The sequence below is a fragment of the Stenotrophomonas sp. Steno-C18 genome, assembly GCF_056393195.1.
On sequence record NZ_JBWJOX010000003.1, the window covers coordinates 402,573 to 460,087 of the forward strand.

A 57,515-nucleotide genomic window follows, 5' to 3' on the forward strand; every position below is an offset into this window, starting at 1 on the left:
GGTTCTGTGGCTTCGCGGCCGAGGCCGCTCCTGCCAGGCCGCCAGCCCTCAGATGGCGTCGGGCTGGTTTTCCGGGCGGGCGACATCGAAGGCCGGCAGCGCCAGGCAGGCTTCCTCGATGCGGCACAGGGTCGGGTACGGGGCCAGGTCCAAGTGGAAGCGGCGGGCGTTGTACAGCTGCGGGATCAGGCAGCAATCGGCCAGGCCCGGCTCGGCACCATGGCAGAACCGGCCGGTGTCGAACGAACCCACCAGCATCGTCTCCAACGCCCCCAGGCCGGTACGCATCCAGTGCAGCGTCCATTCGTCGCGCTCGGGTTGCGGCACGTTCCACTCGCGGTCGAAGAACTGCATCACCCGCAGGTTGTTGAGCGGGTGGATGTCGCAGGCCACCTGCTGGGCAAGGGCACGCACGCGGGCGCGACCACCGGCATCGGCCGGCAACAGCGCCGGCTGCGGATGCACTTCGTCCAGGTACTCCAGGATGGCCATCGACTGGGTCAGCACGCGCTCGCCGTCACGCAGCGTCGGCACCAGTTCCTGCGGGTTGAGCGCGGCATAGTCCGGGGCATGCTGCTGCCCGCCGTCGCGCACCAGGTGCACGGGAATCAGCTCGTAGGCCAGCGCCTTGAGGTTCAGGCCGATGCGCACGCGATAGGCGGCGCTCGAGCGCCAGTAACTGTAGAGCTTCAGCCCCGCTTCCATGTCTGTTCCCCCTGTCGCTTGCACACAACATAACCGTTGCGGGTGAGGGACACCTTCACCCGCAATTCGATAACGGCGGCGATGCCGCCGGATTCAGGGCAGCGGCGCGTGTTCGATGCGCTGTTCGATCGCACCGAAAATGCTGTTGCCGTCACGGTCCAGCATTTCAATGTGGACCACGTCACCAAAACTCATGAACGGCGTGGACGGCTTGCCGTCACGCAGTGCCTCGACGGTGCGCTGTTCGGCGAAGCAGGAGGCGCCCAGCGAGGTGTCCTCGTTGGCGATGGTGCCCGAGCCGACGATGGCACCGGCCGACAGCGGACGGGTCTTGGCGGCATGCGCCACCAGCTGGGCGAAGTTGAACTGCATGTCCACGCCGGCTTCCGGCGCACCGAACCACTTGCCGTTGATGTGGGTGACCAGCGGCAGATGCACCTTGCTGTCCTGCCAGGCCGCACCGAGCTCGTCCGGGGTCACGAACACCGGGCTCAGCGCCGAGCGCGGCTTGGACTGCAGGAAGCCGAAGCCCTTGGCCAGCTCGGCCGGGATCAGGTTGCGCAGGCTGACGTCGTTGACCAGGCCCACCAGCTGGATGTGGCCGGCGGCCTGGGCCGGGGTCACCGCCATCGGCACGTCGTCGGTGATCACCACGATCTCGGCTTCCAGGTCGATGCCGTAGTCCTCGCTGACCACCTTGACCGCGTCGCGCGGGCCGTAGAAGCCGGCGCTGGTGGCCTGGTACATCAGCGGGTCGGTGTAGAACGACTCGGGCACCTCGGCGCCGCGCGCCTTGCGCACCCGCGCCACGTGCGGCAGGTAGGCACTGCCATCGACGAACTCATAGGCGCGCGGCAGCGGCGCGGCCAGCGCCTGCATGTCCAGGTCGAACGCGCCATCCACGTCGCCGGCATTGAGCTGCTCGGACAGGGCGTTCAGGCGCGGGGCGACGTTGGACCAGTCCTCCAGCGCCAGCTGCAGGGTGGCGGCAATGCCGGTGGCCCGCACGGCGCGGGTCAGGTCACGCGAAACCACGATCAGGGTGCCGTCGCGGCCGCCTTCCTTCAGGGAACCAAGCTTCATGGGAACGTCCAGTCTGCGGAATAAACAAGTTTCAATTGTAATGAATATGCCAGCGGCGACCAGCGCACGGGAATGCTGAACAGGCAGTTTTGTGCCGCCGGCGACAATCCCCTAGACTATCGCGGTCTGCCAGCGGCCGTCCGTTTCCCTTGAGGGACCGCCGGCGGTGCAGGATCCCCGGCCCCGCCGGATCCGCCCGCCCGCCCCTACTCCGACGCCTTTCGTCACGCATTCCGGCCTGCGCACCGCGCTGGTCGCGCCAATTTTCTCGCAGCGCGGTTTACGGGAACGCTCCGAGTCAGCCGATCGAATCGATCGGCACCGCCATTCCATTCGGTCTGGCGCGATTTCCATCTGGAGTTCCCAATGTCGTTTGAAAACCTGGGCCTTGCGCCCTTCCTGCTGCGCGCGCTCGCCGAGCAGGGCTACGAAAACCCGACCCCGATCCAGGAGCAGGCGATCCCGCTGGCACTGGACGGGCATGACCTGCTGGCTGGCGCACAGACCGGTACCGGCAAGACCGCCGCGTTCGGCCTGCCGCTGCTGCAGCACCTGGGCACCGCGCCGCAGAGCGTGGGCAACGGCCCGCGCAAGCCGCGCGCACTGATCCTGGCGCCGACCCGCGAGCTGGCCACCCAGGTGCATGACAGCCTGCGTGGCTACAGCAAGTACCTGCGCATCCCCAGCGCCTGCATCTACGGCGGCGTCGGCATGGGCAACCAGCTGGACGTGCTGCGCCGTGGCGTGGACCTGCTGGTGGCCTGCCCGGGCCGCCTGATCGACCACCTGGAGCGTCGCAGCGTTGACCTATCGGGCATCGAGATCCTGGTGCTGGACGAAGCCGACCGCATGCTCGACATGGGCTTCTTGCCTTCGATCAAGCGCATCCTGGCCAAGCTGCCGCGCCAGAACCGCCAGACCCTGCTGTTCTCGGCCACGTTCGAGGAGAGCATCAAGCAGCTGGCGCTGGAGTTCATGCACAACCCCAAGCAGATCCAGGTGACGCCGCAGAACACCGTGGCCGAGACCATCACCCACCGCGTGCACCCGGTCGACGGCGGCCGCAAGCGCGAGCTGCTGTTGCACCTGCTGGCGCAGGATTCGCGCGTGCAGACGCTGGTGTTCGGCCGTACCAAGCACGGCTGCGACAAGCTGGCCACGTTCCTGGAGAAGTCCGGCATCAAGACCGCCGCCATCCACGGCAACAAGAGCCAGGGCCAGCGCCTGCGTGCGCTGGGTGACTTCAAGGCCGGCCGCGTGACCGTGCTGGTGGCCACCGACATCGCCGCGCGCGGCATCGACATCAACGAGCTGCCCAAGGTCATCAACTACGACCTGCCGATGGTGCCGGAAGACTACGTGCACCGTATCGGCCGCACCGGTCGCAACGGCTCCACCGGCGAGGCGATCTCGCTGGTGGCGCAGGACGAGGCCAAGCTGCTGCGCCAGATCGTGCGCCTGCTCGACCGCGACATGGACATCCGCGACGTGCCGGGCTTCGAGCCGCAGACCCCGATCCGCTGGGGCATCAGTGCACCGGGCAAGGCCGAAGTGCCGGGCGGCCACAAGACCCCGCGCCGTGGCAACGGTGGCCATGGCCAGCGTCGCTCCAACGGCGACGCCCCGCGCGGCGGCCGTGGCGGCCAGGCCAAGCCGGGCGCCCCGCGCGCCGCGGGCAACGGCCAGCGCAATGGCGGCAACGGCCAGCAGCGCCGTGACGGCCACCCGGGTGGCGGCCAGCGTCGTGGCGGCGGTCGTGGCCAGGGCGGTGGGCAGAGCCGTACCAGCGCCTGATCTGCAGTAGCGGATCCGAGCTAAAAAAAAGCCGGCGCATTGCGTCGGCTTTTTTGTTGGTTGGGTTTTGGGGTGATGAAGGCTGCTGGCTGCTGCCGGCCCTCTCCCCAACCCCTCTCCCGCTGGCGGGAGAGGGGCTTTGGTTCTTCGCTAGTGCAGGCGGGAGAACGGCTTCAGGCCTTCTTCGTTACTCCCCGCGCTGGCGCGGCGGGGTGAGCTGGTTGGCCTGCAGCAGGGCGTTGAGCAGCAGGCGTTCGGTGCCATGCCAGTACTTGCGGTGCGCCGGGTCGTCGGCGAACACCACCACGTTGCCGCTGCCGGTCGGCACCACCTGCAGGTAGCTGGAGCCGGACACGCGCGCGCGGTTGGCATCGGAGAGGTACCCGTTCACCAGCGGCTCCGGATCGATGTTGACCACGTTGAGGAAAGCGTTCTTCACCGGCTCCAGCACCAGGCCACCTTCCTTGTTCACCCAGATCCTGCGCTGCTGCACGCCAAAGCCCAGCGGATGGGTCGGATCGATGTCGGCACTGAGGATGTTGCCGCTGACCCGGCCCAGCGCGAACACGTCACGCACGGTGCCGAAATCCAGCCGTTCGCCGTCGTCCTTGCCGGCGCCGGCACGCAGCCTGGCTTCCACCAGCCCCTTGTCGATGGCCCAGCGCGCGCCGCTGCCGTAGACCACCAGCGAGCCGCCCGCGCTGATCCAGCGCTTGAGCGCGGCGATGCCGGCCTCGCTGACCGTGGCATAGGTACCGCCGGACAGCACGATGGAGGTGTAGCGCGACAGGTCCACGCTGGCCAGCTGTACGGGGTCCAGCTTGGAGGACGGCAGCCCCAGAGCCTGGTCCAGTGCGAACCAGGCCGAACCGATCTCGGTGGGCGACACGCCCTCGCCCATCACCAGCGCGATGCTCGGCGCACGCAACACCCGCACGTTGTCGCTGCCCAGGTCGATGCCGCCGGCGCTACGACCGCTGGTCAGGGCATGCACGGTGACACCGGCGTCCTGTGCGCGCGCCAGCACCCTGGCCCGAAGGGCATCGGCATCAAGCGTCTGACCGGCGACCGGGATCACCACCGCGCCATGGCCGAAGGCCACCTCGCCCGATGCCGTGGCCGCGGTGAAGGGCTGGTGCGCGGTGCGCAACCGCACCCCGTCGCGCAGCAACCCACCGATCAGGCGATAGCTGCCGAAATCCCGTGCATCGGCAACGTAGGCAAAGCCGGCACGGCCGCCACTGATGCCACCCTGCGCCTGCGGAACGCCATCCACTACCGCACCGGCCGGCAAGGCACCGCGGCTGGCCGCGTAGCGCAGCCCATAGGCTGCGGCCACGGCGTAGGAGGTTCCGCTGTAGAACACGTCGCCCTTCACCGGCGGCGTGAACTCGAAGATCGCATGGGCCAGCCGGAACTGCGGCTGTCGCGCCGGCACCACGTAGGCCGAACCGACCTGGAAACGCTTGCCATCGACCTCGACATCGCGGGCCAGCGCGTGCACCTGGATGCGATGCTGGAGCAGCACGGCCAGCAAGCGGTGGGTGAGCGTGGGGTCGGCGGCATCACCGAACACCCAGTCCCGCACCGGGTAGGCCGCCGCCTGCGTCAAGGCGCTGCGGAAGAAATCCTTCTGCAAGGCGAGCAGACGCACCCGGTCCTCGACCGCCCCGCGCACACTGGCCAACCCGGTCGCGACCTGGTTGCGGATGGTGAAGTTGAAATGCAGCGGGCCGTTGACCGACTCCTGCACCAACCCGCGCGAGCTGGCCTGCTCCACGGTGACGCCGACGCCGCCGTGGAAGTCCGGATAGGTGGAGCCGTAGATCGGCGAGAAGTTGTCGAAGTTCTCGCCGGTGTAGTACAGCGAACCCAACGCATCGAGCGCCTGCGCATGGAAGCGCGCCAGCCAGTGGTTGGCCGCGTACGAGGACTTCGGCAGCAGCGGGCTTTCCATGCTCTTCGGCGAGGGCTCGAAGTAGTAGGTGCTGTCCTTGCCCATCTCGTGGAAGTCGATCTGGATGTTCGGGTACCAGCGATGGAACTGCGCGACCTTGGGCCAGCTGTCGGCCTGTGCCAGGGCCAGCCAGTCGCGGTTGAGGTCGGTGAAGTAGTGGTTGACGCGGCCACTGGGGAACGGTTCGACGTGCTCCTTGTCGGCCGGGTCGGCCGACGGCGGGCGCGACCCCCAGGCGTTGTGCCAGTTGGCGGCGCGGTCGCGCCCATCGGGGTTCTGCGCCGGATCGATCACCACCACCGCCTCGTCCAGCCAGCGCGCGGTTTCCGCGTCCTGGTTGGCGGCCAGATAGTACGCCGTGAGCAGGGCCGCTTCGGCGCTGGAGGTCTCGTTGCCATGCACGCTGTAGCCTAGCCAGACCACCGCTGGCGCGTCGGCGCCCGGGGCCGCTTGCGCCGGGTCCACCTGCGCCTGCCGCTGCGCCAGGATCTGCGCGCGGCGCGCATGGTTGCGCGGCGAAGTGATGGTCACCAGCAACAGCGGGCGATGTTCGTAGCTCTGGCCGATGACCTCGACGGTGACCCGGTCCGAAACACGCGCCAGTTCGTTGAAGTACGCCACCAGCTGATCGTGGCGGGTGTACTGGCTGCCGATGTCGTAACCGAGGAACTGCTGCGGCGAGGGCACCTTCGCATCGAACTGCTGCGCGGTTGGAAAGTAGTAGCTGGATTGGGCGAAGGCCGGTGTTGCGCTGACAGCTGCCGCGAGCAACAGGACAAGGACAAGGACAAGGACAAGGCGGAATGACATGGGCGACGGATTCCCCGGTTGTTTGGCACGGATCGCGAACGGTGCCGGCTGTTCACTTCCCCCACGCGTGGAAGAAGCTGCACCGCAGGGGCGGATGAGGGCGCCTCGGGCGTTGGGTTGTGGCGCCCGGGGGTGGATGGAGTCGAGCCACGCAGGGTACCCGTCCTGCCCTCACCCCAACCCCTCTCCCGCATGCGGGAGAGGGGCTTGAGTCAATGCGTCAGCCGCCCGCATGCGGGAAAGGCATGAGTCAACGCGTGACGCTCACTCCCCCGCACGCAGGAGAGGGGCTCACGGTCAGAAGCGGTAGTCGAAGCCCACCGTGTAGTAGCGGCCGCGCAGGTCGTACTGGCTGAAGTCGTACGGTGCGCGCACGCCCGGGAAGGTCGCATCATGGGGCGGCTGACGGTCACCGATGTTCTGCACCTTGGCGTAGACGGTGAGTTTGTCGATGCCGGTGTAGCCCAGGTACAGGTCGAACTGGCTGTAGCTGGCCACCTCCTTCTGCACCGCCTTGGCCGCGGCGCTGCCTTCCTGGTCATAGCCGCTGGTGTAGTACCAGGTCAGCGCGGTGCGCCAGTCGCCCAGCGCCCAGTCCAGCGTGGTGGTGGCCTTGGTATCGGGCAGGGACGGGCCGAGGTTGGAGCCGGCGTAGTCCACCAGCGGGCCGCCGGTGACCTGCGGGCGCTTGTAGTCGATGACATAGGTCAGCGCCGAGGACAGGCCGAACGTACCCAGGCGCGCGGTGGACCAGCCCTGGCGCAGTTCCACGTCGATGCCGGAGGTCTCCAGCTCGCTCAGGTTCTGGTAGCGGTTGTAGACGGCCAGCAGCTTGCCGCGCGCATCACGCAGCACGTTGGCCGGGTTGTTCTCGGCCACCAGCGTGGTGGTGTTGCCGCTGCCGATCAGGTTGTCCAGCTTGATGCGGTAGTAGTCCACGCTCAGGCTGGTGCGCTGCCACGGCGAGAGCACGATGCCGGCGTTGAAGCTGCGCGTGCGCTCCGGGTCCAGGTTGTTGTTGCCGACGGTGAAGAAGGTCGGATTCTGCCGCGAACCGGCCACGTCCGGATCGTGCGGATCGACCACCGAGCCGTAGGCGATGCTGGTGGAGGCCGAGTTCTCCGACAGCGACGGTGCGCGGAAACCGCGCGAGGCCGCGGCGCGGACCAGCAGCCAGTCCAGCGGCTGCCAGCGCAGCCCCAGCTTGGGCGAGAACGCATTGCCGAAGTCGCTGTAGTGGTCCGCGCGCGCGGCGGCCTGCAGCTCCAGCGTGCTGTGCAGCGGCACGTTCAGTTCGGCGTAGGCGGCGCTGACCTTGCGCTCGCCGTGCACCTCGGCAATGGCCGGACGCACCTGCAGGCCGGCATCGATCTGCCAGGGGTTGTCGGAGTCCAGCGTTTCCTGGCGCCATTCGGCGCCGGCGGCGAAGCCGATGGTGCCGGCCCAGGTCGAGCCCAGCGTGCCGGAGACCTTGGCATCCAGGCCCTTGAGCACCGAATCGGCCGGGCGCAGCGTGCTCAGGCCGATGGCCTTGAGCACGGCCGGGTCGGTCGCCGACGGGTTGAGCAGGTTGTAGCTGCCCGACGCGAGCGCGTCGTACAGCGCCCAGCGGTTGGCGAAGCCGCCGGAGACGGTTTCACGCTCCTTGCTCGCGGCCTGGAATGCTCCCACTTCCCAATCCCACTTCTCGCCGCTGCCACGCAGGCCAACCACGCCGCGATAGGCCTGCGAACGATTGGTCTTGAGGGTGCCACCGAGGTTGAAGAACGTGTACTCGATCGGCACGTCCACGCCGTACGGGTTGTACGGGTTGCCGGCGGGCAGGGTCGAACGCACCGGCTCGGCCAGCCCGGTGTCGGCGTTGAGCGCGAAGCGCCCGCTTTCCAGGGTGAAGAACGGGCTGGAGCCGAACCAGGACACGCCCTTGATGTCGCTGTAGATCACTTCCGCGAACGCATCGACCGAATCATTCAGGCGCAGCGTGCCGTTGACGTAGGCCTGCCAGCGCTTGGTCGACGGGATCAGCGTGGTGTATGGCGCCTGGTTGAACGCACAGGTATCGCCGGCCAGGCCGTCGATCGGTGCACTGGCGGTGAGCACCGTGCCTTCCGGGCAGTTGCCGCTGGCATCGAGCATCGGCACCGACTTGCCGTCGACCAGGTAGCGCGCGCCCTTGGCCGACCAGCCGTTCCAGCGGCCACCGGCCAGGTCGGTGTAGATGCCCGAGCGGGTCAGCGCACGCTGGTCCTGGTCCAGGCGGTCGCGGTTGTAGCCTTCCAGCGAGACCAGGATGTTGTAGCCATCCGTGTCCAGGTCGCCGATGCCACCGATGAACTTGACGTTCTGCTGGTCCAGGCCGCCGGCCTCGGAGGTGCCGCCGCTGACGCCCAGCTCGGCGCCTTCGAAGCCCTGCCGGGTGATGATGTTGACCACGCCGGCCACCGCATCGGAACCGTACACGGCCGAGGCGCCGTCCTTGAGCACTTCGATGCGCTCCACCGCCACCAGCGGCAACGCGTTGAGGTTGACGAAGGTGTCGGACAGGCCACCGGACGGGAAGCCATAGTTGGCCAGGCGGCGGCCGTTGAGCAGCACCAGCGTGTTCTTCTGCGACAGGCCACGCAGGCCGATGCCGGCCGAGCCCGAGGCCCAGCCGCTGTTGCTGGTTTCGTTGGCGGCGTTGCCGGTGTTGGCGGAGATGGAGCGCAGCAGGTCGGCGACGGTGGCCTTGCCGGATTCCTCCAGCTGCTGGCGTTCGATCACCTGCACCGGGTTGGCGGTCTCGGTGTCGCTGCGCTTGATGTTGGAGCCGGTGACTCGCACCGCCTCCAGCGTCTTGCTGTCGTTGGCGGCCTCGGCGAAGGCGTGGGGGGAGAGCGCCGCGGCGGCAGCCGCGACGGCGATGGCAAGCAGGGAACGATTGGGCATGAGCTCGGGGGGGAGGAAGCGGAAATTGCCCGGCAAGTAGGACATGCGCGGTAAATGTCCGGCCAATAACCTCCGCTCATCCACACATGACGAAAAGTTACATCTCTTCATCAAGATGGATGAATATATGAAAACCTGCGTCCGCGGCCCGCATCGGACCGGCCGGCACGTGGCCTGTCAGCGCCCTACAATTGCGCGCATGGATATTTTCAAGGTTTTCACCCTCGAAGCCGCACACCGGCTGCCCAACGTGCCGCCGGGCCACAAGTGCGCACGCCTGCACGGCCACTCGTTCCGCGTGGAACTGCGGGTCAGCGGCGAACCGGGCGCCGACACCGGCTGGATCATGGACTTCAGTGACCTGAAGGCCGCTTTCCAGCCGCTGTATGACCAGTTGGACCATCACTACCTCAACGACATCCCCGGCCTGGAGAACCCGACCAGCGAGCGCCTGGCCATGTGGATTTGGGAACGCTTGAAGCCTTCGCTGCCGCTGCTCAGTGAAGTGGTGGTGCATGAGACCTGCACCTCCGGCTGCAGCTATCGCGGCAGCTGAAGGGCGCCAGCCCTGCCGTAGGCGCGGCCTCGGCCGCGAAGCCAGTACAGGCACCGGCCCGCCCACTTGCATCGGCGGCGCATCACTGCCGACATCCGGCACCGCGCCAAGCGCTCCCCCCTCCCCTCCGCCTGCGGCGAAAGGGCAGGGAAATGGCGCGCAAAACTGAATGGGTCAGAAAAATCCGTCCCGCGGTGTTGCGCTGCGCAAAATCCGCGCTATGCTGCAACGCAACAAAGGCCTTCCGGAACGCCGTGATGTCCGCCCAGTTCAACGATTTCAGCAGCTACACCCAGCAGCTCGCCGCCGCGGCCAACCGCGCGAACCGGCTGACGCTGGAGAATGCCGAAAGCGTGTTCGGGGTGCAGCTGCGCACCCTGGAACGGAACACCAATGCCACCGCGGGCTTCTTCGGTGAGCTGGCCCAGGCCGGCGCCCAGGCCGACCTGCAGGCGTTGCTGCCCAAGGGCATGCAGTTGGCACGTGACAACTTCGAGCGCCTTGCCTCGGCCGGACAGGAAGTGATCGGCCTGAACCTGAAGACCAGCGAGGCGCTGGGTGCACTGGCCAGCCAGCCGTTCACCGCCACGCCCAAGGCCAGCGGCAAGACGCGCTGAACCTGCAACCGAATTTGCGCGGTCCCCTCCCCCGCGCAATCCCAGACCCGTCAGCATCCCCTCCCGCTGACGGGTCTTTTTTTGCCCGTCCGTTGCCGCCACCGGCCTGCCTTGCAGGAGGCAGTGACGCGCGGGCGGCGCGGCAATGCGCCTGCGGTGGCAAAATCACCGGTCCCGTCGCGGTTAGACTCTCACGATGTTCAGCACCAACACGCTTACCGGCAGCAAGCCGGAACAGTACGCCCAGCTGCTGGCCCAGGCCCGCGCCCTGGTACACGGCGAAACCGACCGGATCGCCAACGCGGCCAACCTGTCGGCGCTGGTCTACCACGCACTGCCGCAGTTGAACTGGGTGGGTTTCTACTTCTACGACGGCACCGAACTGGTGGTCGGGCCATTCCAGGGCCTGCCGGCCTGCGTGCGCATCCCGCTGCACAAGGGCGTGTGCGGCGCGGCGGCCAGCACCCGCCAGACCCAGCGCATCGAGGACGTGGATGCGTTCCCGGGCCATATCGCCTGCGACTCGGCCTCGCGTTCGGAACTGGTCGTGCCGCTGGTACGCGATGGCGAACTGGTCGGCGTGTTCGACATCGACAGCCCGGTGCTGGCGCGCTTCGATGGCGATGACCAGCTCGGGCTGGAAGCCATCGCGCAGGTTTTCGTCGAGGCGCTGCGGTGAGCACCACCAAGCTGCGCAACATCGGCCCGAAGAGCGCGGCCTGGTTGCGCCAGGTCGGCCTGCGCACCGAACAGGACATCGCCGCGGTCGGTGCGGTGGGCGCCTTCATGAAGGTGCGCCGGGCCGGCTTCAAGCCCAGCCTCAACCTGCTGTATTCGCTGGAGGGCGCGCTGGTGGGTTGCCACTGGCAGGAGGTACCCGAGGCACGCCGGCAACAACTGGTCTGCGAGTACGAAGCGGTGGCCGGCGAGCTGACCACGCTGCGCGCCGCGCAGGTGGCCGGCCCCGTGCACGAGACGCGCATGCAGCCGCAGGACGAGCCCGAGGAAACCGGCGAGATCCGCTTCGGCGAGGAGTGAGCCACGCTTGTGTGCAGGAGCGGCCAAGGCCGCTCCCGCGACACCGTGTGTTGTCAGGACACGCCTGCCGCTACCACCAGCACCACCAGCAGCATCGTTTCGGTGACCTCGACGCTGGCGCCCAGGCAATCGCCGGAAATGCCCCCCAGCCGGCGACGCCAGTACAACGCCACCAGCGGCACCAGCAGCAGGGCGACCAGCAACGGCCAGGCGACGATCGCGGTGATCACCGCCAGCAGCACCGCCCACAGCCACATCGAACGCAGGCTCAGCTGCCATGAAAACCGCTCGGCCATGCCGGCGCCATGCAGCGAGGGCAACCGCCGGCTCCACCACAAGGTGCCCCAGCGGGCCCAGACCGGCACCAGCACGATGCCGTACCACAGCGGGCTGACCGCCAGCTCGGTCAGCAGCACGAACTTGAGCAGCAGCTGCATCACCAGCGTGACCACGCCGAACACGCCCATGTGCGGGTCCTTGAGGACCTCGAGGAAACGCTGCGGATCGCGATGCGATGCGCCGAAGGCGTCGGCCACATCGCCCAACCCGTCCAGGTGCAGCGCGCCGGTCACCCACACCCAGACCAGCAGGGTCAGCACCCCGGCCAGCCACGGACGGTCGGCGAAGCCGTACAGCGGCAGCGCGAGCAGGACGCCGATGATCGCTCCCACCAACGGGTAGTACACCGCCGAACGGCTCAGGTCCTCCTGGCGGAAGTCCCGTACCTGCGGCGTCGGCAGCCGGGTCAGGAACTGGATGGCGAGGACCAGCCGGCGCATGCTCATGCCTGCCGCAACTCCAGCAGTTCGCCCCACAAGCGGCCATCGTCGCCGCGCTCCACGCGCAGGCGCACGCGGGTGCCATAGTCGATGCGCATCGCCCACAACACCGACAACGGCATGCCGCACACGCGCGATACCGCCAACCGCAGCACGCCGGCGTGGCTGACCACCAGCACCGGCTGGCCGTCACCGTCGTCCTCGTCCACCAGGCGATGCAGCTGCTCCTCCACGCGCGCCTGGAACTGCGGCCACGACTCGCCGTTGGGCGGCACCGTGTCGTGCGGTTCCTCGTAGAACGCGGCCAGCTGCTCGGCGGGCAGTTGGTCGAAGTGCAGGCCGTCCCAGTCACCGAAATCCAGTTCGGCCCAGTCCGGGTGGATCTCGCAGAACTGGTTGCTGCCGGCCACCAATGCATGCGCGGTGTCCAGCGCGCGTCGGCGCGGCGAGCTGATCACCCGGCTCCAGCCGATGCCGGCATGGCTGCGGTACAGCGCATCCATCGCGCCGTCGATCAAGGGCGGGTCGGTACGGCCGTCCAGGTGGCCGGAGCGGCCGGTGGAGGCATGTCGCATCAGGTCCAGGATCATGGCGTGCCCTCCCGATCGGCGACCGCCGCCTCGGCAAAGGTGGCCATTCCGTTGTGCAGCGCGCACGCCATGCGCACCAGCGGCAACGCAAGCGCCGCACCGGAGCCCTCGCCCAGCCGCAGGTCCAGCGACAGCAGCGGCTGTGCCTGCAGCGCGTCCAGCAGGTGCAGGTGGCCACGCTCGGCCGACTGGTGCGAGAACAGCAGCCACGGGCGCACGCCCGGATTGATGCGTACCGCGGCCAGCGCCGCCGCCGAAACGATGAAGCCATCCACCAGCACCGGCACCCTGCGCTGCGCGGCGCGGATCATCGCCGCGCTGATCGCGGCGATCTCCAGCCCACCCACGCGCTGCAGGGCTTCCATCCCGGGCGATGCCGCGGCGTTGATCGCCTCGCCGTGCAGGGACAGCGCGCGGGCGATGATGTTCTTCTTCTGCACCATGCGCACCGCGTCCAAGCCGGTGCCGGCACCGACCAGGTCTTCCAGCGGCAGCGGCCCCAGCGCGGCGGCCAGCGCACTGGCGGCGGTGGTGTTGCCGATGCCCATCTCGCCGAACACCAGCAGGTCGGCACCGTCGGCACAGGCCGCATCCACCGCACGGCGGCCGGCGTCGAACACCGCGTGCAGATCCGCCGCGGACATCGCCGCCCCGACGCTGAAGTCGTCCGTGCCCGGTCGGGGCTTGTCGCTGACCACGCCGGCGATCGGCTGCGTGGCGCGGCTGCCCACGTCCCACACGTGCAACGGCAGGCCCAGCTCACGCGCCAGCACCGCGATGGCGGCACCGCCGGCGGCGAAGTTGTGCAGCATCTGCACGGTGACTTCGGCCGGATAGGCCGAGACGCCCTGCGCGGCCACGCCGTGGTCACCGGCGAACACCAGCACCGGTACCCGCCGAGCCTGTGGCTGCGGCGTGCCCTGCAGCGCCGCCAGTTCGATGGCCAAGGCTTCCAGCCGGCCCAGCGCGCCTTCCGGCTTGGTCAGCTGCCGCTGGCGGGCGATGGCCTGCTGCCGGTGCTCCTGCGAAGGCAGCCCGCAGGCCTGCCCGAACCATGTTTCTGTCACGAGTGTTCCGATACTGCCAAGGCAATCGGGCATTTTAGCCGCCGCCACGGGATTGCGGACCGCCACGCCAGGGAACCTCAGGACACCGCGCATCAGGGCGTGATGTGCATTCACGGGCACCGTCAGGGCCAATGGCATAGAATGCGCGCACTTTCGGGTGACCCACCGGCCATGCTGGCGGGTTGAAACGGGAAGCCGGTGCCGCGCACGGCTGGATCTCCAGCCTGTCGCCATTCCGGCGCTGCCCCCGCAACGGTAAGCAGGACAAGGCCAGGCAACACCGCCACTGTGCAAGGCACGGGAAGGCGCCTGACCGGAAGCAGCCATGCTGCTTCGCCTGCGAGTCCGGAGACCGGCCCGAAAGCCGACTGGTTGCGATGCGGAGGGCATGGCGGCGGCTGCGGCGCCGTGTGCGCGCCTGCTTCCGTCCCTTCCCTCTCCTGGCAGCCCCACCCGTTTGTCTGCGCGGGAGCGCGCAGGCCCAGGAGCAAGCATGAAACTGCATTACCACACCCTCTCCCTCGCCGTGCTGATGGCGCTGCCGGCCGTTGCCGCCGCGCAGTCCAGGACCACCGACCTGGACGACGTCACCGTCACCGCCACCCGTACCCCGGTTGCCGTCGAGGCCAGCGTGATCCCGGTGCAGCTGATCGACCGCGACCAGATCGACCGCAGCCAGGCCAACTCGGTGCTGGAGCTGCTGCGCGGCCGCGCCGGTCTGGACTTCGCCAACCAGGGCGGCACCGGCAAGATCACCTCGCTGTTCCTGCGTGGCACCAACTCCAACCAGGTGCTGGTGTTGGTGGACGGCGTGCGCGTGGGCTCGGCCACCAGCGGCATGGCCGCACTGCAGGACCTGCCGGTGGACCAGATCGAGCGCGTTGAAATCGTGCGCGGCCCGCGTTCGAGCCTGTACGGCTCCGAGGCCATCGGCGGCGTGATCCAGATCTTCACCCGCACCGCCGGCCAGGGCCTGCAGCAGAACCTGTCCATCACCGCCGGCAGCAACAACCTGCGCCAGGCCAGCGCCGGCTTCAGCAACCGTGGCGAGCGCGGCTGGATCTCGGCCCAGGGCGGCTACCAGAAGACCGATGGCATCAATGCCTGCCGCGGCACCGCCGCTGGCTGGGGCGCTGGCTGCTTCGCCGATGAACCGGACCGCGACGGCTACCGCAACACCTCCATCAACGTGCGCGGCGGCTATGCGCTGACCGACACGCTGAGCCTGGAAGGCCACGTGCTCAACGCCGACAGCTTCAACGAATACGACGGCAGCATCTTCGGCGGCAACGAGGCCGACAACCGCCAGCAGGTCTACGGCGGCAAGCTGGCATGGGCCGCTTCCGATGCGTTCCAGCTGACCGCACAGGTCGGCCGCAACCGCGACCAGGCCGACAACTACTTCGCCGCCAACGGCAGCCGCACCTTCGCCAGCAACTTCGACACCCGTCGCGACACCGCCAGCGTGCAGGGCGACTTCCAGTTCGCCGAAGGCCAGCAGCTGACCGCCGGTGCCGATTGGCAGAACGACAAGGTCACCAGCTCCACCGCCTACGACATCGGGGACCGCGACAACCTCGGCGTGTTCGTCGAGTACCAGGGCCAGTTCGGCGCGCACTCGCTGCAGGCCAGCGTGCGCAATGACGACAACGAGCAGTTCGGCAACCACACCACCGGCAGCCTGGGTTACGGCTTCGCCTTCGGCAACGGCTTCCGCCTGACCGCCAGCGCCGGCACCGGCTTCAAGGCACCGACCTTCAATGACCTGTACTACCCGGGCTTCAGCAACCCGGACCTGAAGCCGGAAGAGTCCAAGAGCCTGAACATCGGCATCGCGCAGTACGCCGACAACTGGAACTGGACCTTGAACGCGTACGAAACCCGCGTGGACCAGCTGATCGGCTACGACAGCAGCTTCAACATCGTCAACGTCGCCGAGGCCCGCATCCGCGGCGCCGAGCTGACCGGCTACCTGTCGCTGGCCGGTTTCGACATCAACGCCCAGGCCAGCTTCACCGACCCGCGCGACCACACCTCCGGCGCGGCCACCTACGACAACCTGCTGGCCCGCCGCGCGCGCACCAGCGGTCGCCTGGACGTGGACAAGAGCTTCGGCCCGGTGCGCCTGGGCGTGACCGCGGCCGGCAGCGGCCACCGCTTCGACAACGCGGCCAACACGGTGCGTCTGGCCGGCTATGGCACCGTGGATGTGCGCGCTGAGTACGCCATCAACGATGCATGGAGTGTCCAGGCCAAGGCCGCCAACGTGTTCGACCGCGCGTACGAAACCGTTGCCTGGTACAACCAGCCGGGCCGCGAGTACCAGCTGACGCTGCGTTACCGCTCCAAGTAATTACCAGGTAACGAGCAATGAAGAATGCCCCGGTTCGCCGGGGCATTTTTTTGGGTGTTATGGAGCAGGGCCGTGCTCCGCGGAGGCGTTACCGGCAAAGTCCCCGCCGATCATTCGTCGCAAGGCACCACCAGCGGTACGCCACGGGTGGGATGTTCGATCACGTGCACCGCCTGCCCGTACACCTGCCCGATGATGTCGCGGGTCAGCACCACACGTGGTGTGCCATCAGCAGCGATGCGGCCTTCGCACAGCATCACGATGCGGTCGGCATAGGCCGAGGCCAGATTGAGGTCATGCAGCACCACCACCACGCAGCGCCCCTGCCGGGCCAGTTCACGGGCACTGTGCAACGTGCGCTCCTGATGGCGCAGATCCAGCGCGGCGGTGGGTTCATCCAGCAACAGCACCGGCGTGCACTGCGCCAACGCGCGTGCCAGCGAGGTACGCGCGGCCTCGCCACCGGACAACGTCTGCACGTCGCGGCCGGCCAAGGCACTCACCTCCACTTCGGCCATGGCCTGCGCGGTGATGCGTGCGTCCTGTTCGCGGTCAGGCGGATGCGGCAAGCGCCCCATCGCCACCACCTCGTGCACGCTGAAGGCGAATCGCACCGCGTGATCCTGCGCCATCACCGCACGCTGCAACGCCAGTTCGCGCACTGGCCAATCCGCCAGTGCACGCCCGGACAGCATCGCACTGCCCTGGTCTGGCACGGCATCACCGGCCAGCAACGCCAGCAAGGTTGATTTACCTGCGCCATTGGGACCCACCAGCGCGGTAAGCGTGCCGGCTTCCAGGCACAGGCTCACCCCGGACAGCACCCGGCGATTGCCCCGCATCACCCCGGCATTGCGCAGCTCCAGCAACGGCGTGCTCATGCCGCCCCCCGGCCACGCCTGTGCAGCACCAGCCACAGGAAGAACGGTGCACCCAGTGCCGCCGAGAACAGGCCCAGCGGGATTTCCGAAGGCGGATCGAGCGTGCGCGCGGCGGTATCGGCCACCACGATCAACAACGCGCCGGTCACGCCCGACAGCGGCAGCAACCAACGGTGTCCCGGGCCGGCGAGCATGCGCACCAGGTGCGGCACCACCAGGCCAACAAAGCCAATGCTGCCGGCGAATGCCACCGCCGCGCCCACCAGCAGCGCGCTGAACACCACCAGCAGCAGCCGCGTGCGTGGCACATCCAGACCGATATGGCGCGCCTGGCGCTCGCCCAGGGCCAGCATGTCCAACGGCGTCGCCAGGCGCCACAGCGCCAGCAGGCCGACCAGGAACACCGGTGCCACCGCTGCCACGTCGTTCCAGCGCGCGTGCGCCAGCGAGCCCATCTGCCAGAACACCAGCGACTGCAGTTCGCTCTCGCTGGCGATGTAGGTCAGGAAGCCAACCGCCGCCGAGCAGGCCGCACCGATGGCGATGCCAACCAGCAGCAATGTGGCAGTGCCCTCACCGCGCCCGGGCCGCGCCAACAGGTAGATCAACGTGGTGGCACCAGCGCCACCGAGAAAGGCTGCGAGGGGAATGAGCCAGGCGCCCAGCGTTCCGGCGCCAAGCACGATGGCGGCCACCGCACCCAGCGAGGCGCCCTGGCTGACGCCGACGATGCCCGGGTCGGCCAGCGGGTTGCCGAACAATCCCTGCAGGGCGACGCCGGCCATCGCCAACGACGCGCCCACCAGCGCTCCCAGCAGCGCGCGCGGGATGCGCAGCTGCCAGACCACGCCTATGTCGCGGGCACTGACCGTGTGCGGATCGGCCAGCCCGAACCGCGCGGCGATGGCCTGCAGGACGTCAGCAGGCGGCAGCTTCAGCGGGCCGACGGCGAAGGACAGCAGCACCGCGGCCAGCAGCACCGCCGCCAACAACACCAGCAACAGCGCACCGTTCGGTCGCCGCACCTGCCCGGCGATCATCCGCGCGCGAGTTCGGCCAGGGCGTGCGCCAGCGCGAGCGCGCCCGCGCCGGAGCCCACGCTGGTGGCCTTCAGCGCGATGTCCGGCATCACCCAGACGCGGTTGGCGGCGCCGGCCGGCGTATGCCGCAGGGTCGGATACGCCTTCCACAACCCGGCTTCACCGCCGAACAGGCGCAGGTCGTTGTCGGTCACCAGGATCACCTCCGGTGCTGCCGCCACCACGCCCTCGTTGCTGAGCTGCGAGTAATTGGCCACCCCGGCCTCCTCGCCGATGTTGATGCCGCCGGCCAGCGTGATGAGCTGGTTGGCCGCGCTGTCGGCGCCGGCGACGGTCGGCAATCCTCCCGCACCGCTGGCCGACAGCGCGATCACGCGCGGACGCCGTGGGTTGTGCGCAGCCATGGCCGCGGCCTGGTCCATCTGCGCCTGCACCTGCATGGCGAGTGCCTGCCCCTGCACGGGCAGCCCGACCGCCTCGGCCACCTTGCGCACCTTGTCCGGCGGCGGCTGCAGGTCATCGATCACCACCGCTGCATGCCCGGTGGCACGCAGGCGCTCGGCCAGCACGCCATGGCGGCGCAGGCTGTTGCCCAGGAACAGGCTGCCGTCCAGGCTGAGCACGCCTTCCACGCCGGTGGTGCGGTTGAACAGGAAATGCTTCTCGGCGGCCTTGCCGGCCGCGGTGGCCGAGCGCTCGGGCGCGGCGTAAAGGTTGTCCGCCAGGCCCAGCGCTTCGAGCACGGCGATCACGTCGTCGCCGCCGGCCACGATGCGGCCGACGTCGCGAACCTCCACCTCGGCACCGTCGTCGGAGCGTACCCGCGCCGGCAGCCGCGGCGTGGCCGCCGTGGCTTGCGGGACATCCTGGCCGGCCACGCGCTTCCAGCCCTGCGGCAAGCCAGCGGTGTCGGCGCCGCCGCCAGCGGTTGCCGAGGGCGTGGGTGATGCCGGCGTGGGCGATGCCGGCGTAGGCGATGGGGCACGGTTGCAACCCACTGCCAGCACCGCCAGCAGCAGGCCCAATCCCGTTGGCAGGATGGTGGAGTTCTTCATCAGGGGTTCCTCGTTGGTGGCGCTTGCGCGCGCGGTCCGTGCCACGGCAAGCCCTTTCATGGCAGGGCGGGAGATGCCGTCGCCGGCACCTCCCGCATGCCCGCACGACGTCGCGTGCCGGCGTGGCGGTTACTCCCGGGTCGGGATGAAGCGGGTGATGCGATCACCCTTGGCATCGTCCTCGCCACGCGACTTGTTGATCGCGAACATCGCCGTGCCCGGGCCCTTGCTGACGTGGTTCGGGTAGGTGCCACCATCGAGGTTGGCGACGATGTTGCCGGCCTCGTCCACCACCGTCACCGTGCCGGCACCGCGGTTGCTGACATACGCCAGGCGCGTGGCCGGGCTGTAGGACACGTTCAACGCACCGGCACCGACGTAGACATCGTGCTCGACCTTGCCGCTTTCCGGATCGACCACCAGCAGGTTGTCGCTGCCCTGCGCGACCACCAGCAGACGCTTGGCCAGCGGGTTCCAGGCCACGCCGATCGCGCTGCGCGCGTTGCCCAGCGCGATCACCTTCTCCACCTTGCCCGCGGCTCCGTCGATGATCGCCGCCTCGGCCGAGCCGAGGCTCGCGGTGTACACCTTGCCGGTGGCCGGATCGATGTCCAGGCTGGTCGGGGTGAAGCTCTCGCCGCGCTTGCCCGAAGCCAGGGTGATGTTGTCCAGCTGCTGCAACGTGCGCGTGTCGAACACGCTGATGAAATCCTCGCCGGTCGCCGAGACATAGGCACGATTGCGCTGCGGGTCGATGACCACGTCACGCGAATGCGACACCGCCCCCACCGGGAACTGCTTGACCAGCGCCAGGTCCGACTGGCGGTACACGGCGACCGTGTCCTGGCGGGTGTTGGTCACCCACACGTTGCCATGGGTGTCATCCACGCCGACCCCGTACACGGCGAACACCCCGCCTTCGCGCGCGGGCTGGCCCGGTTGCGCGGCCGGTGCCGGTGCCGCCTGCGGCGAGACGCGGGCCAGGACCTGCAGGGTTTCCGGGTCGACCTTGAGCAGTTCGGACTGCTTCACCGGTGGGCGGCCCACCGCGCTGGTCACGAACGCGGCCTTGCTCGCGGGGCTGTAGGCCACCTGGTACAGGCCCTGCACCAACCGGTTGCTGGCGGCCTGGATGCGCTCCTGGCCGGACAGTGGCACCTCCCGCGAAACCTTCAGCGCGAAGATCGACGCCGCGTCCGGGCTGCTGGCGCGCACCACGATGGGTTGCGCGCCGACGGCCGCATCGGCCGGGATGCGCAACGTTCCCCGGAACCGGCCTTCGCCATCGGCCACGTAGGGTTGCGCGTTGAGCACGCTGTCACCGCGTTGCAGGGTGACCTTCTGCCCCGGCGTGAAGCCGCTGCCCTCGATGCCGGTTTCACTGCCCGGCAGCACCACCGGCGCGGTCGCGCGGACGCTGCCCTTGAAGTCGACGTCGGGCTGGCCGAATACCTGTGCGCCGGCGGCGCCGGTCGCAAGCAGCAGGGCCAGGCCGAGCACGGCCGGGCGCGGGAAACGGGAAGGGATGACTGCCATGGCGCATTACCTCATCGATCGATGCACGCCCTTGGCGTGCGGGTGGGGTGATTGCCTGGGCCATAACGCGGCCTGGGTTGTCTGGCGGGCGGCGCATCGGCCGCCGTGTGCGAAGGTCGGCCGCGGTTGCGGCTCAGGGACGCGGCTCGCCGCTGCGGTCGCCGATGCCGGCCACCCGATGCAGGGTGCGCATCAACGAGGCGCGGAACATCGGCCCGTGGCTGAGCCCGTCGAACTCGATGTACTCGGTGTCCAGTCCCGGCACCTGCTGCAGTCGCGTGCCCAGCGCGGTGGCGGCCCCGGAGGGCGCGCCGGAGATGCGCTTGAGGTGGGCCTGCACCCGCGGATTGCCCATGTCGCGGTTGCTGAAGTCCGGCGTGCGCTCGCCGCCGCCGAGCATCAGCAGCACGCGTGCGTGATGGCCGGCATTGTTGGCGATGAACTGCCGTTCCGGTGCGCCGAGCATCGCGCCCTGCGTCCACCACAACGATGGACTGGCCGCGGCATAGGTCTGGAACGCCCCGGCGCGGGTGTACAGCGCGTGCAGCACGAACAGGCCACCGAGGGAATGCCCCCACAGCGTCTGCCGGCTGGCGTCCAGCGCGGCCCGGCGCGCCACTTCCGGCCGGACCTGGCGTTCCAGGACGTCCAGGAAGGCATTGGCGCCCCCGCCGGAGACGGTGCCATCCTCGCCTTCATCGGCGAACGGCGTGTAATCACGGGTGCGTGCCGGCGAGTCGATGCGCAACGGGTTGTCGTAGCCGACGAACACCAGCAGGCTCGGCGTGGTCCGCGCCAGTTCTTCCAGCACGCTGTCATCGAACTCGATCAATGCCGCATTGCCGTCCAGCATCCAGATCGCCGGGAAACCCGCGGCCGGCGCCTTGCCGGCCGGGATCCCCAGGTTCACCCGCCAGCGACGGCTGCCGTCGGCGCTGCTCACCACGAACCGCTCGAAGCGGTAGTGCGCAGAGCTGCGGTCGGCCACCGTCTCGCCGATCACCTGCGCGGGATTGCGCTGCTGTGCCGCCAGCGGCGGCGCTGCCAGCAGCGTCGTGGTTGCAATGATCGCCATGGCCATCACCGCCATGGCACGGCGCAGCGCGCCGTGCGTGCCCCTGTGCATCGCCACCGCCCTCAGAAGCCGACCGTCAGGTTGACCCAGTAGCTGCGGCCCGGCTCGTTGTAGGTGGCCGCGCCCGCACCGGTGGCGCTGGTGCTGGTGGTGCCTTCGCGGAACAGGCGCTTGTCGAACAGGTTGTTCACGCCGCCACCCACGCGCACCTTCGGGGTGATCCGGTACTGGCCGCCCAGGCTCCACAGGTCGTAGGCACCACGCGTGTCCGGCGGCAGCACCGCACCGGTGGTGCTGGACTGCGTGGCCGACTCCTGCTTGCCGTAGAAGGTGCCGGTCAGCATGAACGATAGCTGCGTGTTCACCTGCCAATCCAGGAACGTGTTGATGGTGTACTCGGGGATGATCGACAGCGGCTGGTCGGTGGTCTTGTCGACGTTCTCGATCATCCAGGTGACGTTGGTGTTCCACGACAGCACGTCGCCGCCGCCGACCAGCGGTACCTTCAGGTTGCCCTCCACGCCGCGGATGATCGCCTCGGGCGCATTGGTCCACTGGAACACCTGGCCCTTGGTGTCGTTGGTCACGCCGATGCGGTCCTGGCCGGCGACGATCTTGTCCTTGTAGTCGTTGTGGAAATAGGTGACCGAGGCGTGCCAGCCGTTGTCCGGCGCCCACTCGATGCCGATCTCCTTGTTGATGCTGGTTTCCGGATCCAGGTCGGCGTTGCCCATCACGTAGCAGCCCGAGCCCATGTTCGGGCTCAGCACCGGGCAACCGTTGCCACGCGTGTAGTACAGGTAGTCCGGGTTGGCCTGGTACAGGTTCGGCGCCTTGAACGCACGCGCGATGCCGCCCTTGATCGCCCAGTCCTGGGCCAGCTTGAACTGTACGTTGAGGCTGGGGCTGAGGTTGTTGCCGAACTGCGAGTGATGGTCGAAGCGCACGCCGGGGGTCACCGTCCAGCGGTCACCGAAGTACAGGTTGTCCTCGATGAACACCGCGGCGAACTGCTGGTCGGTCTTGCCGGTGCGCGCGCCGCCGTATCCCGGGATGCCACCGCCGCTGCTGGAGCTCTGCGTCACCGAGTACGGGTCATCCAGCTTCAGGTCGCGGTATTCGAAGCCGACCGTCGCGACCTGGTCGATGCCACCCCAGCCCAGCGGCACGTTGATCTCGCCGTCCACCCGCGCGGAGGTCAGCTCGGAGGTGGAGAAGCTGGCGTTCTCGTTGATCGAGCCTTCCGGTCCGCCGGCCAGGCCTTCGTTGAGGCGGGTGTTGTCGGTGTCCTCGTAGGCGGCGGTGATGCGCGAGGTGCCCCAGTCGTAGCGACCGCGATGGGTCAGGCCGAACGAACGGCGCAGCATGATGTTGGTCTCGGCGCCGAACAGGTCGTTCAGGCGCTGGAAACCGTCGCCGCTGACGCCGCGTTCACCGGAATAGATGTTGCCCTGGCGGCTGACGCTGGCATCCAGTTCGACCACGTGGTCGTCGTTGATGTCGTAGCGCAGCAGGCCGCTGATGTCGCGGTTGCGCACGCCCTCGCGGCCGGCCGGCGGGGTCACGCCGGTGGCGAAGTCCTGGTTGAGTTCCAGTGCATCCGGGTCGGTCTTGTTGATGTTGCCGAACAGCCGGAAGGACAGGCGCTCGCTGAGCGGGCCGGACAACTGGAAGCCAACGCGCTCGCTGTCCCCCTCGGCGCTGTGCTCGGCCTGGCTGCCGTACAGGGTGAGCGAACCGGTCAGGTTACCGGTCGGCTTCTTGGTGATGATGTTGACCACGCCACCGGAAGCGCCGGACCCGTAGCGCGCGGCGGCGGGGCCACGCAGCACTTCGATGCGCTCCACCGCTTCGGCCGGCACCCAGTTGCTGTCGCCGCGGCTGTTGCGTTCGCCGCTGCGCCCCATGCGTACCGAATCACGCGAGCTCACCGGGCGGCCATCGATCAGGATCAGCGTGTTCTCCGGGCCCATGCCGCGGATGTCGATCTGGCGGAAGTTGCCGTAGGCACCGGAAGCGGTATTGCCGGTGAGGTTGATGCCCGGCATGCGGCGGATCACTTCGGACAGGTCGTTGGCCGGCGGCAGGCGCTCCAGGTCCACCGAGGTGATCACCGAGGTGCCCAGCGCCTGGCGTGCGATCTGTTCGGCGGTGACATGCACGGTGTCGATGTCGGTCGCGGCGGCAACGCCCTCGGCGGCGGACGGGCCGGCGACCAGGGCGGACAGGGCCAGCGCGACGGCCAGCGGGCGACGACGGGACAACAGGGCACGCGCGGACAACCGCGACGAGGAACGACGGGACATGGCAAAGCCTCTCGACAGTGGGGTTGCGAACCTCTGGCGACGGCTTGAGGAACGGTGGATCACGATGCAGCCACCGGGATCACACACCAGGCGCGCTGCTGAATGACGAGCAGTCTACACCAAATGATAATGATTATTACTAACTTTCGGATGCGGCAAAGCGCCGCGCGCGGGGTGGAGCGCAGCCATTGGCGCCGGGCTGTACCGGGAAAGCGCCTGCCGTGCGTGGCCCGGCGCTACCGGCCGGTCATGCGAGGTGGCCCAGCAACTCCGGCAGCGCATCGATCACCGCCACCGCATCGGTGGCATCCAGGTCCAGGTCGCGCGGATAGCCGTAGCGCACCAGCACGATCGGCATGCCGGCGTTGTCGGCCGCGCCCAGGTCGGTGGCCGAATCGCCCACCATCAGGCAGGCCTGCACCGGCTGCCCGAGCAAGGCCGCGGTGTGCAGCAGGGGTTCGGCCGCGGGCTTGCGCTGCGGCAACGAGTCGCCCCCGATGATGTGCGCGAAGAAGCCGGCGATATCCAGGTGCTCCAGCAACGGCGGCACCAGCGCGGCCGGCTTGTTGGTGCAGATGGCCATCGGCAGGCCGCGCTGGCGCAGTGCCTGCAGCGTCTCGACCACGCCCTCGTACAACTGCGGGCTGCGCAGCAGGCAATCGCGGTAATGGCGCATGAAGGTCGGCATTACTTCATCCAGCGTCCGCTCGCTGCCAGCGTCATTGAGCGCAGTGGTGACCAACTTGCGCACGCCTTCGCCAATCCAACTGCGCACAGTGGCCTCGCTCACACGTGGCAGCGAGAGATCTTCCAGCGTGCGGTTCACCGCTTCGGCGATATCGCTGGCACTGTCCACGAGCGTGCCATCCAGATCGAAAATCACTGCCGACGTTGCCAATGCATTACTCCGTTTGCGAAAGCAGAAGATTGTAGCGAAACGCCTGAAAACTCCCCCTTCTCCCGCACGCGGGAGAAGGTGCCCCGGAGGGGCGGATGAGGGGCGCTTTTGATCTTCGCCCGCCAAAAGCTTCCCCTCACCCCAACCCCTCTCCCGCATGCGGGAGAGGGGCTCGAGGCAAAAAACCTGAAAACCCTTCCTCCTCCCGCAAGCGGGAGAAGCTGTGTCGCAGAGAGCGCCCAACGCTGCGGCATCAACCCGCCGCTCATTTCAATCTTCACTGCATGCATTCCGAAACAGATCACCCTGCACCACCACGTCCTCGCGGTCACGGAAGCCCGACAGGCCCACGCCCACCAACCGGTACAAGGTCTCCGCCGGCAGCTGCACGCGCTGGCACAACGCCAATGCGATATCGCGCAGCTCCTCCACCGACGAGGGCGGCGCTTCCGGGGTGAAGCTGCGGGTAAGGATGCGGAACTGCGCGGTCTTGAGCTTGAGCACCACGGTGTGCCCCACCCGCTCGGTGCGCCCCGTCGCGCGCCAGGTCTTCTCGGCCAGTTGCGTGATCACCTCGTCGAACCGGCCCAGCGGCAGGTCCTCGCTGAAGGTGTCCTCCGAGGAGATCGACTGCACCGGCTGGTCCGGCTCCACCGGCCGCTCGTCGATGCCCCGCGCGCGCCGGTACAGGCTGCCGCCGAACGTACCGAACAAGGCCTGCAGCTGCTCCAGCGGGATCGTGCGCAGGTCGCCGACGGTGGCGATGCCCAGCGCCGACAGCTTGCCTTCCATCACCTTGCCCACCCCGGGCACGCGGTTGACCGGCAGCGGCGTCAGGAACTGCTCCACCTTCGAGGGCGGCACCACGAACTGTCCATCCGGTTTGCGCCAGTCCGAAGCGATCTTGGCCAGGAACTTGTTCGGCGCGATGCCGGCCGAGGCGGTGAGCTGGGTGGCTTCGCGGATCTGCGCGCGGATGGTGCGGGCGATCTCGGTGGCGATGCCGTCGCAGGTCGGCGAGTCGGTCACGTCCAGGTAGGCCTCGTCCAGCGACAGCGGCTCCACCAACGGCGTGTGCTGCAGGAAGATCTCGCGGATCTGCCGGGACACCGCCTTGTAGCGGACGAAATCCGGCGGCACGAAGATCGCGTCCGGGCACAGCCGCTCGGCACGCAGCGCCGGCATCGCCGAGCGCACCCCGAAGGTGCGCGCCTCGTAGGACGCCGCGCAGACGACTGAACGGGCACCCCGCCAGGCCACTACCACCGGCTTCCCGCGCAAACCGGGGTCATCGCGCTGCTCCACGGACGCATAGAAGGCGTCCATGTCGACATGGATGATCTTGCGAAGCTGGGCCACGACAACAGTCCGAAACGGTCGCCAACATGATAGCTGTTGTCGCTAAATGCACACTTGTCCTCACAATTGTGCAATTCAAAACGTTCCGTAACAGCCTTCTAACGGCTGCTAACTGCGCCGAACATACGCAACCGTCCAGTTAAAACATTTGATTGAACGCAGGTGCTGACGCATGCTCGGCGGCTCGTTCCTGGCTTTGGACACTCCCCGGATGACCCGTCTGCACACGTTCTCCCGCGACCAGTTGCTGGCCAGCGCGCGCGGTGAACTCTTCGGCCCCAACAAGGGCCGCCTGCCCAACGACCCAATGCTGATGTTCGACCGCATCACCGACATCCGCGAGGACGGCGGCGCCTACGGCAAGGGGCTGATCCGGGCCGAGCTCGACATCAAACCGGACCTGTGGTTCTTCGGCTGCCACTTCATCGGCGACCCGGTGATGCCCGGCTGCCTGGGCCTGGATGCCATGTGGCAGCTGACCGGCTTCTTCCTGACCTGGCTGGGCGCCGAAGGCCGTGGCCGCGCCCTGGGCTGCGGCGAGGTCAAGTTCACCGGCCAGGTGCTGCCCAGTGCCAAGCTGGTGCAGTACGAGATCGATGTCGCGCGCGTGATCAACCGCAAGCTGGTGATGGCGCAGACCGATGCCCGCATGCTGGTCGATGGCCGTGAGATCTACTCCGCCAAGGACCTGCGCGTGGGCCTGTTCACTTCTACCGAGAGCTTCTGATGCGTCGCGTCGTCATTACCGGCATGGGCATCACGTCCTGCCTTGGCAACGATCTGGATACCGTTTCCAGCGCCCTGCGCGAAGGCCGTCCCGGCATCGTCGCCATGCCCGACCACGCCGAAGCCGGCCTGCGCAGCCAGGTGGCCGGCAAGGTCGAGCTGGACATCGAGGCGCAGGTGGACCGCAAGCTCAAGCGCTTCATGAGCGATGCGGCCGCCTATAGCTACATCGCCATGCGCGATGCCATCGCCGATGCCGGTCTGGACGAAAGCCAGGTCAGCAACGTGCGCACCGGCGTGATCGCCGGCTCCGGCGGCGGCTCCAGCGAATGGCAGGTGGAGGCAGCCGACCTGCTGCGCAACCGCGGCGTGCGCAAGGTGGGCCCGTACATGGTGCCGCGCACGATGTGCTCGACCGTGTCGGCCAACCTGGCCACCGCCTTCAGCATCAAGGGCCTGAGCTACTCGCTGTCGGCGGCCTGCGCCACCTCGGCGCACTGCATCGGCGCGGCGGCCGACCTCATCCGCCACGGCGCGCAGGACATCATGTTCGCCGGCGGCGGCGAGGACCTGCACTGGTCGATGAGCGTGATGTTCGACGCCATGGGCGCGCTGTCCACCAGCTTCAACGACACCCCGTCGGTGGCCTCGCGCCCGTATGACGCCAACCGCGATGGCTTCGTCATCGCCGGCGGCGGCGGCATGCTGGTGCTGGAGGACTACGACCACGCGGTCGCGCGCGGCGCGAAGATCTACGCCGAGCTCGTCGGTTACGGCGTGACTTCCGACGGCGCCGACATGGTCGCCCCGTCCGGCGAAGGCGCGGTGCGCTGCATGCAGATGGCCATGGCCACCGTGGATCGCCCGATCGACTACCTCAACACCCACGGCACCTCCACGCCGCTGGGCGATGTGACCGAGCTGGGCGCGGTGCGCGCGGTGTTCGGCGAGGCGGTGCCGCCGCTGTCCTCGACCAAGGCGCTGTCCGGCCACTCGCTGGGTGCGGCCAGCGTGCACGAGGCGATCTTCTGCCTGCTGATGATGCGCGACGGTTTCATGGCCGGCTCGGCCAACATCGAGACGCTGGACGAGCGCGCCGAAGGCTTCCCGATCCTGCGCCAGACCCAGGACGCCCAGCTGGACACTGTGATGTCCAACAGCTTCGGCTTCGGCGGCACCAACGCCACGCTGATCTTCGGCCGGGTGTGATCCGTTCCGTTGTGGATGCACGAAAACAGCCGCGCAAGCGGCTGTTTTCGTAGGAGCGGCCTCGGCCGCGACGCTGGAAAACCGCCACCGCGCGAAGTGCTACCCCTCCCCAACCCTCCCCTTGGCTTCGCCAAAGGGAGGAGGCGGCGTCCTTCTCACTTAACCACCCGGCTGCGCGGTCTCGATCACCACGCCCATCTGCTTGCCGGCCTCGGCCAGGCGCACGCGCTTGCCGTCGCTCCGGGCAACCAGGTAATCGGCGGCCACCCAGCCACTCTTGCCGGCGGCACGCACGTTGCACCATTGCAGGTCGTCCAGGCAGCGCTGCACTTCCACCTGCGTGCCCACCGGCAACACCGCCAGGCGCTCGGCGCGCTGGTCCGGTGCGCTGCGCAGGTTCAGGCCATTGCTGACCTCGGCCGCCGGCTCATTGATGCGCGGCTGGAACCACATCACCACACCGATGATCGCGGCCGAGGCCACGATGCGGAATACGGTACCGGGCTTGCCCCTGGAGGGGCCGAACCACCTTTTCATGGTGAATGTGAATTGGCGCGAATGTCCCCACAGTGTGCCACGCCCAATGTGGATGAAACCGAAACCCCGGCCAAACCCCGCCGTAGCCCGCCCTAGGCAGGTGCTACGGCGTCACTGCCGCCGGGTGCCGGCTCAGGCGACCATGCCGCTGTGCCGCAGCAGCGCGTCGAGCTGCGGGTCACGGCCGCGGAACGCACGGAAGTTCTCCGCGGCGCTGCGGCTGCCGCCACGCGACAACACCTCGGCGCGGAAACGCGCGCCGGTCTCCTGCAGCTTGTCCGGGGCTTCCTCGAACGCGGCATACGCATCGGCGCTGAGCACCTCGGCCCACTTGTAGCTGTAGTAACCGGCCGCGTAGCCACCGGCGAAAATGTGGCTGAACTGGTTCGGGAAGCGGTTCCATGCCGGCGGGAAATTCACCGCCACTTCGCCGCGCACCCGCTCCAGCACCTGCAGCACGCTGTCCTGCGCCGGCTGGTACTGGCTGTGCAGCAGCATGTCGAACATGCCGAACTCCAACTGGCGCACGGTGAACATGCCGCTCTGGTAGTTCTTCGCGGCCAGCATGCGCTCGAACAGCGCGCGCGGCAGCGGTTGGCCGGTGCTGGCATGCGCGGTCATCGCCTCGACCTGCTCCCACTCCCAGCAGAAGTTCTCCATGAACTGGCTGGGCAGCTCCACCGCGTCCCACTCCACGCCGTTGATGCCCGCCACCGCCAACTCGCCGACGCGGGTGAGCAGCTGGTGCAGGCCATGCCCCATCTCATGGAAGAGGGTGGTGACCTCGTTGTGGCTGAAGGTCGCCGGCGTGCCGTCGCTGCCGCGGCCGAAGTTGCACACCAGGTACACCAGCGGGGTCTGCACGCCACCGGCGGTGACGCGACGGTTACGGCAGTCGTCCATCCACGCACCGCCACGCTTGCCCTCGCGGGCGTACAGGTCCATGTAGAACTGGCCGACCAGCGCGCCTTCGGCGTCCACCAGCCGGTAGAAGCGCACGTCCTCGTGCCAGACCGGCGCGGTGTCCGGCTGCACCGTCAGGCCATACAGCCGCTCGATCACGCCGAACAGGCCGGCCAGCACCTTCGGCTCGGTGAAGTACTGCTTCACCTCCTGCTCGGAATAGCTGTAACGCGCTTGCTTGAGCTTCTCGCCGGCATAGGCCAGGTCCCAGGCCTGCAGATCATCCAGGCCCAGTTCGTCGCGAGCGAAGGTTTCCAGTTCGGCCCGGTCGCGTTGTGCGTACGGCTTGGCGCGTGCCGCCAGGTCGCGCAGGAAACCCAGCACCTGCAGCGCGTCGTCGGCCATCTTGGTGGCGATGGAGTACTCGCCGTAGTTGGCAAAGCCCAGCAGCGCCGCCAGTTCGGCGCGGACGGCCAGGATGCGGTCGATGTTGCCGCCATTGTCCAAGGCCGCGTCGCCGAACTCCGAGGCGCGCACCGCATTGGCGTGGTACAGCCGCTCGCGCAGCGCGCGGTTATCGGCATAGGTCTGCACCGGCAGGTAGCACGGCATCTGCAGGGTCAGCTTCCAGCCCTCACGGCCGTCCTTCTGCGCCGCGGCGCGGGCGGCGGCGATGACATCGGCCGGCAGCCCGGACAATTCGTCCTCGTTGTCCACGTACAGCGCGAAGGCATCAGTGGCGTCGAGCACGTTCTGCGAGAACGTCGCCTGCAGGCCGGACAGCTCCTCCTGCAGCTGGGCGAAACGGACCTTGTCGGCCTCGCCCAGCTCAGCGCCGCCCAGGCGGAAATCACGCAGGGCGTTGGCCAGCACCTTGGCCCTGGCGTCGTCGTAGGCGCCCGCTTCCGGGGCGGCGGCGAGTGCCTTGTACTGCGCGTACAGCGCCGGGTTCTGCGCCACCGCGCTGCCGAAACGGCTGAGCTTCGGCAGGTTGGCGTTGTACACCTCGCGCAGCGCCGGCGTGTTGACCACCGATTGCAGATGCGACACCTGGCCCCAGGCGCGGTACAGCCGCTCGGTGGCATCGTCCAGCGGCGTCACGAAGCTGTCCCAGCTGACCGGCGCCACCGTCTCGGCGGCCTTCACCGCCGCCTCGGCCTCGGCCAACAGGGTGTCGATGGCCGCGGTGACGTGCTCCGGGCGGATCGCGTCAAAACGCGGCAGGCCGGAAAAATCGAGCAGGGGGTTGGTGTTCATGGTCATCCTGGGAAAACAGCGCCGGCCCGGCCGGCTTCACGCCTGATATGGCGACGCTTCCAGCCAGGCACAAGGCAGCGCCAGCACGCCCTGCCCGGCCACGGCGGCGGCGATGCGCGCATCTGCGGCGGCGATGTCGATGCCCTGCTGCTCGTACCAGGCCGGGTTGTAGTAGCTGTGCGCGTAGCGTTCGCCGGCATCGCACAGGATGGTGACGATGGACCCGCTGCGGCCGGCGTCACGCATCTGCTGCGCGGCGTACAGCACGCCGATGAAGTTGGTGCCGGTGGAACCGCCGACGCGGCGCCCCAGCGTGGCGCTGACGTGGCGCATCGCCGCCAGGCTCAGTGCATCGGGCACCTTGACCATCGCGTCCACGCTGGTCGGGATGAAGCTGCGCTCCACCCGCGGGCGGCCGATGCCTTCCACGCGCGAGCCGCCCTCGCAGGTCAGCGTGCGCCAATCGTCGCCGGCCAATGCCGCGCAGTAGCCGTCGTAGAACACCGACACTTCCGGGTCCGCGCACAGGATCAGGGTGTCGTGGCGGCGGTAGCTGACATAGCGGCCGAGCGTGGCGGCCGTGCCACCGGTGCCGGGGCTGCAGACGATCCACTCCGGCACCGGGTGCGGCTCCTCGGCCATCTGCTTGAAGATGGATTCGGCGATGTTGTTGTTGGCGCGCCAGTCGGTGGCGCGCTCGGCGTAGGTGAACTGGTCCATGAAGTGACCACCGGTTTCGCGCGCCAGGCGCTCCGATTCGCAGTTCAGGTCGCAGGCGCGCTGCACCAGGTGGCAGCGGCCACCGTGGAACTCGATGGCGGCGATCTTCTCCGGCGAGGTGCTGGCCGGGATCACCGCGATGAACGGCAGACCGAGCAGGCGCGCGAAGTAGGCCTCGGACACCGCGGTGGAACCGCTGGAGGCCTCGATCACCGGGCAGCCCTCGCGCAGCCAGCCGTTGGCCAGCGCGTACAGGAACAGCGAACGCGCCAGGCGGTGCTTGAGGCTGCCAGTGGGGTGGCTGGACTCGTCCTTCAGGTACAGGTCGATGCCGGGGAAACCCGGCAGGTCCATCGGGATCAGGTGGGTATCGGCCGAACGGTTGAAATCGGCTTCGATCTTGCGGATGGCCGACGCCACCCATGCACGCTGGGACATGGAACGCCACTTCAGTGAAGAGTGCCGGGAATTCTACCGGCTGGGGGATGGTTCGACGCTGGAAGCCGCCCTCCCCAGCCCTCCCCTTGGCTGCGCCAAAGGGAAGGGACAAAGCCATCGACCTGCGAGGTCGTCACAATGCCGCCTTTCCGCCCCCTCCCTTTGGCGCAGCCAAGGGGAGGGCTGGGGAGGGGTATGCCCTTCGCGCACACCCGAAACCCGACAAACCATTCAGGCCTTTCTTCACACTGAAATGGTATGGTTCAGGCCTGTTCCCGGACCCCAGCCCGTGCCGCGCATCCTGCTGCCCCTGCTGCTGTGCCTTTCCCTGATCGCCGGTGCGGTCGGGTCGGTATGGTCTGCGACGGTGATGGCGATGCCGATGGACGACATGGCCATGACCATGGACGCCGGCCACGACTGCTGTCATGAGGAAGCCAGCCTGCAATGCGCCGACGACGGGAGCGACGCCACCGCCGCCTCCTGTGCCGACGGCAACCACTGCGACTGCAAGCAGCACTGCAACATGCTGCCGGCCACAGCCATGGCCCGCCTGGGCAATCCCCGCCACACGCTCGCGCCGGTGCCACCGGTGCCCTCGCGCTACGACGTAGCCCCCGGCCAGCTGAACCGGCCTCCCATCGCCTGATCTCCCGCTGGCGCCCCGCGCGCCGGTTCGCAGATGCCTGTGCCACGGCCCTGCCGTGGTGCTTCCTTGATCTGTTCAGGACATGCCACGACGCATCGTGATGCGCGGGCATGGCCGGGAGTTCCACATGTCATCCGATTTCCTTTCCGATTCGCGCTCGGCGCTGTCGCGACGCCGCTTCGTGCAGGGCCTGGCCCTGGGCGGTGTGGTCGCCGGTGCCGGGCTGGGGCGCATCCCCGATGCCCTCGCCCGTACCCCTGCCGCCATGGCCACCGGCGCCACCGAACTGCGCGGCACCGACCTGCAGTTGGCCATCGGCCGCTCGGCGGTCAACTTCACCGGGCGCACCCGCGGTGCGATCACCGTCAATGGCTCGCTGCCGGCGCCGATCCTGCGCCTGCGCGAGGGCGATACCGTCAACCTGCGCGTGGCCAACACGCTCACCGATGAGATGACCTCGATCCATTGGCACGGCATCCTGCTGCCGGCCAACATGGACGGCGTGCCGGGCCTGAGCTTCAACGGCATCGCACCGGGCGAGGCTTACCAGTACCGCTTCCAGCTCAAGCAATCGGGCACCTACTGGTACCACAGCCACTCGCTGTTCCAGGAGCAGGCCGGCCTGTACGGCGCGTTGATCGTCGACCCGCTGGCACCACCGCCGTACCACTTCGACCGCGAGCACGTGGTCATGCTCTCGGACTGGACGGACATGGATCCCAATGCCCTGCACCGGCGCATGAAGAAGATGCCGATGCACGACAACACCTACCAGCGCACCGTCGGCGACTTCCTGCGCGATGCCCGCACCGATGGCCTGCGCGCCACCCTGGCCGATCGCGGCATGTGGGGCCGGATGCGGATGACGCCTTCGGACATCTCCGACATCAATGCCCACACCTACACGTACCTGATGAACGGCACCGCGCCGGCGGGCAACTGGACCGGGCTGTTCCGCAGCGGCGAGAAGGTGCTGCTGCGTTTCATCAACGGCGCCTCGATGACCTACTTCGACGTGCGCATCCCGGGCCTGAAGATGACCGTGGTCGCGGCCGACGGCCAGTACATCCATCCGGTCAGCATCGATGAGTTCCGCATCGCGCCGGCCGAGACCTTCGACGTGATCGTCGAGCCGACCGGGCAGGATGCGTTCACGCTGTTCGCCCAGGACATGGGCCGCACCGGCTACGCCTGCGGCACCCTGGCGGTACGCCACGGCCTGCAGGCGCCGATCCCGCAATTGGACCCGCGCCCGCTGCTGACCATGGGCGACATGGGCCATGACATGGGCGGCGGCGGCCATGCCGGCATGGAAGGCGGTTGCGGCGCCAACATGGGCAAGGGCATGGAAGGTGGCTGCGGCGCAGCCATGGGCCACGGCGCGCACGGCGGTGGTGACAAGGCGCCGAAGCACAAGCCGAGCGAGGCGGGCAACCCGCTGGTGGACATGCAGACCGCGGCCACCGAACCGAAGCTGGACGACCCGGGCATCGGCCTGCGCGACAACGGCCGCCAGGTGCTCACCTACGGTGCGATGCGCTCGTTGTTCGAGGACCCGGATGGCCGTGAGCCCGGCCGCGAGATCGAGCTGCACCTCACCGGCCACATGGAGAAGTTCGCCTGGAACTTCGACGGCATTCCGTTCGGCGGTGCCGAGCCGATCCGCCTGAACTACGGCGAGCGCATGCGCATCGTGCTGGTCAACGACACGATGATGCAGCACCCGATCCACCTGCACGGCGTGTGGAGCGACCTGGAGGACGCCGACGGCCAGTTCCAGCTGCGCAAGCACACCATCGACATGCCGCCGGGCACCCGCCGCACCTACCGCGTGCGTGCCGATGCACTGGGCCGCTGGGCGTTCCACTGCCACCTGCTGTACCACATGGAAGCGGGGATGATGCGCGAAGTGAGGATCCAGGCATGAAGACACTTTCCCACTCCCTGCTGTTCCTCGCGCTGGCCGCCAGCGGCCCGGCATTGGCCCAGGACCCGCACGCCGGCCACGCACCACCGAAGGCAAACGCCGATGCGCATGCCGGACACGTGATGCCGGCGGCGCCGAAGGACGACCCGCACGCCGGGCACGTGATGCCGCAACCGCCGGCGCAGGACCCGCATGCCGGCCATGACATGTCGGCCATGGACCACGACGCACATGCAGAGCACGCCATGCCGGCGAAGGCCGCCGGCGATACCCCCCGCGAGCCGATCCCGGTGCCGACGGCCGAGGATCACGCCGCCGCGTTCCCGGTGTTGAAGCCGCATGCGATGGAACATGCACCGGCGTTCAACAGCCTGGTGGTGTTCGACCACCTGGAGGGCTGGGACAACGACCAGGGCAGCGGCCAGTCGTGGGGCGTCAATGCCTGGTTCGGCAACGACATCGATCGCCTGTGGGTGCGTAGCGAAGGCAGCCGCAGCGACGGCACGCTCGGCGACTGGTCGGTGGATGCGCTGTACGGGCGTTCGATCTCACCGTGGTGGGACGCCGTGGCCGGTGTCCGCCACGACAACGGCCGCCAGATGCCGGACCTGACCCGCGCGGCGATCGGTTTCCAGGGCATGTCGCCGTACAAGTTCGAAGTCTCGGCGATGGCCTACCTCGGTGGCACCCGCAAGGCCGAGCTCGCCGTCGAAGCCGAGTACGACGTGCTGCTGACCAACCGCCTGATCCTGCAGCCGGTGATCGAAGCCAGCATCGCCGCCGATGACGATCCCCGCCGCGGCGTGGGCAGCGGGCTGGGCCATGTCGAGGCCGGCCTGCGCCTGCGCTACGAGATCACCCGTCGCTTCGCGCCCTACGTCGGCTTTGTGCATGAGCGCAAGTTCGGCCGCACCGCCGACATCCATCGCGATGCCGGCGAAGGTACCCGCGAATCACGCTGGGTGGCCGGTATCCGCTTCTGGTTCTGACCGCCATCGCTGGCGTGCGACGTGCGCGCCAGCACCTACCTCATCCAAGGAACATCCCATGAAGATCCTGCACACCCTGCTGCTCATCGCCGTCGCCACTGTCGCACCGGCTACCCTCGCCCAGGCCCAGCATGCGGGCCACGCCGCGCACGACCACAGCGCACACGCCGCCAAGCCGGCCACCAACGCGGCGGCAAGCGATGTCGAGGCGACCTTCAAGCGCCTGGACAGCAACAACGATGGCGCCCTCACCCGCCAGGAACTGCCGGCCAGGCATGCACTGCTGCCGCATTTCGACATGAGCGATGCCAACCGTGACGGAAAGCTCGACCTCAACGAGTTCAAGCGCGGTATGTCCATGCTGTAAGCCCTTGGCCGCGCCGGCACACCACCGGCGCGGCAATCCCGACGGAGTTCAATGACATGAAACTGCTTTCAACAAGCGCCCTGCCCGCCCTCGCCCTGGCCGCCAGCACGCTGCTGGTCAGCGCCTGCAACGCGACACCGGCCGCGCCTGCCACCAAGGCGGCCAACGCAACGGTCGACGCCGTACCCGCACGCGCCACCTTGCCGGTGGTGAAGGTGCACAAGGACCCCAACTGCGGCTGCTGTGGCGGCTGGGCCGAGCACATGCAGGCAGCCGGATTCCCGGTGGAAATCCATGACACCAGCGACATGGCCTCGGTGAAGCAACGCCTGGGCATTGGCGAGGGCATGATGTCGTGCCACACCTCGGAAATCGACGGCTACGTGGTGGAAGGCCACGTACCGGTTTCAGCGATCCAGAAGCTGCTGGCCGAGCGACCGAAGGCCCGCGGGCTGGTGTTGCCCGGCATGCCGATCGGCTCGCCGGGCATGGAGTCGCCGGATGGCTATCGCCAGCCGTTCACCGTCGCGTTGCTGGCCGAGGACGGCAGCCTGAGTGAGTTCTCGCGACACGAGTGAATTCGTGACCGAATGAAAAAGCCCTTCTCCGCAATGGAGAAGGGAAATGGCAGAGACCGGCTGTTCGTGGCAGGAAGTGGCTGCAGTCCTGCTGCTCAAGCCCCTCTCCCGCATGCGGGAGAGGGGCTGGGGTGAGGGTGCTGTTGAAGCACATCGAAGCAAACGCTCCCCTCATCCGCCCCTGCGGGGCCCCTTCTCCCGCAGGCGGGAGAAGGGAGACTCCCAGGCAGTGCATGCCCTGGCTTTCTGCTCAAGCCCCTCTCCCGCATGCGGGAGAGGGGTTGGGGTGAGGGCGCTGTTGAAGCACGCAGAAGCAAACGCTCCCCTCATCTGCCCCTTCGGGGCACCTTCTCCCGTAGGCGGGAGAAGGGAGGCTCCCCGGCAGTGCGTGCCCTGACTTTCTGCTCAAGCCCCTCTCCCGCATGCGGGAGAGGGGTTGGGGTGAGGGCGCTGTTGAAGCACGTCGAAGCAAACGCTCCCCTCATCCGCTCCTGCGGGGCACCTTCTCCCGCAGGCGGGAGAAGGGAGATCAATGTGCACCGCGAACTCGCCGCTCCCTGTCCCGCTAGCGGGACAGAAAAGCGCGCCCAGGCAACCACCACCCCTCAGATCTTGAAGTCGTCGTAAGCAATCCTCGACTCCTCGACCCCCAGCTTGCGCAGCAGCTGGCGCGTCGCCGACAGCATCGCTGGTGGGCCACACAGGTAGAACTCGCAGCCCGACAGATCCGGATGCTGGCGCAGCAGGTCCTCATGGATCGCATCGTGCACGCGTCGCGGCGTTCCGTTCGACGCATCCTCCGACCACACCGGGTGCCAACTGAAGTTCGGGTGCTGCGCGGCCAGGGCCTGCATCTGCTCGGCATACGGACAATCACGCCGATTGCGCGCGCCGTACCAGTAATGGATGCGTTCGCCGCCGCCCTCCTCCAGCCGCTGCTGGATCATCGCGCGCAGCGGTGCCATACCCGCGCCGGCCCCGATGAACACCTTCTCGCGCTCGACCCCGCTCAGGGCGAAATCACCGAACGGGCCGCTGTAACGCACCCGGTCCCCTTCCCGCAGCGTGTACAGCCAGGTGGAACCCTTGCCGGGCGGATGACGCTTGTTCTCCTGCCATCCGGGGCTGAAGCGTGCCAGCAGCACCAACTCGCCTTCGGTCGCGGTCACCGGCATCGCCAGCGAATACGATCGACGCACCGATGCCTTGTTCTGCAGGGTGGCCGGCAATGGCAATGGCTTCCAGTCCTCGCGGTGTTCGTCCGGATGCCACAACGCGCTGCGCGGCAGTTCGTACTCGGGAACGTGCAGCTGCAGGTAACAACCCGGCTGGAACTGGGCGTCGGCCGGGTTGTCCGGACGCAGGTGGACCTCGCGCAGGAACGGCGTCACCGCGACCACCTTGACCACCGTGGCCCAGTGCTCGGTCCACAGGCTGGCGCCACCGGCCACCTCGATCTCCAGGTCCTCGTCCACCGGCAGGTTGCAGGCCAGCCGGCAACCGACCTTCAACTTGGCCGCCGGCAGGTGCGAACGGTCCGATGCGGTGGCCTTGCCTGCGCCGCCGCGCACGCGGACTTCACACAGGCCGCAGCTCTGCCCGCCGCCACAGTTGGACGGCAGGTTCACGCCTTCGCGGGCCAGCGCCACGTACACGCTGTCGCCGTTGGCCGCGGTCACCGTGCGCAGGTGCGCGCCGCCCGGGGCGTACACCATCAACTGACGCCGCCGGCGCCAACGGCGCGGGATGAACTCGTGCAGGTGGAAGCTGGCCACCAGCAGCCAGAAGCCGGTCAACGCCAGCCACAGGCCGCCGATGCCCATGCCCACCACCAGCGGGTTGTTGAAGTTCACCCGCTCGCTGTAATCCATGATGTGCAACATCCAGAAGATGTCGAACAGGCGCCAGGTGGCGGTGCGGTGCTCCATCACCTGTCCGCTGTGCGCGGACACGTAGATCGTGGTGTCCTGCGCGTCGCTGAAGTCCACCTGCCAGACCGGGTCGGGGTTGGCCCGCGTTTCCAGGCTCTTTTCCAGGTAAGTGGGTGCCGACGGCATGCCGTCACCGCGGTAGGCCGCCTGGGCCACGCGCAGTGCCAGCGTGTTGCTGATGTCGATGCGACGGCCATCAAGCGCGTCGATCACCTCGGTGCCCTCCGGTGACTGCAGGCGGTAGACCGGCATGTCCAGCAACCAGCCACTGTCCAGCGTCGCCGCCGGATGCTGGGCCGCGCGCAGCGCCTCGGTCGGCGACACGGTGCCGGACGGCCAGGCCGGCATCTCGGTCTTGGGCGCACGCTGGGCGGTGCCTTCGATCCGATCAGGGTCGAGCAGGCCCATCATCAGGCCACTGCCCAGCCACACCACGAACTGCAGGCCGATCACCAGGCCCACCCACTTGTGCAGGGTCCGCATCCAGGGCGTCATGCCTGCCTCCGCTTGCCGAAGCTGTAGAACAGCAGCCAGATGCCACTGAGCGCGAAGCCCAGTCCGATCACCGCGGCCACCCGCAGCAGGGTGTTGTTGACGTCGGTGCGGTTCTCGTAATCCATGATGTGGAACATCCACAGGAAGTCGAACCAGCGCCACAGGCTGTGCCGGCGCGCCAGCAGTTCGCCGCTGTCCGGCGACAGGTACAGCGTGCTCTGGCCGCGGTCGGTGAAATGCACCGCCCACATCGGCACCGGCCGCGTCTTCACCTCCGACGGTGCCTGGGTGATCCATTCCACCCGCGCCACTTCGCCATCGCCCTGGTAGAGCGAGCGGGCCAATGCGATCGCGCCGTCACGGTCCAGCGGTGGCAGGCGTTCACCGCTGCCGGCATCGACCAGGAACTTCGCGCCGCCCTTGCGCACTTCGTAGACCTCGCGGTCCAGCACATGCTTGAGCCGGAACGATTGCAGCTGCGGGTGGCGGGCCACCAGGGCATCGGCATCGATGCGGGCGGCCTGCGGCGGCAGCGGCTCGCCATGCACGTGCGCCAGGTGGTCACCGTGGATCACGTCCAGCGGCACCACGGTCATGTAGACGCCGCTGAGCATCCACAGCAGCGCCTGCACGCCGATCACCAGGCCGATCCATTTGTGGGCGCGTCGCGCCCAGAATGCGGGTTTCATCAAGTCATCCTCACTCAGCGTCGCGCCCCGCCGTCGTCCGGCGGGGCGCCAGCGGTCACCAGCGGTAGCCGATGCGTGCGTACCAGCGGCGACCCAGCAGGTCGTAGGTCATGGTGTCGGTGTTGGCGTCGGTGTAGCTCTGGATGAAGGGCGGCCTCTTGTCGAAGACGTTGTCCAGGCCCAGCGAGACATCCAGCGCCTTGTTCACGGCGTACTTCAACTGGAGGTTGTGGTAGAACACCGACGGCGCATGGTCGCCGATGTCACCGCGCGTGGCATTGATGTCCTCGGCACGTCCGATGTACTGGGTGGACCAGGTGCCCGACCACTGCGCGCGGCTGGCATTGAAGGCCACCAGGCCACGCCACTTGGCATAGCTGCCGCGGCCACCGGTGATCTTGCCGGCGTACTCGATGACATCGGCACCTTCATACGGCCGCACGTCATAGCGCTGCAGGTAGGACACGTCGGCACTGACGCTGGCATCGAAGCCGGCCACGTCAAACTCGTACAGCGCGCCCAGGTCGACGCCACTGACCCGCTCGTTGGCGGCATTCACCGGCTGCGAGGACAGGTAGTCCACCTCGCCGGTGCGCGGGTTGCGGGTGAAGTTGCTGGCATCGCAGAACGGGTGCGCCAGCCCCGGCGTGTTGTAGCAGATGGCCAGCTTGGTGGAACCGGCGATGCGCTGGATCGCGTTCTTGATGCGGATGTTGTAGTAGTCCAGCGTCAGCGTCAGGCCCGGGGCGAACGCAGGCGTCCACACCGCGCCGGCGGTGAAGGAGGTGGCGTCCTCCGGCTTCAGGTCGGCGTTGCCACCGGACGTGGTGAGGATGGTGTTGCCCGGTTGCACGTAGCCGGCCGGCACGCCGTAGGCCTGGCAGTTGGCGCGCACCACCGAATCGGACGGCAGGCTGCTCCAGTTGCTGCACGGGTCGGTGGTGGTGAGGTTGCCTTCGGCGACGCCCCCGAACAGCTCCGGGATGTTCGGGATGCGGAATGCGGTGGCGTAGGTGCTGCGCAGCTTCAGCGATTCGTTGACCTGCCAGTCCAGGCCGACCTTGTAGTTGTAGTCACGGCCGAACAGATCGTAGTCCGAGGCGCGCCCGGCCAGGTTGAGGTACAGCGAATCGGCGATGACGCTGTCCTGCAGCAGCGGGATGGCCAGCTCGGCGAACACTTCCTTGGCGGTGTACTCGCCATGGATCAGATCCTGCTGGTTGGTGTTGCCGATGCCGAGCACGGTCAGCGGGTCCGGATCGCGCCAACCGCTTTCCTTGCGCACTTCCACGCCGGCGGCGAAGCCCACCCAGCCGGCCGGCAGCTCGAAGACCTGGCCGCTGAGGTTGGCGGTGAAGCTCTTCTGTTCGTTGCCGCCGGTATCGCGCGAGCTGTACAGGATGTAGTCCAGCACCTCGCGGCTCAGGTCGCCGTAGCCCAGGTAGTCACCGCAGGGAATGGCGGCACCCGGCAGCGGGCTGCACAGCGCGCGGTCCAAGGTCTGCTCGACGCGGTCCAGGTTGGCCACGTTGTCCGAGCCGTCCACGCCGGTGTTGCGGCCCCAGTTGAAGGCCGCCGACCAGTCCCAGCTGGTGCCCAGTTGGCCCTTCAGCCCGGCCACGACGCGCCAGGTATCGGTTTCCTGGAAGAAGTGGCGCGGGCCCGCTTCCTCGAGGCGACGGCGCTGCAGCAACAGGTCCTGCCCGGTCGGGTTGGTCGGGTGATCGGCGGCGATGTTGATCGGCCGGTACACGCCCAGCGCGCCGGCCGTTGCCAGCTGCCTGGACTGGCGGTTGGTGTACATCAGCTCGACGAAGGCCTCGGTGGTGTCGTTGAGCTTGCTGTCGCCGAACACACTGAAGCTCAGGCGTTCGATCGGATTGACCGCATTGAGGGTGGGGTTGCCGTTGTAGTTGTGCTTGGCCGCCGAGTACGGCTCGTAGAAATCACCGTCGCCGCCGAGCACCTGGTTGAAGTTGACGCGGCTGCCATCGGCCAGCAGCGCACGACCGCCCACGGTGGTCGAGCTGCCCGAGCACACCAGCTTGCCGTCGGATTCGATCAGGCCACAGGGCGCGCGCGTGGCCATGTTCACCGAGCCGCCGTCGTAGTAGTTGATCGCCGCCATCAGCGAGCCACGCTCACCGGTGACGCCCCAGCTGAAGTCCACCGAGGTTTCCTCGCCGTCGCTCTTGCTGGTCTGGCCATAACGCACGGCCAGCTCGGCGCCGTCGAAGCCCTGTTTGGTGATGATGTTGACCACGCCGGCCACCGCGTCGGCGCCGTAGATGGCCGAGGCACCGTCCTTGAGTACTTCCACCCGCTCGATCAGCGATACCGGAATCACGTTCAGGTCGACCGAACTGTTGGCGCCGGTGCCGCCGTTGACGATGCGGCGGCCGTTGAGCAGCACCAGCGTGCGGTTGATGCCCAGGCCGCGCAGGTTGACCTGGGTGGTGCCGTAGCCGTTCTCGGCCCAATAGGCGTTGCTCTGGCTGCCGGCGAAGCCGGCCGAGGCCGGCAGGCGCTGCAGCAGCGTTTCCACCGAGGTGGCGCCGGAGCGCTCGATCGCCTCGGCATCCACCACGCTGACCGGGCCGACGCCGGACAACTGCGCGCGCTTGATGTGGCTGCCGGTGACCTGCACCGCATCGAGCGTGCGGGCGGCTTCGTTCTGGTTTTCCTGGGCCTGTGCGGCCTGGATGGCGGCCACACTCAACAAACTGCCAATGGCCACGGCCAAGGCGTTGGACTTCACGTACATGGTCTCTCTCCCGCTGGGGAACCTGTCTCTGGGCTGGGCGTGCGCAGATGCGCGCGCAAGGGCGTTGCAGCGTCGTCACGACGCGTAAAACACCGCTCAGGCGATGGGAGGTCGGAATACCCGGGAGAGTTTGCTGGCCGGCAACTGCAGTACCGGCAAGGGGACATCGAAGGTGACCGGCGGGTAGCTGCCGGCGAACAACGCCACCGCCGTGGGTGGATACAGCGCCAGCACGCAGGCGCATTCACAGCCGGTGCTGTCACCACAGGTGCAATCGGTGGCATCGGTGCCGCCGGGCTTGCCATGGCCGGCATGGGCCTTGGCCAGGACCGGCTTGGACGGCGCGCAGTCCGCCTGTGCCGCCACATCGCCGGCGGCGGCCACGCTGGCCGCCGTGTCCAGCGCCATGCGCGCGCCCACCCACGCCCCGAGCACGCCTTCGGCCGCGAGCACGCAGATCAGCAGCAGTGGCAGCCAGCAGCGGTACGGCATGGGGCCCGACGGTCCTCGTATATTTGTATATACATACAATCAATAGCGCGTCCGGAGAAAGCCTGTCAACTGTGCTGGCTTCCGGCGTGGGTCAGTCCGTGGGTGCGCCCCCTGCGCAATTGCCGGTACACCCCTTGTACCGGCGTCGTCTCCGCCCCATTCAAGTGCAATGCACGCGCACTTCAGCGGATCGCAGAGCGGCAACGACTATCCTGCGTCGCAGCATAGCCAGCGCATCTGCCAGCGCCAAGATGCGCCGGGCATGGCAATGACGATTTTTTCTGTCGATGCACCAAAGCACTGGTTTTGGCTGGAAAACTGATTTCCGGTGCAACTTTTCCCGGCGTTGTTGATTACGGATGCAACATTCCCGATGCTGCCGCGACAACCCGTTTTCCCTCCCCCATTCACTGCAACAGGATGTAATCGATGAGCGTTGAATCCCTCCGTCAGCAGCCCGGCGTGGCCGCGCAAGTTCCCGCCGAAACCCATGGTTTCGTGTTCAACCACACCATGTTGCGGGTCAAGGACATCACCCGCTCGCTGGACTTCTACACCCGCGTGCTCGGCTTCCAGCTGATCGACCAGCGCGACTTCCCCGAAGCGGCCTTCAGCCTGTACTTCCTGGCCTACGTACCGGCCGGCACCCCGGTCCCGGCCGACGACGCCGAACGCCGCCGCTGGATGGCCGGCATTCCCGGCGTGCTGGAACTCACCCACAACCACGGTACCGAGCACCAGGATGGCCCGGTCTACCATGACGGCAATAGTGACCCGCGTGGCTTCGGCCATATCTGCGTGTCGGTGCCGGACATCGAAACCGCCTGCGCGCGCTTCGAGGCGCTGGACGTGCCCTTCCAGAAGCGCCTGGCCGATGGCCGCATGAAGCACCTGGCCTTCATCAAGGACCCGGACGGTTACTGGGTGGAAATCATCTCCAACACCTGACGGCAGTGGGTAACGGAGGGATCACGGCATCCCGCGCATCATGGCGCCGGGCCCCAGTGGTCCCCTCCGCCACCTTCATCCGAGGTCTGCATGGAAACCATGGAACTGCACCGTGGCCGCCTGATCGATCACCTGCAACTGGTGGTACGTGACCTGGCCGCCAGCCGCCGCTTCTACCAGGCAGTGTTCGATGCGATCGGCATTCCCATCGCCGGCGAAGGCGATGACTATTTCTGGGCCGACGAGTTGTTCATTTCCACCGCCAGCAGCCAAGCCGCCGCCGGCCAGCTGACCGGGCGCCACCACCTGGCGTTCCAGGCGCGCGACAGCGCCACCGTCGATGCCTTCCACAAGGCCGCGCTGGCCGCCGGTGGCACCGACAACGGCGCCCCTGGCGAGCGCCCTTATCACCCCGGTTACTACGGCGCCTTCGTGCTCGACCCGGATGGCAACAACATCGAAGTGGTCTACCACGGCCCGGCGCGCTACAGCGCCGACTCGGTGAAGGTCACGTTCTGATCCATGCGCGGGCATGCGCCCGCACTGCGGCACCGGCGCGTGTCGCCTGCACGGCCGCTGTCGCCGCGTTCCCGACACCGTGGTCCTGCCGCCCCCGGCTGGCGCGCCGGACCGGGTAACGCAAACGGCCAGGTGCGGATGCACCTGGCCGTGATTCACCACCTTCCGGGCCGGTGACCGCCTCAGTGCGCGGCCATGTAGATGTCCTGCAGCACGGCCTTCTCCAGCTCCAGTTCGCCGAGCAGGTTCTTGACGATGTCGCCCAGGCTGAGGATGCCAACCAGCCGCCCGCCCTCGGTGACCATCAGGTGGCGACGCCGCGAGTAGGTCATCAACGACATCGCCTGCTTCAGGCTGGCTTCGGGCGCGATGCCTTCCAGTCCCATCGACGGCAGGCTCGAGATCACCCGGCGTCCCGCCTGCGGTCCATCGTCGGCCAGCGCGCGCACGATGTCCTTTTCGGAAATGATGCCCACCGGTGCGTCGTCATTGAGCACCACCAGTGCGGCAATCCGGTTCGCACTCATCTTGTGCGCGGCGGCACCGATCGTGTCGTGGGTGTCGATGGTGATGACAGTTTCTTTCTTCGATTGCAGAAGTTCTCGGACGTTCATTCTTGTTTCCTGTTGCAGGTCACTGAAGTCGAAACCGTGCTCTGCCGATACGCCCCTCCCGGGAACAGATCTTCCAGCGCACTTGTGGCGCACCTGCCTGCCGTTGGACGCGTCGTCGGCAGGCAGGGCGCTGCATCGCGGACGGGGCCGGTGCAACTGCACGCCTCGTCCTGTGCCACTTCGATTCTACGGCTGCATCCCGGCGGCATATGTCGCCACGAATGGGATGGTTCGTCGTGGAACCGGATGACGATCCGGAGCATGGCACCGCGGGCGAAACCGCCACTGAATGTCCGCGAACGCCGCCGCTTGACGTTCGCCGGATGCCGACGCTGATCGGTCGCCCGGACCGATGCCCTGCCCCGGCGGCCAGGCACTCCCCGCCACTGCAGCCCGTGCCGCGAACAGGCAAAAGAAAAGCCCGGCGCATGGCCGGGCTTCCTCACAGCGTCGGGGGAGAGAGAACCGGGCTGCTGGAGGTGATTATCCGCAGCCCCGGTTACGCTCACGTGACAGCCATCATTCCACTGTCACGCTCTTGGCCAGGTTGCGCGGCTTGTCCACGTCGGTGCCTCGGGCCAGCGCCGTGTGGTAGGCCAGCAGCTGCACCGGGATGGTATGCACCACCGGGCTCAGCACCCCGGCGTGGCGCGGGGTACGGATCACGTGCACGCCCTCGGAGGCATTGAAGTTGCTGTCCTGGTCGGTGAACACGAACAGCTCGCCGCCACGCGCACGCACCTCCTGCATGTTGGACTTCACTTTCTCCAGCAGGCTGTCGTTGGGCGCGATCACCACCACCGGCATCTCCGCGTCCACCAGCGCCAGCGGGCCGTGCTTGAGCTCGCCGGCCGGGTAGGCTTCGGCGTGGATGTAGGAGATCTCCTTGAGCTTGAGCGCGCCTTCCAGGGCAATCGGGTAATGCAGGCCGCGGCCCAGGAACAAGGCATTGGACTTGCCGGCGAAACGCTCGGCCCAGGCAATGATCTGCGGCTCCAGGTTCAGCGCATGCTGCACGCTGCCCGGCAGGTGGCGCAGCTGCTCCAGGTAGTCCGCTTCCTGCGCGGCGTCGACCCTGCCATGCAGCTTGCCCAGCACCACGGTCAGCTGGAACAGCGCCGCCAGCTGGGTGGTGAAGGCCTTGGTCGAGGCCACGCCGATCTCGGCGCCGGCGCGGGTGTAGCAGACCAGCTCGCTGGCGCGCGGGATGGCGCTCTCGGGCACGTTGCAGATCGACAGCGTGTGCAGGTGGCCCAGCGACTTGGCGTATTTCAGCGCCTCCATCGTGTCCAGGGTTTCACCGGACTGGGAAATGGTGACCACCAGATGCCTGGGGTTGGCGTAAGCCGCGCGATAACGGTACTCGCTGGCGATCTCGACGCTGCACGGCAGGCCGGCGATGGCCTCGATCCAGTAACGCGCGGTCAGGCCGGCGTAGTAGCTGGTGCCACAGGCCAGGATCTGCACGCCCTCGATGTCCTTGAGCACCGCTTCGGCGTTGGCACCGAACAACGTGGCCGGGAAGCCACCGGCGTCGATCGCCGCTTCGGCGGTGTCGGCCAGCGCTCGCGGCTGCTCGTGGATTTCCTTCTGCATGAAGTGGCGGTACGGGCCCAGCTCCAGCGAGGCCAGCGACACGTCGGACAGGCGCTGCTCGCGCTGCGCGGGGGCATTGTCGGCATCGAACACGCGCACGCCCTGGCGGGTCAGCTCGGCGGTATCCCCCTCTTCCAGGAACATCACCCGGCGGGTGGCCTGGATGATGGCCGAGACATCGGAGGCCACGAAGTTCTCGCCGTCGCCCAGGCCGACCAGCAGCGGGCAGCCCATCCGCGCCACCACCATGCGCTCGGGCTCCTTCTGGCTGATCACCGCCAGCGCGTAGGCGCCGGTCAGCTCCTTGACGGTGCGCTGCAACGCGCCGAGCAGGTCGTCGTGATCGGCCTTGAGGTGGTGGTGGATCAGGTGCGCGATGACCTCGGTATCGGTCTGCGACTCGAATGCATAACCCAGCGCACGCAGCTTCTCGCGCTGCTCCTCGTGGTTCTCGATGATGCCGTTGTGCACCAGCGCCACGCCGTGGCTGATGTGCGGATGGGCATTGGACTCGGTCACCCCGCCATGGGTCGCCCAACGGGTATGGCCGATGCCCAGTTGCGCCTGGAAGTGCTCGGCGGCGGCGGCGCTCTCCATTTCGGCCACCCGGCCGGTACGGCGCACGCGGCGGATGCCGTCCCCCTCGAATACCGCGATGCCCGACGAGTCGTAGCCGCGGTACTCCAAACGCTTGAGTCCTTCAATCAGTACCGGAACCACATCGCGATCGGCGATCGCACCCACAATCCCGCACATAGTTCGTCCATCTGGAATAACAGGCGGACATTCTAAGTCAGCCGGTTCGGACATCCAGCAGACATTGCCGGACAACCCGCGCGGACACTGTCCGCAGAAGTGTCCGCGGACACCCGGACACCCCCAGCCATCGAATTTATTTCAACAATTTCAATATGTTGAAGTTGGCACGCCGCGTGCTTAACCAATAGCAACCTCTGCTGCGAAGCCCACGATGATCCGCGACACCTCCGCCCAGGACCGAGTCTCCACCCAGCCCCAGCAGCCCAAGTGGCGCCGCTGGCTGTGGCCCGCCGTGGCCACGGTCGCGGTGGTGGCCGGCATCGGCTTCATCGCCAACAAGTGGGCCGGCGCCAGCCGCTCCTTCGACAGCAGCCGTGTGCGCATCGCCGAAGTCGGCCGCGGCGACCTGGTCCGCGACATCGCCGCCGACGGCCGCGTGATCGCCGCCAACAGCCCGGTGCTGTACGCCATCTCCGCCGGTACCGTGACCCTGAAGGTGGTGGCCGGCGACGTGGTCAAGCAGGGCCAGGAGCTGGCGGTGATCGACAGCCCGGAACTGCGCAGCAAGCTGGCCCAGGAACAGGCCACCCTGGCCGGCCTGGAGGCCGAGGCCAGCCGCGCCGCCCTGGACGCCACCCTGGCCCGCGCCACCGGCGCCAAGATGTCCGACCAAGCCGGCCTGGTGCGCATCGCCGCCCAGCGCGACCTGGACCGCTACCAGCGCGGCTTCGACGGCGGCGCGGTGCCGCAGGTGGACCTGGCCAAGGCCCAGGACGAACTGAAGAAGGCCCAGATCGAGCTGCAGCACGCCCAGCAGGACGCCACCCTGCAGAGCCGCGGCGCCGACCTGGACGCCCGCAACAAGCGCCTGCTGGCCGAGCGCCAGCTGGCCGTGGTCAACGAAGTGCAGCGCCAGGTCGATGCGCTGACCCTGCGCGCCCCGTTCGATGGCCAGGTCGGCCAGGTGCAGGCCACCCAGCACACCCAGGTCGCCACCAACGCCCCGATCCTGAGCGTGGTCGACCTGTCCCGCTTCGAGGTCGAGATCAAGGTGCCGGAGAGCTTCGCCCGCGAACTGGCCATCGGCATGCCCTCGCAGCTGACCAGCGGCAGCGGCCAGCCCTTCCCCGGCGAGATCTCGGCGGTGTCGCCGGAGGTGGTCAACGGTGAAGTCGTGGCCCGCATCCGCTTCTCCGACAAGCAGCCCGAAGGCCTGCGCCAGAGCCAGCGGATGAGCTCGCGCATCCTGCTCGACACCCGCCGCAACGTGCTCAAGGTCGAGCGCGGCCCGTTCGTCGAACAATCCGGCGGCCGTTACGCCTACGTCGTCACCGGCAGCATCGCCACCCGCCGCCCCGTGCAGCTGGGCGTGAGCAGCCTGGGCGAGGTGGAAGTGGTGTCCGGCCTGCAACCGGGCGAAAAGATCGTGGTCTCCGGCGCGGATCTGTTCGGCGACAACGAACGCGTCTCCATCAATTGATTGAACGCCGGGAGCGGGGCACGGGCCGCCGTCCAACCGGCTCCGCGCCCAACCACCGCCCTGCTCCCAGCGCCCTGTTCCCCGCTGCCCCGCAACCTCGTCCCCAAAGGAAATAGACATGCTCCATATGCAATCGGTCTCCAAGGTCTTCCGCACCGAACAGGTTGAAACCCACGCGCTGCGCTCGCTCGACCTGCATGTGCGCGAAGGCGAGTTCGTCGCCGTCACCGGTCCGTCCGGCTCGGGCAAGACCACCTTCCTCAACATCGCCGGCCTGCTGGAAACCTTCACCAGCGGCCAGTACCTGCTCGATGGCCAGGACGTGAGCCACCTCGGCGACGACGCACGCTCGCGCCTGCGCAACCAGAAGATCGGCTTCATCTTCCAGGGCTTCAACCTGATCCCCGACCTCAACCTGTTCGACAACGTCGACGTACCGCTGCGCTATCGCGGCATGGGCGCGGCCGAGCGCAAGCAGCGCATCGAGCAGGCGCTGACCAGCGTCGGCCTGGGCTCGCGCATGAAGCATTACCCGGCCGAGCTATCCGGCGGCCAGCAGCAGCGCGCCGCCATCGCCCGCGCCCTGGCCGGCAGCCCGCGCCTGCTGCTGGCCGACGAACCGACCGGCAACCTGGACACGCAGATGGCCCGCGGCGTGATGGAGCTGCTGGAGGAGATCAACTCCCAGGGCACCACCATCGTCATGGTGACGCACGACCCGGAGCTGGCTGCACGCGCCCAGCGCAACGTGCACATCGTCGACGGCCAGGCCACCGACCTGCTGCGTGAACCGGTGCTGGCCCACGCCTCGCGCATCGCCGAAACCAACACGCAGGGCTGAGGACCACGCATGTCGCTGTTCACGTACTACCTGCAGCAAGGCATGCGCAGCCTGCGGCGCACGCCGGTGCTCACCGGGCTGATGGTGCTGTCCATCGCCGTGGGCATCGGCGCGTCGATGACGACGCTGACGGTGATGCACCTGCTCTCGGGCGATCCCCTGCCCGGGCGCAGCCAGCACCTGTACTACCCGCAGGTGGATGCGTCCCCGCGCGGGGAGAAGCCGCGCGTCGATCCGCTGGACATGCTCGACTACACCTCGGCGGTCGATCTCTGGCGCGATGGCCCGGCCGAGCGCAAGGCACTGGTCGCCAACAGCCCGGCCAAGCTGTCCGCCCCCACCAGCAGCGCGCCGGCCAGCATCACCCCGATGCTGTCCACCACGGCCGACTTCTTCCCGATGTTCCAGGTGCCGATGGCCTATGGCAGCGGCTGGTCGCGCGAGGACGACGAGCGCCGTGCGCGCGTGGCGGTGATCTCCTGGAACCTCAACCAGCGCCTGTTCGGCGGCAAGGACAGCGTCGGCCAGATGCTGCGCATCCGCGACAGCGAGGTCCGCATCGTCGGCGTGCTCAAGCCGTGGCGCCCGGCACCGCTCTACTACGCCGTGGCCGGTGGCCGCTTCTCCCAGGGCGACACCGCCGATTTCTACCGCGCGCCGCAGGACGTGATGATGCCGTTGTTCAGCAGCCTGCAGGTCAATGCCGGCAACTTCCAGCAGTTCACCTGCTGGGGGCTGCCCGAGCAGCCCGGCCACCTGGAGAACAGCAACTGCGTGTGGTTGCAGCAATGGGTGCAGCTGGACACGCCGGCGCAGGTCAGCGCCTACGAGCGGTTCCTGCAGGGCTACGTGCAGCAGCAACAGCAGCTGGGCCGCATCAGCCAGCCGGAACTGGCGCGTCTTTCCAGCCTGATGCAGTGGCTGGACTTCAACGGCGTGGTGCCGCGTGACGTCCGCCTGCAGGCGTGGATGGCATTGGCCTTCCTTGGCATCTGCCTGTTCAACACGGTGGGCCTGCTGCTGGCCAAGTTCCTGCGCCGCACCAGCGAGATCGGCGTGCTGCGGGCACTGGGCGCGACCCGCGCGATGGTCTTCCAGCAGTGCCTGATCGAAGCGGCGCTGATCGGCCTGGCCGGCGGCCTGGGCGGCTTGCTGTTGACCGCGTTCGGTCTGTGGAACATCCGCCAGCAGCCCTTGGCCTACGCGGACATGATGCAGCTGGACCTCACCATGCTCGGCTCGACCCTGGCCGTTGCCGTCGTCACCACCTTGTTGGCGGGACTGCTGCCGGCGCTGCGCGCCGCCCGCATCGACCCGGCCCTGCAGATCAAGGCACTGTAAGCATGGATATCAAACCCATCCTGGTCGCACTGTCGCGCCACCGCATCGCCGCCTCCCTGATCACCCTGGAGATCGCGCTGGCCTGCGCGGTGCTGTGCAACGCGCTGTTCCTGGCGGTTTCGCGCATGGACATGATCGGCATGAACAGCGGCGTGGACGAGAGCCGCGTCGCCGCCCTCAGCCTCGATGACTGCGACGGCTGCCAGCCGGCCGAACTCAACGGCCGCTGGCTGCAGCAGCTGCGCAGCCAGCCCGGCGTGCAGGCGGTGGGCGTGGTCAACGCCGTGCCGTTCGGCCAGCGTGCCGGCACCGCCGGCATCAGCCTGGACCCCGAAGGCAAGCACTTCGGCGGCGTGCCGCATTTCTACCTGCTCGACCCCGGCGCGATCGACGTGATGCAGCTCAAGCCGGTGCAGGGCCGCAGCTTCACCGATGGCGACTTCCAGCCGGTGGAGAACTACCTGCCCGAGAGCGCCCAGGTGTGGATCACCCGCGCCCTGGCCGCCCACCTGTGGCCGGGGGAATCGGCGCTCGGCAAGCAGTTCTGGATGTCCAGCAACCGCTTCACCGTGGCCGGCGTGCTGGAACACTTCGCCCGTCCCGACCCGGGCCGCAGCGAGAGCGGAGTGGCCAGCGCGCAATGGTCGGTGATCGTGCCGGTCCTCACCCACGCGCAGAGCGGCACCTACGTGCTGCGCGCCGATGCGGCGGACCTGCCGGCAATCATCCGCGACGCGGCGGCCGCTGCCTCCAAGGTCACCCCCGAAGCCATCCTGTCCAGCGACTACAGCGCCACGCTGGCCCAGCTGCGTGACACCTACTTCCGCCAGGACCGGGCGATGACCCGCCTGCTGCTCGGCGTGTGCCTGGCGATGCTGCTGGTGACCGCGCTGGGCATCATCGGCCTGGCCAGCTTCTGGGTGCAGCAACGCACCAAGCAGATTGGCATCCGCCGTGCGCTGGGGGCCACCCGGCGCCAGATCATCGGCTACTTCCAGACCGAGAACCTGCTGCTGACCGGCTTCGGCATCGTGCTGGGGATGCTGCTGGCCTTCGCCGGCAACCAGGTGCTGATGCACTACTTCGAGATCGACCGCCTGCCGCTGTACTACCTGCCCGTCGGCGCCGTACTGCTGTTGCTGCTCGGGCAGGTCGCCGTGATCGGCCCTGCCCTGCGCGCGGCTGCCATCCCACCCATCGTCGCCACCCGTAGCGTTTGACCTCGCCGAGGACTTCCCATGTTCAGCTACTACTTCAAACTCGCGATCCGCAGTTTCGGTCGCAACAAGATCCTCACCACGCTGATGGTGCTGGCGATCGCCCTGGGCATCGGCGCGGCGATGACGACGCTGACCGTGTTCAAGGTGCTCTCCGGCGACCCGATCCCGCAGAAGAGCGACCGGCTGTTCTACGTGCAGTTGGACCCCTACACGAAGGAGGGCTACCAGCCGGGCGAGGAGCCGGAGCGGCAGCTGACCCGCTTCGATGCCGAGGAACTGCTGCGGCAAAAGAAGGCACCGCGCCAGGCGATGATGACCGGCGGCGGCGGCATCCTCGATCCGCGCGTGGACGCGCTCAAGCCGTTCAGCGTCGAGATGCGCTACACCTCGGCCGACTTCTTCCCGATGTTCGAGACCCCCTTCCTGTATGGCAACGGCTGGAGCGCTGGGGAGGACGCCGGCCGCAGCCGCGTGGCGGTGCTCAGCAAGTCCCTCAACGAGAAGCTGTTCAAGGGTGAGAACAGCGTCGGCAAGGACGTGCTGATCGAAGGCCATGCGATGCGCGTGGTCGGCGTGCTGAACGACTGGAACCCGCGCCCGAAGTTCTACGACATCACCACCGGCCGCTTCGACCGCGAGGAAAGCGTGCTGCTGCCGTTCTCCACCTTCATCGACCTGAAGCTGGAACGCAACGGCAACATGAACTGCTTCGGCCGCGAGATCGTCAACGACGCGCAGGCATTGAACGTGCCCTGCTCGTGGGTGCAGTACTGGGTGGAGCTTGATTCGCCCAGCGACGCCGGTGACTTCAAGGCCTACCTGGACAACTATTCCGAACAGCAGCGTGCCTCCGGCCGCTTCGAGCGCCCGGCCAACACCCGCCTGCGCAACGTGATGGAGTGGATGGACTTCACCCAGGTCGTGCCGGGCGACGTGCGCCTGCAGATGTGGCTGGCCTTCGGCTTCCTGCTGGTGTGCCTGGTCAACACGGTGGGCCTGCTGCTGGCCAAGTTCCTGCGCCGCAGCGGCGAGATCGGCGTGCGTCGCGCACTGGGTGCCAGCCGCAGCGAGATCTTCAAGCAATGCCTGGTCGAGGCCGGCACCGTCGGCCTGGCCGGCGGCATGCTCGGCCTGGTGTTCGCGCTGCTCGGCCTGTGGGCGGTACGCCAGCGCCCCGCCGCGTACGCCTCGCTCGCCCACCTGGACGGCTCGATGCTGCTGGTCACCTTCGCGCTGGCCGTGTTCGCCAGCCTGCTGGCCGGCGTCCTGCCCGCCTGGCGGGCCATGCAGGTCACGCCCGCACTGCAGCTGAAGAGCCAATGAGGTACCGGGCCGGGGCGTGCGCGGCGGCAAGCCGCCACGCCACGACCTTCCGCGTAGTGCCGTCCCCAACGCCTGGCGGGGGGCGGGGTTGAAGAAGGGTTCGATCCACTCCCCTTTCATCCTCGCACCTCTTCACCTTACTCCTCGCTCCACCGGAGAACCCGCATGGAAATCCGCCCCATCCTCTCGACGCTGTCGCGGCACAAGACCGCCGCCGCCTTGATCGTGCTGGAGATCGCGCTGAGCTGCGCGATCATCTGCAACGCGCTGTTCATCGTCTCCCAGCGCATCGAAGTCATGGAACTCCCCAGCGGCATCGACGAAAGCCACCTGCTGGAGATCGGCCTGAGCGGCATCGGCGAGCAGGTCGATGCCGATGCGCGTACCGCCGAAGACATCGCCACGCTGCGCGCCATCCCCGGCGTGGAGAACGTCGCCATCACCAACCAGCTGCCGTTCCAGAGCGGCTCGTGGAATACCTCGCTGTCGGCCAGCCCTGAACCCGATGCGCAGTCGGTCAACGGCGCGCAGTACATGTTCGGCGAGAACATGGTGAAGACGCTGGGACTGGAGCTGCTCGCCGGCCGTGACTTCAATGCCGACGAGTACAGGAGCAACGAAGAGCTGTCCAAGACCACCGCCACCGAGCAGATGCCTTCCAGCGCCATCCTCACCGACGCGATGGCCCGGCAGTTCTTCCCCGATGGCAACGCCGTCGGCAAGACCGTCTACATGCTGGGCATCCCGATCACCGTGGTCGGCGTGGCCAAGACCCTGCTGCGCCCCAACATGCAGAACAACAACCGCACCTACGGGGTGATCTTCCCGATCCGCATGAGCTTCTCCGGCGGTGGCCGCTACATCATCCGCGTCGCCGACCCCGCGCGCCGCGACGAGGTGATGAAGCAGGCATTGGCGACCCTGGAGAAGAACGACCCGAACCGGCTGGTGTGGACCAACCTCACACTCGAGGAGAAGCGCGCCAAGAACTTCGCCAACGACCGCGACATGATCGGCCTGCTGCTGATCGTCAGCGGCCTGCTGTTGCTGGTGACCGCGGTGGGCATCATCGGCCTGGCCAGCTTCTGGGTGCAGCAGCGCACCAAGCAGATCGGCATCCGGCGCGCCCTGGGCGCCACCCGCGGCCAGATCCTGCGCTACTTCCAGACCGAGAACTTCCTGCTGGCCGGCATCGGCATCGTGCTGGGCATGCTGCTGGCCTACAGCCTGAACTACTGGCTGATGGGGCGCTACGAGCTGCCACGCCTGCCGTTGCTGTACCTGCCGGTCGGTGCGGTGTTGCTGTGGGTGATCGGGCAGATCGCGGTGTTCGGCCCGGCCCGTCGTGCCGCCTCGATCCCGCCGGCCGTGGCCACCCGCAGCGCCTGACCACGACAAAGGGATCCCATGTTCGGCTACTACCTGCAACTGGCCTTGCGCGGCTTCGGCCGCAACAAGGTGCTGACCACGCTCATGGTGCTGACCATCGCGGTCGGCATCGGTGCGACGATGACCACGCTGGGGCTGTACTTCGTGCTCTCCGGCGACCCCATCCCGCACAAGAGCGGCCAGCTGTACTACGCGCAGCTGGAACCCCGCACGCTGGGCAAGGACGCTACACTGGACAAGGATCCACCGCGGCAGATGAGCCGCTATGACGCCGAGGAGCTGCTGCGGCAGAAACGCGCCGACCGCCAGGCGGTGATGTCGGCCGGCGCGGTCACCGTGCAGCCAGCCGGCAGCGCGGCCCAGCCGTTCCGGGCGATGGCGCGCTACACCTCGGCCGACTTCTTCGCGATGTTCGACGTGCCGCTGCACAGCGGCAATGCCTGGAACGCGGCCGATGACGAGGCCCGCGCGCAGGTGGCGGTCATCGACCGCAAGCTGGCCGCCACCCTGTTCGGCAACGATACCGCGGTGGGCCGGGAAATGCGGCTGCCGCAGGGCGTGTTCCGGGTGGTCGGCGTGATGGACGACTGGCGCCCGGCCCCGCGCTTCTACGACCTGAGCAGCCAGCGTTACGGTGGCGACGAGCAGGTACTGCTGCCGTTCTCGACCTCGCGCGCACTGAAGCTGGACACGCAGGGCAGCGTGCATTGCTGGGGCAACAGCAGCGGCGTGGACGGCGGCAACTATGGCCTCAACGCGCCCTGCGCATGGCTGCAGTATTGGGTGGAGCTGGACTCGCCGCAGAAGGCGCGGGACTACCTCAAGTACCTGGCCGACTACTCCGACAGCCAACGCGCCAGTGGTCGCTTCGAACGCCCCACCAACGTGCGCCTGTACAGCGTGATGGACTGGCTGGACTTCAACCGCATCGTGCCCAACGACGTGCGCCTGCAGATGTGGCTGGCGTTCGGCTTCCTGCTGGTCTGCCTGCTCAACACGGTGAGCCTGCTGCTGGCCAAGTTCCTGCGCCGCAGCGGCGAGATCGGCATCCGCCGCTCGCTCGGCGCATCCCGCGCGGATATCTTCCGGCAATGCCTGACCGAAGCCGGCGTGATCGGCTTCGTCGGCGGCGCGCTGGGGTTGGGCTTCGCCGCCTTCGGCCTGTGGCTGATCCGCCAGCAGCCCGATGAGTACGCCAAGCTCGCCCACATGGACACCACCACGCTGTGGCTGACCTTCGCCCTGGCCGTCACCGTCAGCCTGCTTGCCGGCCTGTTGCCGGCATGGCGCGCGATGAAGGTGCCGCCAGCCCTGCAGCTCAAGAGCCAGTAATACGCTTCGGACCGAACCTGCTTGGGGAGGGACGCTCCGGCTCTCCCCCTTTTTTCAGGACTCCGTCCATCGTCCGACGCGCTCCCCGCACTCCCAGGCAGATGACCATGGAAATCCTCCCCATCCTCACCACGCTGTCGCGGCACAAGACCGCCGCCCTGCTGATCGTACTGGAGATCGCACTGAGCTGCGCCATCATCTGCAACGCGGTGTTCATCATCCGCAACCGCATCGCCGAGCTGCAGCTCAGCAGCGGCGTTGCCGATGACGAGCTGGTCTACCTGGCCACCAGCAGCCTGCTGCCGGACGTCAACATGGACGCACTGCGCAAGCAGGACCTCCAGGCGCTGGCCGCGATCCCCGGCGTGCAGGCGGTCAGCAGCGTCAACCAGATCCCCTATGGCGGCAACATCTGGTCCTCCGATGTGCGTCTGGAGGCAAGCCAGACCCGTCCCTCCGCGACCGCGGCCATCTACATGGACGATGGCCGCATGCAGCAGACCTTCGCGCTGCGGATCGCCCAGGGCCGCGGCTTCAACCCCGACGAATACATCGACAACAGCAGCTTCGATCCGAACCAGGTCGGCACCGGCATCCCCGCCGTCATCCTGGGCCGTTCGCTGGCGCAGACGCTTTTCCCGGGCCAGGACGCGGTGGGCAAGCAGCTATACGTGTGGGGCGAGAAACAACCGCCGTCACCGGTGGTCGGGGTGATCGAGGACCTGCTCGCGCCGGGCGAGGCGGGTACCTTCGCCAACCGCTACCACTCCATGATGTTCCCGATCCGGGTCTCCAATGGTGCGTACGCGATCCGCACCACGCCGGACCAGCGCGAGGCGGTGCTGAAGGCCGCCATCGACGCGCTCCACGCCACCGACCCGAACCGCCTCATCGAACAGCAGGGCACGCTGGAACAGATGCGTGCCGACTTCCACCAGCGCGACCGCTCGGTGATCTGGCTGTTGCTGGCCGTCAGCGCCGCGCTGTTGGCGGTCACCGCGTTCGGCGTGCTCGGCCTGGCCAGCTTCTGGGTGCAGCAGCGCACCAAGCAGATC

48 protein-coding genes and 1 riboswitch (1 of these 49 only partly in view) are annotated in these 57,515 nt (G+C 67.8%); of the genes, 24 read left to right on the forward strand and 24 right to left on the reverse strand.

The annotated features are described in order from the left end of the window. Positions 1–48 precede the first annotated feature (48 nt). Both maiA and AC06FE_RS09065 read right to left on the reverse strand, forming a co-directional pair. On the reverse strand, positions 49–705 hold the full coding sequence (maiA, locus tag AC06FE_RS09060; protein ID WP_478072849.1) for a maleylacetoacetate isomerase: 657 nt from the start codon (positions 703–705) through the stop codon (positions 49–51). A 93-nt stretch (positions 706–798) separates the two neighbouring features. Beyond that, on the reverse strand, positions 799–1,788 hold the full coding sequence (locus AC06FE_RS09065) for a fumarylacetoacetate hydrolase family protein (RefSeq protein WP_478072850.1): 990 nt from the start codon (positions 1,786–1,788) through the stop codon (positions 799–801). Between the two features lie 366 nt (positions 1,789–2,154). On the opposite strand from AC06FE_RS09065, the gene AC06FE_RS09070 reads away from it, so the two are divergent. After that, entirely contained in the window at positions 2,155–3,582 is a 1,428-nt protein-coding gene (locus AC06FE_RS09070; protein WP_192287715.1) for a DEAD/DEAH box helicase, read from the forward strand. Positions 3,583–3,769: 187 nt separating this feature from the next. Here AC06FE_RS09070 and AC06FE_RS09075 read toward each other — a convergent pair whose 3' ends face one another. Then, positions 3,770–6,349: a M14 family zinc carboxypeptidase gene (locus tag AC06FE_RS09075; RefSeq protein WP_478072851.1), complete on the reverse strand. Its 2,580-nt coding sequence runs from the start codon at positions 6,347–6,349 to the stop codon at positions 3,770–3,772. 297 nt (positions 6,350–6,646) lie between these two features. Further along, positions 6,647–9,277 carry a TonB-dependent receptor plug domain-containing protein gene (locus AC06FE_RS09080; protein WP_478072852.1) on the reverse strand — a complete coding sequence of 877 codons (2,631 nt, stop codon included), beginning with the start codon at positions 9,275–9,277 and terminating at the stop codon, positions 6,647–6,649. Between the two features lie 199 nt (positions 9,278–9,476). Here AC06FE_RS09080 and queD point away from each other — a divergent pair, with 199 nt between their 5' ends. The 4 genes from queD (at position 9,477) to AC06FE_RS09100 (ending at position 11,488) form a co-directional block, all read left to right on the forward strand. Then, positions 9,477–9,833: a 6-carboxytetrahydropterin synthase QueD gene (gene queD, locus AC06FE_RS09085; protein WP_132865722.1), complete on the forward strand. Its 357-nt coding sequence runs from the start codon at positions 9,477–9,479 to the stop codon at positions 9,831–9,833. Between the two features lie 257 nt (positions 9,834–10,090). Then, positions 10,091–10,450 (forward strand): phasin family protein, encoded by a 360-nt coding sequence (locus AC06FE_RS09090; RefSeq protein ID WP_192287718.1) that lies wholly within the window; start codon positions 10,091–10,093, stop codon positions 10,448–10,450. A 196-nt stretch (positions 10,451–10,646) separates the two neighbouring features. After that, complete coding sequence (locus AC06FE_RS09095; protein WP_132865724.1) at positions 10,647–11,129, forward strand: GAF domain-containing protein; 483 nt, start codon at positions 10,647–10,649, stop codon at positions 11,127–11,129. Then, complete coding sequence (locus tag AC06FE_RS09100; RefSeq protein WP_478072853.1) at positions 11,126–11,488, forward strand: TfoX/Sxy family protein; 363 nt, start codon at positions 11,126–11,128, stop codon at positions 11,486–11,488. The genes AC06FE_RS09095 and AC06FE_RS09100 overlap by 4 nt, the downstream gene beginning before the upstream one ends. 53 nt (positions 11,489–11,541) lie before the next feature. Here AC06FE_RS09100 and cobS read toward each other — a convergent pair whose 3' ends face one another. The 3 genes from cobS to cobT are packed head-to-tail and all read right to left on the reverse strand — an operon-like array spanning position 11,542 to position 13,924. Continuing rightward, positions 11,542–12,273 carry an adenosylcobinamide-GDP ribazoletransferase gene (gene cobS, locus AC06FE_RS09105; protein WP_478072854.1) on the reverse strand — a complete coding sequence of 244 codons (732 nt, stop codon included), beginning with the start codon at positions 12,271–12,273 and terminating at the stop codon, positions 11,542–11,544. Beyond that, positions 12,270–12,857, reverse strand: a complete 588-nt coding sequence (locus tag AC06FE_RS09110) for a histidine phosphatase family protein (protein WP_313252283.1) — start codon at positions 12,855–12,857, stop codon at positions 12,270–12,272. Before AC06FE_RS09110 ends, cobS begins: the two co-directional genes overlap by 4 nt. Further along, positions 12,854–13,924, reverse strand: coding sequence for a nicotinate-nucleotide--dimethylbenzimidazole phosphoribosyltransferase (gene cobT / locus AC06FE_RS09115; protein ID WP_313252284.1), 1,071 nt, complete (start codon positions 13,922–13,924; stop codon positions 12,854–12,856). Before cobT ends, AC06FE_RS09110 begins: the two co-directional genes overlap by 4 nt. Positions 13,925–14,062: 138 nt before the next feature. Continuing rightward, positions 14,063–14,299, forward strand: a riboswitch (cobalamin riboswitch). A gap of 118 nt (positions 14,300–14,417) precedes the next feature. Here cobT and btuB point away from each other — a divergent pair. Further along, positions 14,418–16,277: a TonB-dependent vitamin B12 receptor gene (gene btuB, locus AC06FE_RS09120; RefSeq protein ID WP_478072855.1), complete on the forward strand. Its 1,860-nt coding sequence runs from the start codon at positions 14,418–14,420 to the stop codon at positions 16,275–16,277. A 110-nt stretch (positions 16,278–16,387) separates the two neighbouring features. Here btuB and AC06FE_RS09125 read toward each other — a convergent pair whose 3' ends face one another. From AC06FE_RS09125 to dinB, 8 genes are all read right to left on the reverse strand, one after another. Continuing rightward, entirely contained in the window at positions 16,388–17,158 is a 771-nt protein-coding gene (locus AC06FE_RS09125; RefSeq protein WP_478072856.1) for a heme ABC transporter ATP-binding protein, read from the reverse strand. After that, positions 17,155–18,198, reverse strand: a complete 1,044-nt coding sequence (locus AC06FE_RS09130) for a FecCD family ABC transporter permease (protein WP_478072857.1) — start codon at positions 18,196–18,198, stop codon at positions 17,155–17,157. Before AC06FE_RS09130 ends, AC06FE_RS09125 begins: the two co-directional genes overlap by 4 nt. Next, entirely contained in the window at positions 18,195–19,253 is a 1,059-nt protein-coding gene (locus AC06FE_RS09135) for a heme/hemin ABC transporter substrate-binding protein (RefSeq protein WP_478072858.1), read from the reverse strand. Before AC06FE_RS09135 ends, AC06FE_RS09130 begins: the two co-directional genes overlap by 4 nt. A 129-nt stretch (positions 19,254–19,382) precedes the next feature. After that, entirely contained in the window at positions 19,383–20,789 is a 1,407-nt protein-coding gene (locus AC06FE_RS09140) for a YncE family protein (RefSeq protein WP_192287727.1), read from the reverse strand. A 133-nt stretch (positions 20,790–20,922) separates the two neighbouring features. Beyond that, positions 20,923–21,915: an alpha/beta hydrolase gene (locus tag AC06FE_RS09145; protein WP_478072859.1), complete on the reverse strand. Its 993-nt coding sequence runs from the start codon at positions 21,913–21,915 to the stop codon at positions 20,923–20,925. A gap of 11 nt (positions 21,916–21,926) precedes the next feature. Continuing rightward, complete coding sequence (locus AC06FE_RS09150; protein ID WP_478072860.1) at positions 21,927–24,170, reverse strand: TonB-dependent siderophore receptor; 2,244 nt, start codon at positions 24,168–24,170, stop codon at positions 21,927–21,929. Positions 24,171–24,417: 247 nt separating this feature from the next. Continuing rightward, positions 24,418–25,068 (reverse strand): phosphoglycolate phosphatase, encoded by a 651-nt coding sequence (gene gph, locus AC06FE_RS09155; protein WP_225591818.1) that lies wholly within the window; start codon positions 25,066–25,068, stop codon positions 24,418–24,420. 270 nt (positions 25,069–25,338) lie between these two features. After that, positions 25,339–26,427, reverse strand: a complete 1,089-nt coding sequence (gene dinB, locus AC06FE_RS09160; protein ID WP_478072861.1) for a DNA polymerase IV — start codon at positions 26,425–26,427, stop codon at positions 25,339–25,341. A 211-nt stretch (positions 26,428–26,638) separates the two neighbouring features. Between dinB and fabA the strand changes: the two genes are divergently transcribed. Together fabA and fabB are read left to right on the forward strand one after the other, a co-directional pair. Continuing rightward, positions 26,639–27,154: a 3-hydroxyacyl-[acyl-carrier-protein] dehydratase FabA gene (fabA, locus tag AC06FE_RS09165; protein WP_132865737.1), complete on the forward strand. Its 516-nt coding sequence runs from the start codon at positions 26,639–26,641 to the stop codon at positions 27,152–27,154. Next, positions 27,154–28,362: a beta-ketoacyl-ACP synthase I gene (gene fabB / locus AC06FE_RS09170; protein ID WP_132865738.1), complete on the forward strand. Its 1,209-nt coding sequence runs from the start codon at positions 27,154–27,156 to the stop codon at positions 28,360–28,362. Before fabA ends, fabB begins: the two co-directional genes overlap by 1 nt. A gap of 159 nt (positions 28,363–28,521) precedes the next feature. Here fabB and AC06FE_RS09175 read toward each other — a convergent pair whose 3' ends face one another. The 3 genes from AC06FE_RS09175 to AC06FE_RS09185 form a co-directional block, all read right to left on the reverse strand. Further along, positions 28,522–28,899 carry an SH3 domain-containing protein gene (locus AC06FE_RS09175; protein ID WP_446539912.1) on the reverse strand — a complete coding sequence of 126 codons (378 nt, stop codon included), beginning with the start codon at positions 28,897–28,899 and terminating at the stop codon, positions 28,522–28,524. Positions 28,900–29,031: 132 nt separating this feature from the next. After that, complete coding sequence (locus tag AC06FE_RS09180; RefSeq protein ID WP_478072862.1) at positions 29,032–31,059, reverse strand: M3 family metallopeptidase; 2,028 nt, start codon at positions 31,057–31,059, stop codon at positions 29,032–29,034. Positions 31,060–31,095: 36 nt separating this feature from the next. Beyond that, positions 31,096–32,217, reverse strand: a complete 1,122-nt coding sequence (locus AC06FE_RS09185; protein WP_478072863.1) for a PLP-dependent cysteine synthase family protein — start codon at positions 32,215–32,217, stop codon at positions 31,096–31,098. Between the two features lie 289 nt (positions 32,218–32,506). Between AC06FE_RS09185 and AC06FE_RS09190 the strand changes: the two genes are divergently transcribed. From AC06FE_RS09190 to AC06FE_RS09210, 5 genes are all read left to right on the forward strand, one after another. Beyond that, positions 32,507–32,866 (forward strand): CopL family metal-binding regulatory protein, encoded by a 360-nt coding sequence (locus AC06FE_RS09190; protein ID WP_165931214.1) that lies wholly within the window; start codon positions 32,507–32,509, stop codon positions 32,864–32,866. Positions 32,867–32,993: 127 nt separating this feature from the next. After that, positions 32,994–34,793: a copper resistance system multicopper oxidase gene (locus AC06FE_RS09195; protein WP_323438692.1), complete on the forward strand. Its 1,800-nt coding sequence runs from the start codon at positions 32,994–32,996 to the stop codon at positions 34,791–34,793. Further along, the gene (locus tag AC06FE_RS09200) at positions 34,790–35,782 is read left to right on the forward strand and encodes a copper resistance protein B (RefSeq protein ID WP_478072864.1); all 993 of its coding nucleotides are present in this window, start codon (positions 34,790–34,792) and stop codon (positions 35,780–35,782) included. The genes AC06FE_RS09195 and AC06FE_RS09200 overlap by 4 nt, the downstream gene beginning before the upstream one ends. Before the next feature lie 58 nt (positions 35,783–35,840). Further along, the gene (locus AC06FE_RS09205; protein ID WP_165931215.1) at positions 35,841–36,149 is read left to right on the forward strand and encodes an EF-hand domain-containing protein; all 309 of its coding nucleotides are present in this window, start codon (positions 35,841–35,843) and stop codon (positions 36,147–36,149) included. A gap of 56 nt (positions 36,150–36,205) precedes the next feature. Continuing rightward, positions 36,206–36,727 (forward strand): DUF411 domain-containing protein, encoded by a 522-nt coding sequence (locus tag AC06FE_RS09210; protein WP_478072865.1) that lies wholly within the window; start codon positions 36,206–36,208, stop codon positions 36,725–36,727. A 605-nt stretch (positions 36,728–37,332) separates the two neighbouring features. Here the strand turns inward: AC06FE_RS09210 and AC06FE_RS09215 are convergent. The 4 genes from AC06FE_RS09215 to AC06FE_RS09230 all read right to left on the reverse strand — a co-directional run bounded on the left by AC06FE_RS09215 (position 37,333) and on the right by AC06FE_RS09230 (position 43,098). Then, entirely contained in the window at positions 37,333–39,153 is a 1,821-nt protein-coding gene (locus tag AC06FE_RS09215) for a 2Fe-2S iron-sulfur cluster-binding protein (RefSeq protein ID WP_478072866.1), read from the reverse strand. After that, positions 39,150–39,842, reverse strand: coding sequence for a PepSY domain-containing protein (locus tag AC06FE_RS09220; protein ID WP_478072867.1), 693 nt, complete (start codon positions 39,840–39,842; stop codon positions 39,150–39,152). Before AC06FE_RS09220 ends, AC06FE_RS09215 begins: the two co-directional genes overlap by 4 nt. A gap of 55 nt (positions 39,843–39,897) precedes the next feature. Beyond that, positions 39,898–42,606, reverse strand: a complete 2,709-nt coding sequence (locus AC06FE_RS09225; RefSeq protein WP_478072868.1) for a TonB-dependent receptor — start codon at positions 42,604–42,606, stop codon at positions 39,898–39,900. Between the two features lie 96 nt (positions 42,607–42,702). Further along, positions 42,703–43,098, reverse strand: a complete 396-nt coding sequence (locus AC06FE_RS09230) for a CopL family metal-binding regulatory protein (protein WP_478072869.1) — start codon at positions 43,096–43,098, stop codon at positions 42,703–42,705. 169 nt (positions 43,099–43,267) lie between these two features. On the opposite strand from AC06FE_RS09230, the gene AC06FE_RS09235 reads away from it, so the two are divergent. The 3 genes from AC06FE_RS09235 to AC06FE_RS09245 all read left to right on the forward strand — a co-directional run bounded on the left by AC06FE_RS09235 (position 43,268) and on the right by AC06FE_RS09245 (position 44,565). Next, on the forward strand, positions 43,268–43,420 hold the full coding sequence (locus AC06FE_RS09235) for a hypothetical protein (protein WP_478072870.1): 153 nt from the start codon (positions 43,268–43,270) through the stop codon (positions 43,418–43,420). A gap of 107 nt (positions 43,421–43,527) precedes the next feature. After that, the gene (gloA, locus tag AC06FE_RS09240; protein WP_323438698.1) at positions 43,528–44,046 is read left to right on the forward strand and encodes a lactoylglutathione lyase; all 519 of its coding nucleotides are present in this window, start codon (positions 43,528–43,530) and stop codon (positions 44,044–44,046) included. Between the two features lie 90 nt (positions 44,047–44,136). Beyond that, on the forward strand, positions 44,137–44,565 hold the full coding sequence (locus AC06FE_RS09245; protein WP_132865751.1) for a VOC family protein: 429 nt from the start codon (positions 44,137–44,139) through the stop codon (positions 44,563–44,565). 182 nt (positions 44,566–44,747) lie between these two features. Here AC06FE_RS09245 and AC06FE_RS09250 read toward each other — a convergent pair whose 3' ends face one another. Together AC06FE_RS09250 and glmS are read right to left on the reverse strand one after the other, a co-directional pair. After that, positions 44,748–45,179 carry a CBS domain-containing protein gene (locus tag AC06FE_RS09250; RefSeq protein ID WP_132865752.1) on the reverse strand — a complete coding sequence of 144 codons (432 nt, stop codon included), beginning with the start codon at positions 45,177–45,179 and terminating at the stop codon, positions 44,748–44,750. Positions 45,180–45,698: 519 nt separating this feature from the next. After that, positions 45,699–47,531 carry a glutamine--fructose-6-phosphate transaminase (isomerizing) gene (gene glmS, locus AC06FE_RS09255; protein ID WP_478072871.1) on the reverse strand — a complete coding sequence of 611 codons (1,833 nt, stop codon included), beginning with the start codon at positions 47,529–47,531 and terminating at the stop codon, positions 45,699–45,701. A gap of 214 nt (positions 47,532–47,745) precedes the next feature. On the opposite strand from glmS, the gene AC06FE_RS09260 reads away from it, so the two are divergent. The 8 genes from AC06FE_RS09260 to AC06FE_RS09295 all read left to right on the forward strand — a co-directional run. Then, the gene (locus tag AC06FE_RS09260; protein WP_192287742.1) at positions 47,746–49,014 is read left to right on the forward strand and encodes an efflux RND transporter periplasmic adaptor subunit; all 1,269 of its coding nucleotides are present in this window, start codon (positions 47,746–47,748) and stop codon (positions 49,012–49,014) included. A 118-nt stretch (positions 49,015–49,132) separates the two neighbouring features. Further along, positions 49,133–49,855 (forward strand): ABC transporter ATP-binding protein, encoded by a 723-nt coding sequence (locus AC06FE_RS09265; protein WP_132865755.1) that lies wholly within the window; start codon positions 49,133–49,135, stop codon positions 49,853–49,855. A 15-nt stretch (positions 49,856–49,870) separates the two neighbouring features. Then, positions 49,871–51,196, forward strand: a complete 1,326-nt coding sequence (locus AC06FE_RS09270) for an ABC transporter permease (RefSeq protein ID WP_478072890.1) — start codon at positions 49,871–49,873, stop codon at positions 51,194–51,196. A 2-nt stretch (positions 51,197–51,198) separates the two neighbouring features. Further along, the gene (locus AC06FE_RS09275; protein ID WP_478072872.1) at positions 51,199–52,416 is read left to right on the forward strand and encodes an ABC transporter permease; all 1,218 of its coding nucleotides are present in this window, start codon (positions 51,199–51,201) and stop codon (positions 52,414–52,416) included. A gap of 18 nt (positions 52,417–52,434) precedes the next feature. Then, positions 52,435–53,739: an ABC transporter permease gene (locus AC06FE_RS09280; RefSeq protein ID WP_313252305.1), complete on the forward strand. Its 1,305-nt coding sequence runs from the start codon at positions 52,435–52,437 to the stop codon at positions 53,737–53,739. 165 nt (positions 53,740–53,904) lie between these two features. Further along, the gene (locus AC06FE_RS09285) at positions 53,905–55,128 is read left to right on the forward strand and encodes an ABC transporter permease (RefSeq protein ID WP_132865758.1); all 1,224 of its coding nucleotides are present in this window, start codon (positions 53,905–53,907) and stop codon (positions 55,126–55,128) included. Between the two features lie 18 nt (positions 55,129–55,146). Then, positions 55,147–56,460: an ABC transporter permease gene (locus AC06FE_RS09290; RefSeq protein WP_446539901.1), complete on the forward strand. Its 1,314-nt coding sequence runs from the start codon at positions 55,147–55,149 to the stop codon at positions 56,458–56,460. A 107-nt stretch (positions 56,461–56,567) separates the two neighbouring features. Beyond that, positions 56,568–57,515 carry the 5' portion of an ABC transporter permease gene (locus tag AC06FE_RS09295; protein ID WP_192287747.1) on the forward strand. 276 nt of this gene lie beyond the right edge of the window, so 948 of the gene's 1,224 nt are visible here — the first part of the coding sequence; it begins with the start codon at positions 56,568–56,570; its stop codon lies off the right edge, out of view.

Excerpts from the sequence above, each read along its gene's own strand:
- maiA (WP_478072849.1), bottom strand. The coding sequence starts at position 705 with ATGGAAGCGGGGCTGAAGCTCTACAGTTACTGGCGCTCGAGCGCCGCC.
- AC06FE_RS09065 (WP_478072850.1), bottom strand. The coding sequence starts at position 1,788 with ATGAAGCTTGGTTCCCTGAAGGAAGGCGGCCGCGACGGCACCCTGATC.
- AC06FE_RS09070 (WP_192287715.1), top strand. The coding sequence starts at position 2,155 with ATGTCGTTTGAAAACCTGGGCCTTGCGCCCTTCCTGCTGCGCGCGCTC.
- AC06FE_RS09075 (WP_478072851.1), bottom strand. The coding sequence starts at position 6,349 with ATGTCATTCCGCCTTGTCCTTGTCCTTGTCCTTGTCCTGTTGCTCGCG.
- AC06FE_RS09080 (WP_478072852.1), bottom strand. The coding sequence starts at position 9,277 with ATGCCCAATCGTTCCCTGCTTGCCATCGCCGTCGCGGCTGCCGCCGCG.
- queD (WP_132865722.1), top strand. The coding sequence starts at position 9,477 with ATGGATATTTTCAAGGTTTTCACCCTCGAAGCCGCACACCGGCTGCCC.
- AC06FE_RS09090 (WP_192287718.1), top strand. The coding sequence starts at position 10,091 with ATGTCCGCCCAGTTCAACGATTTCAGCAGCTACACCCAGCAGCTCGCC.
- AC06FE_RS09095 (WP_132865724.1), top strand. The coding sequence starts at position 10,647 with ATGTTCAGCACCAACACGCTTACCGGCAGCAAGCCGGAACAGTACGCC.
- cobS (WP_478072854.1), bottom strand. The coding sequence starts at position 12,273 with ATGAGCATGCGCCGGCTGGTCCTCGCCATCCAGTTCCTGACCCGGCTG.
- AC06FE_RS09110 (WP_313252283.1), bottom strand. The coding sequence starts at position 12,857 with ATGATCCTGGACCTGATGCGACATGCCTCCACCGGCCGCTCCGGCCAC.
- btuB (WP_478072855.1), top strand. The coding sequence starts at position 14,418 with ATGAAACTGCATTACCACACCCTCTCCCTCGCCGTGCTGATGGCGCTG.
- AC06FE_RS09125 (WP_478072856.1), bottom strand. The coding sequence starts at position 17,158 with ATGAGCACGCCGTTGCTGGAGCTGCGCAATGCCGGGGTGATGCGGGGC.
- AC06FE_RS09130 (WP_478072857.1), bottom strand. The coding sequence starts at position 18,198 with ATGATCGCCGGGCAGGTGCGGCGACCGAACGGTGCGCTGTTGCTGGTG.
- AC06FE_RS09135 (WP_478072858.1), bottom strand. The coding sequence starts at position 19,253 with ATGAAGAACTCCACCATCCTGCCAACGGGATTGGGCCTGCTGCTGGCG.
- AC06FE_RS09140 (WP_192287727.1), bottom strand. The coding sequence starts at position 20,789 with ATGGCAGTCATCCCTTCCCGTTTCCCGCGCCCGGCCGTGCTCGGCCTG.
- AC06FE_RS09145 (WP_478072859.1), bottom strand. The coding sequence starts at position 21,915 with ATGCACAGGGGCACGCACGGCGCGCTGCGCCGTGCCATGGCGGTGATG.
- AC06FE_RS09150 (WP_478072860.1), bottom strand. The coding sequence starts at position 24,170 with ATGTCCCGTCGTTCCTCGTCGCGGTTGTCCGCGCGTGCCCTGTTGTCC.
- fabA (WP_132865737.1), top strand. The coding sequence starts at position 26,639 with ATGACCCGTCTGCACACGTTCTCCCGCGACCAGTTGCTGGCCAGCGCG.
- fabB (WP_132865738.1), top strand. The coding sequence starts at position 27,154 with ATGCGTCGCGTCGTCATTACCGGCATGGGCATCACGTCCTGCCTTGGC.
- AC06FE_RS09175 (WP_446539912.1), bottom strand. The coding sequence starts at position 28,899 with ATGAAAAGGTGGTTCGGCCCCTCCAGGGGCAAGCCCGGTACCGTATTC.
- AC06FE_RS09180 (WP_478072862.1), bottom strand. The coding sequence starts at position 31,059 with ATGAACACCAACCCCCTGCTCGATTTTTCCGGCCTGCCGCGTTTTGAC.
- AC06FE_RS09185 (WP_478072863.1), bottom strand. The coding sequence starts at position 32,217 with ATGTCCCAGCGTGCATGGGTGGCGTCGGCCATCCGCAAGATCGAAGCC.
- AC06FE_RS09195 (WP_323438692.1), top strand. The coding sequence starts at position 32,994 with ATGTCATCCGATTTCCTTTCCGATTCGCGCTCGGCGCTGTCGCGACGC.
- AC06FE_RS09200 (WP_478072864.1), top strand. The coding sequence starts at position 34,790 with ATGAAGACACTTTCCCACTCCCTGCTGTTCCTCGCGCTGGCCGCCAGC.
- AC06FE_RS09205 (WP_165931215.1), top strand. The coding sequence starts at position 35,841 with ATGAAGATCCTGCACACCCTGCTGCTCATCGCCGTCGCCACTGTCGCA.
- AC06FE_RS09210 (WP_478072865.1), top strand. The coding sequence starts at position 36,206 with ATGAAACTGCTTTCAACAAGCGCCCTGCCCGCCCTCGCCCTGGCCGCC.
- AC06FE_RS09215 (WP_478072866.1), bottom strand. The coding sequence starts at position 39,153 with ATGACGCCCTGGATGCGGACCCTGCACAAGTGGGTGGGCCTGGTGATC.
- AC06FE_RS09220 (WP_478072867.1), bottom strand. The coding sequence starts at position 39,842 with ATGAAACCCGCATTCTGGGCGCGACGCGCCCACAAATGGATCGGCCTG.
- AC06FE_RS09225 (WP_478072868.1), bottom strand. The coding sequence starts at position 42,606 with ATGTACGTGAAGTCCAACGCCTTGGCCGTGGCCATTGGCAGTTTGTTG.
- AC06FE_RS09230 (WP_478072869.1), bottom strand. The coding sequence starts at position 43,098 with ATGCCGTACCGCTGCTGGCTGCCACTGCTGCTGATCTGCGTGCTCGCG.
- AC06FE_RS09235 (WP_478072870.1), top strand. The coding sequence starts at position 43,268 with ATGCACGCGCACTTCAGCGGATCGCAGAGCGGCAACGACTATCCTGCG.
- gloA (WP_323438698.1), top strand. The coding sequence starts at position 43,528 with ATGAGCGTTGAATCCCTCCGTCAGCAGCCCGGCGTGGCCGCGCAAGTT.
- AC06FE_RS09245 (WP_132865751.1), top strand. The coding sequence starts at position 44,137 with ATGGAAACCATGGAACTGCACCGTGGCCGCCTGATCGATCACCTGCAA.
- AC06FE_RS09250 (WP_132865752.1), bottom strand. The coding sequence starts at position 45,179 with ATGAACGTCCGAGAACTTCTGCAATCGAAGAAAGAAACTGTCATCACC.
- glmS (WP_478072871.1), bottom strand. The coding sequence starts at position 47,531 with ATGTGCGGGATTGTGGGTGCGATCGCCGATCGCGATGTGGTTCCGGTA.
- AC06FE_RS09260 (WP_192287742.1), top strand. The coding sequence starts at position 47,746 with ATGATCCGCGACACCTCCGCCCAGGACCGAGTCTCCACCCAGCCCCAG.
- AC06FE_RS09265 (WP_132865755.1), top strand. The coding sequence starts at position 49,133 with ATGCTCCATATGCAATCGGTCTCCAAGGTCTTCCGCACCGAACAGGTT.
- AC06FE_RS09275 (WP_478072872.1), top strand. The coding sequence starts at position 51,199 with ATGGATATCAAACCCATCCTGGTCGCACTGTCGCGCCACCGCATCGCC.
- AC06FE_RS09280 (WP_313252305.1), top strand. The coding sequence starts at position 52,435 with ATGTTCAGCTACTACTTCAAACTCGCGATCCGCAGTTTCGGTCGCAAC.
- AC06FE_RS09285 (WP_132865758.1), top strand. The coding sequence starts at position 53,905 with ATGGAAATCCGCCCCATCCTCTCGACGCTGTCGCGGCACAAGACCGCC.
- AC06FE_RS09290 (WP_446539901.1), top strand. The coding sequence starts at position 55,147 with ATGTTCGGCTACTACCTGCAACTGGCCTTGCGCGGCTTCGGCCGCAAC.